Below are 48,064 nucleotides of genomic sequence, written 5' to 3' on the forward strand. Positions count from 1 at the left end.
GATAGTCCTCCGGCCATTTTTATTAATTATATTGAAACACAAAAACCCGGAAAGGGCACTTTTTATCAGTGTCCGCTTTCCGGGTTACAGTTCAAAACAAGGGCCTCCTTTTTTTTATGCAAGACTATCAAATGCATCCATAGCAATATCTTTATGTATCGTGCTCAAAATTCTTATATTTTGTTGGTTAACAATACGGAAATGATTACTTAATTTGTGTTGTTGCAGAATAAAATTATCTTTAACATCAACATTTATCCAAATATCTTTATTGATAGGAATGTGTATTTTTCCTAAAACTTTCTCATGAGCAATTGTCTCTATTACTTCCACAATATCTTCCCCTAAATAGTGCCGTAGAATTTCACTGTCTCTAAATAATACAGCAATTGCTACAACTGTCGTCCAATTAGCATTTGCTCTTCCTTTTTCTATTTGAACAAGTGTTTTTTTAGAAACGCCGAGAACAAAGGCCATGTCATCCTGTGTATAGCCAGATTCCACACGTAATAATTTTAGTTTAGCTGAAATGTGTGTGATTAGTGTGTGTCGATCCATATAACCACCAACCCTCTACTTAATTAATATTATTTTATCATGAATATGTTGTATAACCTATCATTTGCTTATGGATTCCTAGGTTCGTTTCCTGATTAGGAACAGTTATGTTGGTAATCACGATATAAAAAACTGGCATGGATATCCATGCCAGCTTTGTTAATTAACGTAAGTTATATCATTCACTGTATCAGGTACCTTAATTTTTTCTAATAAATGATACGGACCTATTTGAGCGTCATCACCATTTAAGAATTGCACGTATTGGTAACCATAAGACTTTATTGTCATTAAAATAGCATCAATCATATAGGTTAATTCTTGTGAATTATAAACGTTTGTCGATTCTGCAAAGGTAATATGAACACCTTCATTTCCAATTGTTTGAATGTCTTCAATTACCACTTCTTTTGGAATAGAAGGACGTAATAACTGTTCATTATCTTGCAACACCTGTAAATTCCAAATGGCTTCTTCCACATTTGTTTCCTCTACAGGAACTGGAACTAACCATATAGGTGTCTCTTCATTTTTTTGATACAATTTATAGCTATAATTAGACCCTGTTGCAGGAATTGGATCAATGTCGACACTGCCTATATGCGAAAAGTTAACTTTTGTATTGTTTGTTTGATTAAAGTCTATCGTTTCATATCCTAGTGGTCTAAACGTATTATGAAGCGCATCTATTAATGCACTTTCCCTAGAAGACCCTGCAACTTCAATAAAAGTATCCCCTACTGTTACCACAACTTGTTTATGGTCAGGTAATAAGCTAAAAGATATATTGTCATACAAGGTTGCATCTATTCCCCAATGCTCTGGATGGATATAATCATGAACATTATTCAAAATATGTTCTATATCATCTGGATTTGAGTAAGGAAAAGCTAAAGGAATAAGATACTCTATATTACTTTTATCCGTTACATACAAAGTAAAGTAATCGAGTTGTGAATTTTCTTTATAAACAGCCCTGGATGAATGCATGGAAGATTCTTCAACTGTAGCAATTCCATGTTCTTCTGTATTTTCAGGTGGAAGAAGTTCTGCTTCTTCACTTGTAAGTCCTGACATACTTTCAGGCTGGCCTGTGTCAAGCGCACTATCACTCATTAGTTCATAGTTATCATTTGGTGACGAAAAAGGCCCTACTATGAACATAAAGATGATCGCAGCAACAGCTGTTGCCATTGATGGAATAATCCAACCAATCCTTCTCTCTTTTTTAACACTTTTTTCATTAGAGAGCTGCAAAGAAATTTTATGAAATAAATCATCGGCATCCTGATGATCCTCAACTTGGGGCATTTGTTTCAATAATGATTTTATTTTTTCATCATTGTAATTTTTATTTTGCTTCACTTTCCATGCCCTCCCCGTTTTCTAGCATGAAGTCTTTTAATGCTTTCATTGCTCTATGTTGCGTGGTTTTCACCTTACTAACACTCCAATCTAATATATCTGCCGTTTCCTGTATGGATAAAGATTGGATATACCGCAATATAAGGACAGATTGTTGATCAATTGTACATTTATTGAGGCAGTTATACATATGCTTTACATCTTCATTTTGTATCGTGATTTCATCTGGAAGTTTTCCTTCATCACGAAACATATCTCCATTTTCTTGCCAATCAAATGAATCCGCTATTCTTTTACGTTTTCTTTTTTGTTTGCGAAAATGGTCAATTGCAACATGTCTTGCGATGGAAAATAACCACGTTTTTTCCGTGCTTTCTCCCTTAAATTTATCATATGATTTCAAGACTTTTACATATACTTCCTGAACGAGATCTTCGGCCAAGGAACGATCTTTAACCATATAAAACAAAAACTGAAAAACATCATGATGATATTTATGATAGAGTTCTTGAAAGACTTCTTTCATCTGAGAGCCTCCCGTTCTTTATATTTGTCGTTTAGTCCTTAAAAAGGTTACAATATACGAATTGATTTTCTAAACCATATTCTATCATACATTTAATGAAAAAAACCTTTGTCATTTTTAAGATGACAAAGGTTTTATACTAAAATATTTAATTTTTCATATGAAACAATAAAAAACTCCACAATACTCTATATTACTCTATATTTTGATACTTTTTGGCAAATGAAACACAAAGGTTGTCCCTTCATTTTTCTTACTATGCACTTCAATTGTACCTTTATGGGCATGAACAATATTTTTAGCTATAGCCAAACCTAACCCTGTTCCTGAGCCACCAGTTCTTTTTGCTCTTGATTTGTCGGCTTTATAAAAACGTTCAAACACAAATGGCAAATCGTCCTCTTCAATTCCTGACCCAGAATCCTTTACATGGAAGTTAATCATATCATTTGTCTCTTCCACTAATAAGGTGACTGTACCGCCTTCTGAAGTATGTCGAATCGCATTATCAATTAAATTCGTTAACACTTGTTCTATGCGGTCTGGGTCAAAGCTTGCAATGTCCTCTTCAAAATGAAAGTCATATTTTAACGTGATACCTCTTTCATTGGCAACACCATAAAATTTCTTTACAATTTTTTTCAAATAAGGCTCTAACTCAACATCCATAACATGAAGTTGAATATGCCCTGCTTCCATTCTCGCTAGATCAAGTAGTTCATTAACTAGTCTCCCCATGCGTAGGGATTCATCATAAATAATACTTGCAAGCTCATTTTTTTCTTCTTTGGTTTCTGCTATATCATCAACAATTGCTTCGCTGTATCCTTGTAACATGGAAATTGGGGTACGCAACTCATGTGATACGTTTGCAATAAAATCTTTTCTAAGCTTGTCCATTTGTCTTTCTTCCGTCATGTCCCGGATGACCGCAACTGCTCCCCTAACGTATGATTGATCATATAGCGGAGACATAATCACCACATAGTTTCTACCTTGATGACTTAATTCCTTCATTACTTCTTGTTCTTCTGTAATAGCTTGTTTTAACGTTTCTTTTAATTCTTCTGGTAGAACTAGCTTTTCATCGGTTACTTCAAAGTGTAGAAATTGTAAAAAACGCTCAGCAGGAGGATTCGTAACGAGTATTTCACCATTCCTATTTAAAGTAATAACTCCATCCGCCATGGAAAGCAAAATACTAGTAAGCTGTTCCTTCTCTTGGTTTAATGCATGAATATGGAACTTTAATTGCCTTCCCATTCGATTAAACGCAATTGCTAATTCTCCAATTTCATCATGGGTCAGTATTGGTACCTTTGTATGAAACTCTCCTTTTGCTAATTCTAGTGCCGCTTTCCTCATTTTAATCAAAGGTGAAGTGATCCTAGTAGATAAAAAGAACGCAAAAAAGGTTGTTAATACAATAGCAATACCTGCAGCTAAAATAATTAATTTTGTCGTTTCAGAAGTTGTTTCTTTTACAATATCTAAAGATTGGTAGACAAACACAGCACCTAGCTGATCTGCAAGTGGTTGTCCCACAATTAGTATATCGTTGTTTGTATTAGGCAGTTCTGTCTTTTTCTTAATCGTTCCTTCATGCTTCAATACACCAGATAAGTCAACATCGGAATAAAACCATTCCAGTTCTATTTTTGCAAGCTCGGTATCCTCACTTTTAGAGATCCAATAATCTTCCTCATCAAATACAATGACGACTCGACTTGAAGGATCCATTACTTGTTCGATTGTATGGGTTAACAGGTGCCGTTCTTCATATTCTTCTACGAGATATTTTACTTTACTAGCAGTTTGCATTAAATCTGCCTCTGCCTCTTGTTCATGAAAATTCTCAAAGAATTGCAATAATAATATTGTAAGAGTAAGTAAAACAAAGGTGAAAAAGAGCAAGATAGTAAACCATAGTTTTACTACAACACTTCTCCAAAACATTACTCTTTCCCAACCTCAAACTTGTATCCCACACCCCAAACCGTAACGATCATTTTGGCAGCATCCTTTGATACTTTTGTTAGCTTTTCACGTAATCTTTTCACGTGAGTATCTACTGTTCTTAAATCACCAAAGAACTCATAGTTCCACACCTCTTTTAATAACTCTTCACGTGCAAATACTTTATCTGGTGATTTGGCTAGGAAATGTAACAGTTCATATTCCTTCGGTGTTAAGCTTACGACTTTATCATCGGCCAATACGCGATGCGCTTCCTTATCGATTGATAAGTGAGGAAACACTAGAACGTCACTAGCTTTCGTCGATGTTTGTAAAAATTTAGTTGAAGATGAACGTCTTAACAATGCCTTAATACGTAATACAACTTCTCTAGGGCTAAAAGGTTTAACAATATAGTCATCCGCACCTACTTCAAATCCTTGTACTCGATTTGATTCTTCCCCTTTAGCAGTAAGCATAATTACCGGGGTAGCTTTTTGTTCACGAAGCTTCGTACAAACCTCTTCTCCATCCATTCCTGGCATCATCAAATCAAGCAATATTAGATCATAATCCTCATCTAACGCCTTTTGTAAGGCAGTAATACCATCTTCCGCTTCATCAATGTCAAAATTCTCGCGTACTAAATACATTTTTAAGAGTCTACGAATTCTTTCTTCATCATCTACAACTAATATTCTTGCTTCCTTTTCCATAGAGAAACCCCCTTTATACTATTAACCCTAACCTACAAAATGTGATTGTTTTAAGCATAAGAATGTAGCCCAACTAGTACAAGATTTACTACAATTAAGTTGAACATTATAATCGCAAAACCTATTACCGCAAGCCAAGCCGATTTCTCGCCATGCCAACCTCTCGATAAACGCAAATGTAAAAAGCCTGCATAAAACAAAAAGGTAATAAGTGCCCAAACTTCTTTCGGATCCCATCCCCAAAAGCGATCCCAGGCTTCTTGTGCCCATATAGCTGCAAAAATTAATCCTCCTAGTGTAAAGACTGGGAAACCGATAGCTACAGCCCGGTAAGTAACCTCGTCTACTACATCAGGATTTACCTTTTCTAATAATGGCTGAATAGCTGCCCCGATTCGTTTTCGTAAGATTAATCTTGCTAGTCCATATAATGCAAGTCCACCTAGTAATGACCAAAGTAGAGTGTTGAATTTTCTTCCAGCATCTACACCTTGCATCCAACCAGGTGTTTCAAACAATGGGTTCATTCTATCCGGTGTTGTCATGATCATATCATTTGGTGACGTAATTGGAGGCAAGTGATATTCTGTTGTGTATGTTTGCCCTGCTTCTGTTTTTTCAAATACAACTTGGTAGTCCATTGCTCTAAATGTACTCGTAAGAATAATAAACGCGATAACACATAATAAAGAATACATAACAAACTCTAACCAAAATGTTTTTTTACTTTTCACAGATTGATCAATTTGACGAATTAAGTAGATTAAACCCGCTACGAAACTAACTGCTAAGATAGCCTCTCCTAACGAAACGGTTGTTACATGTATATATAACCAGTGCGATTTTAAAGATGGAACCAAAGGAGACAGCTCTCTTGGGAACATACTTGCATAACCGATAATGAGTAAAGCAACTGGCAGCGTGAATACGCCTAAAATAGTAATTCTGTAAATAAAGTAAATAATGATAAAAGCAAATACAAGCATCATTCCAAAGAACGTCGTGTATTCAAATAGATTACTTACAGGAGCATGTCCGCTAGCTATCCATCGAAAAACAAAATAACCAATTTGGGATATAAATCCGATAATGGTCAAGGATATCCCAATTGCTCCTGCTTTTGACTCTTTATGCTCTTTTCTTTTGTCTCGAATTGTTGCAGCAAAAAAGATAGTTGCAATTAAATAAATCATAAACGAAGCATATAAAAAGTTACTACTTATTGTATAAAAATCATTCATCTATAATCCTCCTTAGCCTAGGAACCTTATTACTCTAATTGTTGTTGATCTTTCGGCATTTCTATATTATTTTCTTCTAGCATTTTTTCTAGATCTTTTTTAATACCAAACCAGTTTTTGTTGGTATGTGCAGCTATCCAGACACCATCCTTAGTAGGATGTATCCAAATTCTACGATGGTACCAGTACATTCCTTGTACTACTCCAATCATAAAGATAATGGCACCTACTGCAAAATAAGGAAGTGTGTGATCTCTTTTGACTGTTAACCCCGTTACATCTCTCATATCCAAACCGGTTAGACTAAGTTTATATTTGTTGTCCTCTGATGGGTTTAAATTAGCTCCAATGGCAAGGAAGTTCACTTCATACTTTTCTATATCAGGGCCATACACGAAGAAAATGAAGGCAGGATCCCTAGGATATTTAGATTTAGACGCTGGGATTCCGTTTTCCATGTAAAATTCTGGATAGTATTCGTCCACTACTGCCTTGTATCCGTTCCCCAAGTCATACTCTGACTGAGGGTTTTGCATATCAAATGTAAACTCTCCAATTGCATTCTCTTCTGCATCGTCCTTTACATGTAATTTAAAGGACATCGATTGAAATTCATTCAATTGATAACTTGCTTGATATAAACTAATATCAATATCTTCTATTTTCAAAGGTTTATTGACTATAATTTCTCCAGACTTAACTTCTGTAAGTTCAGGGTCTTGTCCTGGAATTGTATCTCCATCTACTTTGTAAATAACCGCATTTGTTTGAAAGTTACTTGGAACCATTTCTCCATTTCTTTTAATAGCTTCCGCGAATCTTTCATCATTTTCGTCATATACTTCAAATATAAAGTCTTCATTTTTTATATAGTATTGTTGTTCGGTTTGCGGAATGACCTTAGTTTCGCCCTCCCGAACCCAAACATAATCCTCTACATACATAAAAGGTAACGAACGTAACATAGCAGCTAATAAAATAATTATAAGTCCGATATGGTTTACATAAGGACCCCATCTTGAAAATCTACCTTTTTCAGCAAGATAGTGACCATTATCTTCTGTAACTTTATAGTTTTTTTTCTTCAGTTGCTCTACTAATTTTTGTATATCTTCACTTGTAGCATTTTTCGTTTCTCCAAACAGGCGCTGTCTTTGGATAAACACATCGTGACGTTTTGCTCTTTGTTTTTTCAATGCACGATACAATGGTACAACCCTATCAATACTACAAATAACTAGTGATACACCGATTGAAGCAACTAAAATCATGTACCACCAGGAACTAAATAAATTATGAAAGCCTAATTGGTAGTATATTTGACCAAATAGACCGTAGGAATCTTTATAATGTTCCGCAGGATTCACACCAGGTGGTATGTACATTTCTTGTGGAAATATCGTACCAACAGCAGATGCAATTAATGTTAAAATAATTAACCAAACACCAACTTTAACTGATGAGAAGAAATTCCAAATTTTATCTACTATTGATTTATTATATGTTTTGGAACGTCTTGCACTACCTTCATATCTCATGTTTAATAGTTTTTTATTTTCATTGCCATCAATATGCTGATTTTGTTCGATTGGCTTACCACATGCTTCACAGAGAACCGTACCCTCTGGATTAACATGTCCGCATTCACACTTAATACGTTGCATGCAAAAACACTCATTTCTATATATTTTAACTATCCGGAACGATTTCGTTTAAGTAACTTTCCAGGTTAGACAGTGTTAAAGGCCCCTCCACAATTCTCGCAATTGTTCCATCAGGATGAATAAAGTAAGTAGTTGGAATAGGAACAATGTTGTAGGCATCCATAACTTCTCCTCTTTTATCATGAACGATAGGAAATGTTAAATTATTTTTTTTCATAAAATTTTCAATTACTAATGTAGTGGAGTCTAAGCTTACAGCTAATATTTCGACTCCTTTTTCTTTAAATTTTGGATATAGTTGTTCCATATAAGGCATTTCGTCTTTACATGGTTCACAATAAGTAGCCCAGAAGTTAAGCATAACACCTTTTCCTTTGAAATCATCATGCAAATTAAAAGTATTATTTGCACCTATTTGTGCTAATTCAAAGTTTTTTGCTAGTTGCCCTTCTTCTAATACCTCGTTATCGTTATTTAAATTGGTAACAAGGGCAAAAACAACTGCACCAAGTAATATAAGTAAAACGATTGTTCTAAAAATTAATCGTTTTTGTTTCTTATTTGCCATTCATACCACTCCCTCGTTCATTATACCACTTGGCTTTGCGTTTAAATTTGAAAATTATTCAACAATTTTTTGAGCAAGTAATTTTAATTGTTTTACTTCATGTGGAGAAAGAATTCTGTGTTCCCCAGCATTCAACCCATGCAAATGTAAAAAACCATATCTTTCTCTTTTTAATTTTTCAACTGGATATCCAAGTGATTCCATCATTCTTCTAATTTGACGGTTTTTCCCTTCATGCAATGTTATTTCAATAATAGCTTTGTTTTTCTTTCGATCAGTAGATAAAATACGCTGACGTACGGATTTCAACACTTCTCCGTTTTCTTTAATTCCTTTACGTAGTAACTTTAATTCTTCAGGAGTTGGAATGCCCTTTACTTTTACAACGTACACTTTATCTATTTGATGCTTAGGATGCATAAGCATTTGGGCGAACTCTCCGTCATTCGTTAGTAGTAATAGACCTGAAGTGTCATAATCTAAACGCCCAATAGGAAAAATGCGTTCTTTCACTTCCGGTAGTAAATCTGTTACCACTTTTCTGTTTCGCTCATCCTGTACACTTGAGATTACGCCTCTAGGCTTGTACAACAAAATGTAAATTGGTTCCTCGTTTTCTAGCGGAACACCATTTACTTCGATTTTGTCATCAGGTTTCACTTTTGTTCCTAATTCCTTGACGACTTTTCCGTTAACTGTTACCTTACCTTCTACTATTAATTCTTCTGCTTTACGTCTTGAAGTATAACCACTTTTTGCTATAGCCTTTTGTAATCGTTCAACATTTTGTTCCATTATTATTTCACCTGCCAACAAGATTTAGTTAATGATAAAGTGAGACTATTTGTAATGTTTACAAATTGTATCACTTTAAAAAAGGTCGTTCTATATGGTAAAAAGCGTTAACCAAAGTTAACGCTTTTTAAGAACCAAATACGTAAGTACAAACTATAATCGACGCTATTATACCAATAAGATCAGCTAACAGTCCAACTTTTAGTGCATCTCCCATTTTTCTTATTCCAACAGCACCAAAATAGACGGTTAAAATATATAATGTCGTATCCGTACTGCCTTGCATTGTGGAAGCCAAGTTCCCAATAAAACTATCTGGCCCGAATTCTTTTATTAAATCAGTCGTTACCGCTAATGCTGCTGTACCAGATACTGGTCTAACGACTGCTAAAGGAACAATATCAGCCGGTACTCCCAGTGTTTGCAAAACTGGAGCTAAAAATTCAACAAATCCCTCCATTGCTCCAGATGAGCGAAAAATGGCGATGGAAACCATCATACCTAACAAAAAAGGAAGGAGGGATATTGCCATTTGTACGCCTTCCTTTCCCCCTTCCACAAATGTTTCATATGTTGGAACTTTCTTAATGGTTCCCGCTAAAAGTACGAGCAAAATAATTAGAGGAATGATCCATGTACTAATAGTCGTTATGATACTCATTTTTCATTCCTCCATATTCTACGATAATAGAAGAGGCGATCAATACATAATGCTCCGATAGTCGATATCAGTGTTGCAATGATAGTAGTTCCTACAATCGCAGTCGGGGTAACGGAATCGTATTGCATGCGAATGGCGATAACGGTTGTAGGTATTAACGTTACGCTTGATGTATTTAAAGCTAAAAATGTAATCATGGATCGTGAAGCTTCCGTGGAGTTATTATTTAATTTTTTCATCTCGTTCATCGCTTTAATCCCCATCGGAGTAGCTGCGTTTCCTAGACCGAATAAATTAGCTGAAAAGTTAGATAATATATAGCCCATAGCTGGATGGTCAGGAGGTACTTCGGGAAAAATTCGTTTAAAAAGTGGTCTAAATAGCTTTGACAATCCCCTTAACAAGCCTGCTTCTTCAGCAATTTTCATCATCCCAATCCAAAAAACGAGAACACTAATTAATCCAATGGCTAACATAACAGCATCATCTGCACTATTGAAGATTGCCTCATTCACATCTTGCATTGTCCCATTAAACATGGCGTATATAATTCCTGTCGCTGCAAGAAATACCCATATTAGATTAACCATTATATAACCCCACTTATATGATGAAAGATCTGTTTGACCTTATCCATAAAGCTTTCTTTCTTCGGTGGTGCTGGCTCATGATAAATATTTCTTTCTGCTAAAACTTGACCATCTACTTGATACACTTGTTTCCCAATAATACTGTCTTTGATAAGTTGTAGATCCTCTTTTATGTAGATTTTATTTTCTACTTTTTTTAATTCTGATTTAGATAGAGGGAGAATGACTTCGTTCAAAATTTCTCCTGAAATGGTCTTTCCGTCAGGTAGTGGAATTTGGATTTCACCTTCTTTCTTAATCCGTTCTAAATCATAGGAATTGAATCCCCAGTTAAACAAGTTTGAATGATCATTCCAATCATCAGATGCGTTTAATGTAACAGCAATTAATTTCATGCCGTCTTTTTCAGCAGTTGTCACAAGTGTTCTTCCTGCTTTACGAGTAAACCCTGTTTTCCCACCAGTACAATATTTATAATAACGGGTTAAAAGTTTATTTTTATTTCTCCAAGGATACTGCACTGTTTCTGCCTTGTATTTTTCGGTTCCGAAGATTTTTACAAACGTTTTATTATTCATTGCATATCTCGTTAATAATGCCATATCATACGCTGTAGAATAATGCCCTTCTCCTTCTAACCCATGTGGATTAGAGAAGCTAGATTTTTCCATTCCAATCCAAGTTGCTTTTTCGTTCATAAGATGGGTAAAACCTTCCACACTTCCTCCAACATGTTCAGCAATAGCCACTGCTGAATCATTTCCAGAACGAAGCATGAGTCCATAGACAAGGTCCTTTAGCTTCATTTTATCCCCTGGTTTTAAATAAATAGACGAGCCTTCTGTTCGTGAAGCTCTATCACTAACAGTTACTTCTTCTTCTAATTTTCCAGATTCAATGGCTACAATAGCTGTCATAATTTTTGTAATACTAGCGATGCTTCTCTGTTCATGTCCACCTTTATCGTATAAAACTCGTCCAGACTCATATTCCATAAGGACTGCATTGTTTGCAGATACGCCTGGAGCAGCAGAAGCGTGTAAAGGGTACATCGTTAATAGTAGAGCTAGAACACAAGTCATAATGAGAATTGTCTTGACCGTTTTCACAAAGAATCCTCCATTTCCTATTTCCTGATGTTTGTACTAATTTTATGCATGGAGGACGGGCTTATGATAAAAGAGTTCCTAAAACTGTCGCTGTTATGAAATTTTTATACATACAAAAAGGACTAACAGTTATATTTGTTAGTCCACCCACTATTTTATCTATAACCAAGTTAATGTTTGTGCTCTGTTGAATCTATCATTTACGTTATCCCAATTTACAACATTCCACCAGTTTTCCACATATTTATTTCGATCTGTTTCATACTGCAAATAATATGCGTGCTCCCAAACATCTAAAACGAGCAAAGGAATGACATCCCATAAGGCATACATATTATGTTTTTCAACTGTCTGTACAGCCAGTCTACCTGATTGTAACTCCCAAACTAACATTGCCCAACCAGTTCCTTGAACAGACTGAGCAGCATTGGTAAATAGCTTTTTAAAGGCGTCAAAACTGGAGAAATCCTCTTTAATTTTACTCATTAATTGCCCTTTTGGAGTTCCACCACCATTCGGAGACATATTGTTCCAAAAAATCGTGTGAAGAAAGTGCCCACTTCCATTAAATGACTGTTCTCTCATCCAATGTCTTAACATTTGTTTGTTTTGAGATGCAGTCCACTTTTGAATCATTTTTTCAGCATTATTTAGTCCTTCTACATAGCTTTTGTGATGTTTATCATGATGCAGCCGCATAATTTCTTTAGAAATGTATGGTTCTAATGCATCATAAGCATATGGGAGGGGTGGTAATTGATGTTCTCCCACACCTATTCTCTTTGTATTTTTACCTTTTCGATTTGCAAGAATAGTTTGTAGAATTTGCTCTCCATCTTCTTTGACGCGATACATTTCTTCTTGAGTCAGCTCTTGTTTGTCATCTATCTTCGCTTGAATATCATTTTTCCAATTGTCTATTTCCCGCCAATAAGGAAGCTGAAATTCTCTATGGGAATGAGATAGTTTTTGTTGAACTTCATCTGCCCAGTTTATCAGCGCATGAAGATATTGTTCCGTGTGTACATTCATTCTTATCACCTCGGCTCATATTATGCCTAGGCAAATATAAATGTGAAAAAAAGCACCCTCTTCTTTATTTAGAAGAGGATGCTTCATTATTTTGCATAACCATTTTTGTTTGATAATCTGTTTCGTAATAGTCTAGCTCTTCCCGGACTTGTTGAAATTCTTTTTCTAAGCTCGTTAGCAAACGTTGAAAAGATTCAGGAGGCGTCTCATGAAAGCAGATTGAATTCTTCCCTGTGTATGCTGCACGGCTATCCTCATACCATATGTCATCTTTTGGTGAAAAGAATTCCAAAATACATTTGTGGTAAATTCGATACAATGTTTGTTCTGCAGCTGATTTACGAAATGGTTCTGACTTCACAATAATACTAACGGCATCAAGTGCATCAGAGCAAAATACCTCTAAACGTCTTAAAGATTTTAACAGTTTTTCATAATAATCTTCCTTCTTACTACCGTTCTCATCCAAGAGAATGTCAAGCGAATGACTGTTTAAGTAATCACTTAGTTCATTAACTGTATTACTAAGGAACTGTTTTACATCTTGCATTTGAAGCTCAACTACTGTATTACTCACGATTTTGTCCTCCTCAGTAAAAATAAATCAAAGTGGTGATTTATTCCTTTAGCTTTCACTTTTTAATTTAGGTGTTTTTTGTGATATTGTCATCGTTAATTTTTGTACTTTTTCCCAATCTGTTTGTTCAAATAAAGCTTCGAAATCTTCAAGATCGTGTACATATACTCTTTTTTGTTGTTTTAATTCAGGATTACTCACAAGGGCAGCTAGTGAAGCGATATCTTTGAAGAAAACCCCTTTCTCACCTATGTTAAAAATAGGATCTTCTATATAGGGTGAAAATGTTTCTATTTTTGTGTGAAAGTAATCTAAGTATACTAAATGAAATTCTTTTTCTTTACCTTCATCAAAATAGGCAACCTCTGACCTAACAAAAGAATCTTCTGGTGACGTCGGAACTGATTTTTCCAATTGATACCCTACGAAAGCTTTTACTTCCAAGCCCCCTCCTCCTATCATTCGTAATTTGCTTTTATATTATCATAATGACCACATGAATTGTTTTTTTACTAAGGTCAGTATGTATAAGCTTTTTTTCAATCAATTTTTACTTTTTTTCAAAAAACAAATCTGCTTCTTTTTCCAGTTGGTCGTCGATGAAATCTTCTGGTAAAGGTGGTAGTTCATCAATGGTAGTTAACCCGAAAAACGTTAAAAATTGTGTGCTTGTCGTAAAGAGAACCGGCCTTCCACTTGAATCTTTCCTACCAGCTTCCTGAATTAACGATCTTGACAACAACGTTTGCACTGGACCATCGCTATTAACCCCTCTAATATCCTCTATCTCCGTTCGGGTAATTGGTTGTTTATAAGCTATTATAGCTAACGTTTCTAGTGCTGCCTGTGAAAGACGGCTAGAAGCAGGAGATTGAACTAAACGCTCATAATATTCTGCGTGTTCTGGTTTTGTTGTTAAGTGAAAATAATCAGCAGACTGCATAATGGTTATACCCCGTTGCTCATGTTCATAATCATATTTTAATTCATCAATGATCATAGCAACCGTTGAAATATCTATTTCTAATATTTTGCTTAGCTGTTTATTACTTAACCCTTCTTCTCCTGATGCAAATAGCAATCCTTCTGTAACAGCTTTATACTTCTTTAATTCCATATTAATCCTCCATTTGATATATGACGATATCAGAGAAATTTTCTTTCTGGTCACAGGTAACTTTTTTGCTTTTCATTAGTTCCAAAATGGCAATGAACGTAACAACGATATGTGAGCGAACAGGATATGGAAACAATTCCTGAAACAGCACAACCCGATTTTTCGACTTGGCTATTTGGTCCATTATTTGATCCATTCTTTCCTGTATTGGAATTTCTTGTCGATGAATTCTTGTCTCCAAGGGTTGCTCCCATTTTTTTCTTTGGAAGAGCTTTTGAAGTGCCCCTAACATATCGAATATCGTTACTTCCCCGTTATTTTGAAAAGGAGACCTACTGTTTTCAAATTGTTCTAGGTTCGATCTAGGTCTCGTATAAATTTGATTTGTATCTAATTCTCTTTCTTTTAACCCTTGAGCAGCTTCTTTAAATTTACGATACTCAATTAATCGTCTCATTAATTCTTCTCTCGGGTCCTCTTCATACTCATCATCTTCCACATCAAGCTCAGGACTTGGAAGTAGCATATGACTTTTGATTGCCAATAATGTTGCAGCCATTACTAAATATTCACTAGCGATATCCAACTCCAGTTGTTGCATTGTTTGAATATAGGCCATATACTGCTCTGTTATTTGAGACATAGGAATATCATAAATGTCAATTTCGTATCGGTTTATTAAATGTAGTAACAGATCTAAAGGGCCTTCAAAAGCTTCAACTTTCACTCTATAAGCTTCTCCCATGACTTAATTCCTCTCTTAAACTAATAAATTTCATGAATCTCTTATATACGCCTATACAACGATTACATAACTTCATAGTATATTATCGTAAGAAGTTAAAAGGAAAAAAGATATCTCAACTTTTAAGAAGGAGGTCTTTTACATGGGTGCAGCTTACGGTTATGGCGGAGGTTTCGCGCTAATCGTTGTATTGTTTATTTTGCTAATTATTGTTGGAGCAACTTGGGGATATGGTGCATACTAAATTGCTCACCGGGCGCTAAGCATTATGCTTGGCGTCCTTTTATATGCAAAAATTCCCTTAACCATTTCCATTTTACGTATTTTCATTCATTATAATAATATACTTATATGTTACACTAAAGATTAAATTAATAAAATAAGGAGTTTAACGAATGTATGATTCTGCATACATAGATTATTTAGCTCATTTATTAGGAACTAGAGATTATTTTGAATGTCATGAAATTTTAGAAGAGCATTGGAAAAAGGAAATACCATTAGAAAGGGATTCTATTTGGGTGGCCTTTATTCAATTAGCCGTAGCATTATACCATCACCGGCGTGGGAACTACTTAGGTGGCATACGTTTAATAAAGAAAAGTCAAGATAAGTTTCATAAACATCGTGACCTTATAGAAGCAAATTTCGGACTACAAAGACAGTCATTATTTGAATTACTCGACGAAATACAAGAAAAAATAATTCAGCATAAACCTTATGAAAGTATTAACTTACCAATAAACGATGCCAAACTAAAAGCGCTCGTTCAAGAAAAGTGTAAAAAATGGGGATGCCAATTCGAATCCAAAAGCAACCTTAACGATGAATTTCTTATTCACAAACATAAACTACGGGAACGGTAATAATAAAAAGAGGTTGAATCATTAAATGATTCAACCTCTACTTATGCTGTGATTAGCTTTCGCATTTTTGAACAAAAGACTCTGTCTTTTCATTTGCGCAAATCACATACTCATTGCCATATAAATCTTTAACACCTTGAATCATTTTACGTCCTAATCCTTGATTTCGGTGAGAAGGATTTACTGAAACGTGTTGAATAACCGCTTTTTTTTCATCTTCCATTCTCACTCCTATGGACCCCAGAATGTCTTCTTCTTTCCATAAGAACAAATGCCAATTAGGATTTTCCTCATATTCTTTAATGGTTTGCTGTAAACGTTTAACATCTTTTTCATCAGGCATAAAAGATAGCAAACCCATAGCTATTTTTTCTAAACTTTTTTTATATCGTACTAACATTTCAATCCCTCATTATAATAACTATTTCATACCAGAAACCCTTAAGGGACTCTACTATGAAAAAAATTTTAATCGTCATTGTTACCATTATAGCCTAAAAATTACTTCCTATTTCATTTATTTTATGAGATATTGCATTTCTTTTGCCCATTTTGTGTTATTCAAGCATTTTAGGCAATATACGCCCAATAAATAAAACCCCAAATAAGACTTAATACGAAAAGAACAATAAATAAAATAATGTTTTTCTTTCTCACAACACTGCCCCCTATACCAGTTCCAACAATTTACCCTATCTTATTATAAATAGTTTAAAAGAGAATGCAAATATTTAAAGCGGTTATGTACTTATTATCTTTACTTGCGCAGGCGAATCATTTGAATAATTTCTTCTAAACAAACATATCCATCAGATTTCCTATGGCCTACTCGAAATGGAATTAAGTTGATGATAAATAGCCACACATTAAATAAAAAAAACAACATTATTAACTTAGTATGAACGAAACCCGAGAAAAAAAGAACTACGGAAACAACCCCACTAACTATCGGGCCGCCTAATGAAATAAAAACCTTTTCCCATGGGTTAAAAGTTACTTTTCTTTCACTAGATACTTGGCCTCCTAGAAAATAAAGCCCGTGTACAATTAATTGTACTTTTCTACTTCTTTTTACATAGATCCTTTTCCCTAAACCTATTGAAAAATTAATATGATCTGCCCTTAAAAACCAAGCTGAAACTGCATGTCCTATTTCATGAAGAATAATGGAAATAGGAGCAAACAAAAAAAGAAATACAACGAATATCTCCATATAATCTCCCTTAAATCTTATTCCTGTCTTTACTTTATCACAAAAATCTTCTATGTGTATAAACCATTGGTCATTAAGGAGTAAGGATTTATAAATTAAAAAGAGAGTCGTTAAACTCTCTTTTTTCAAAAATTATTCTGCATCAAAAACTTTTAATTCTTTCATTACATCGCCATTGGACATCTTTTTAGCCGCTTCAATTCCAGAAGTAACTTGTCCAAATACTGTGTGCACACCATCAAGATGTGGTTGTGGCTCATGAACAATGAAAAATTGACAAGAACCAGTATCTTTCCCAGCGTGAGCCATAGAGAGTGCTCCCTCTTTGTGGCGATGTGGATTTCCTTCTGTTTCACATTTAATCGTATAGCCAGCTGAACCAGTACCTGTTCCAGTTGGACATCCACCTTGGCTTACAAAGCCTGGAATGACACGATGGAAGTTAAGGCCGTCATAAAAACCTTCGTTTGCTAATTTTTCAAAATTACTAACTGTACCCGGTGCTTCATTAGGAAATAAATCAAATTCAATTTTATCTCCTGATTCCATTATGATATATCCTTTTTTGCTCATTCAGAAACACTCCTTTATATGTAAATCAGTTTTATCATATCTTTTTTTGCAAAAGAAATCAAAAAGTAATACAGTGCAAACATTCAATTAATTTGCTAATTATTAGTGTGAGCCTGCATTTTTCCATCCCGAACCTTCACTTTTACCGTTGAACCTGCAATTCTCATAAACGAACCTTCAATGAAACCAATCAAGCCTTTAATTACTTCTGTAAACCCTCTAAAAGATCATAATTTTGTGCTCTTTTTCTGATACTAGATTGTACATTAACGAAAAAGGGACTAGGGATAGCATACCCTAGTCCTCGATTCTTATCCTCTTTCATATGGTAAATCTAATCTAGTTAACTCATTATACTGCTCTCGTTTCACTACGAGTTGATCTTGTCCATCTTCTACAAATACAACAGCAGCTTTCGGGAAACGATTGTAATGATTTGCCATCGCATATCCGTATGCACCAGTTGAAAAGACTGCTAGAATGTCGCCTGACTCAACCTTAGGAACTTGTAAATCCCAAATCAACATATCTCCTGATTCACAGCATTTCCCAGCGATAGATACAGTTTCTTCAAGTGGTTCATTCACTTTATTCGCCACTACTGCAGCATATTTTGCATTGTATAGTGCTGGACGAATATTATCGGTCATTCCACCATCCACTGAAACGTATTTTCTTACTCCAGGGATTTCTTTGATGGAACCTATATTATATAAAGTAGTCCCAGCATCCCCTACAATCGCTCGTCCTGGTTCAATCCAGATTTCTGGAATTGGGATTTGCAATTGATTGGCCTGTTCCTTTACTTCTTCAACTAATGCTTCTACATAATGACCTAAAGGTCTAGGCTCATCCTCATCTGTATATTTTATCCCGAAGCCTCCACCTAAATTTAACACTTCAGGAATAAATCCGTGGTTTTTATTCCATTTACCGATTGCATCAAACAGTTTTTTGACTGCCATCACAAAACCAGTTGTTTCAAAAATTTGTGAGCCTATATGACAATGAATTCCTTCTACATGAAAATACTCATTAGTCATTAATCTCATTAAAGCTTGCTCCGCTTGACCATTTGATAGATCAAAACCAAACTTAGAATCTTCTTGTCCAGTAAGAATATAATCATGTGTATGGGCTTCAATCCCAGGTGTTACTCTTATTAGCACAGACATTTTATGATTGTATTTTTCTAGAAGATGTTCTAAAAGTTCAATTTCATAAAAATTATCAACTACAATACAGCCGATTTTGTTTTCAATGGCCATTTCAAGCTCTTCTATGCTCTTATTATTACCATGCATATGAATACGATCTGTCGGAAAGCCTGCTTGTAGTGCAGTGTGAAGTTCACCTTGCGAGACGACATCCAAGCTTAAACCTTCTTCTTTTACTACTTGAAGAATGGCAATGGAAGAAAAAGCTTTACTTGCATACGCCACTTGCGAGTTAACACCTAATCGTTGGAAAGTATGAACAAAAGCTTGGGCGTTTTCTCTGACTTTATTGATGTCATATATGAATAGTGGTGTTCCGTGCTTTTTTGCTAATTTCACCGTATCGATTCCACCAACATTTAAATTTTCTGCTACTTTTGTTATCCTCTCTGTCATTTTAACCCCATCCCTTACTCTTCTATGTTAGAAAACATTTTATTTACTAGCGTACAAAAAAGAAATGAGACAGTCGTTACTGCCTCATTACCTTTAATCGTTAAGATAATAAATAACTTTATCATATACTAACCCATCAATCAACGTTTAGCTAGGTGGTTGGCGATAGTTATTTTTAGGATGGGTAACGCTTAGACGTCGTTTCGTTAATGGCACAGAAACTCTAAATAATATTTGTATCATGCCCTTTAAATCAAACGGAATAAAGGGCCATAAATATGGCGTATTTAAGGATTTCATGCTAGCAAGGAGAAGTAACCATACAGTTAGGCCTGCCACTAACCCTTTTGCTCCAAAAATTGCTACTACAATGACCAGAAAAACTTTTGACATCTTATTAGCAACACTTAATTCATAACTTGGGGTTGCAAAGGAGCCGATTGCACTAAGTGCTACATATAAAATAACTTCAGGCATGAATAGACCAACTTGTATAGCAATTTCTCCAATTAATACAGCGGCAATTAAGCCCATGGCAGTCGATAATGGTGTCGGTGTATGAATCGCTGCCATCCGCATAAATTCAATCCCTATATCAGCTAATATAATTTGTAAAACGACAGGTATGTTCCCTTCTTCATTTGGACCAATAAATTCGAGGCCTTTCGGTAATAAAGAGGGATCCATGACAAAAGTTAACCACAATGGTAGTAGAAAGAGAGAGGCAAAAATTCCTAAAAACCTTGCCCAACGAACAAAGGTACCAACTGCAGGAGATTGTCGATATTCTTCGGCATGCTGAACATGATGGAAAAAAGTTGTTGGTGTAATAATCATACTTGGTGATGTATCGACCATCAACACGACATGACCTTCAAAAAGGTGTGCCGAAGCTACATCGGGCCTTTCCGTATAACGAACTTGTGGATAGGGGTTGTAGCCTTGTTTGACTAAAAATTCCTCGACTGTTTTTTCAGCCATTGATACTCCATCAATTTCTATGTTTTCTATTTCGTTTTTTATTAAGTCCACGAGCCCATCATCTGCTACATCCTTTAAGTACATAAGACAGACATCAGTTTTCGAGCGTTCCCCTACTTTCATAATTTCCACGCGAAGTCTTTCGTCCCTAATTCTTCTTCGGGTCAACGCTGTGTTTTCAATAATGTTCTCTGTGTAACCGTCTCTTGAACCTCTTACCACTTTTTCAGTATCGGGCTCTTTTGGACCTCTTCCAGGGTATTTCCGAACATCTACCACGAAAGCTTCGTCTAACCCATCAACAAAGATAACAATAAGACCGGATAAAAGTTGGTCAACGACCTCATCCATCCCTTTTACCCTAGTCACTTGCTGGTGAACTAAACGATTTTCTATAATTTCAGGAAGTTTTCTTTGATTTGATTCCACATCATTTATATCGACTAACATTTTCATTATTTCTACGATTACTGATGTGTCACATAAACCCGTCAAATAATAGATATCGATTTCCTTTTTTAATATAGTAAGTTTACGGTAACCTAGGTCAAAGGAAACGCCTATCCCTATATGTTCTTTCATATAATCTTGATTTTGTTTTATTTTTTCAGATACTTTTACCTTTTGCGAATTTTCCATGACCGAGTAACCTGCCTTTCCTTACAACTTAGCCCCTTGGCTTGAAAAATACGGCTACGAGAAATCCAAATAGAATGGCTGATGCGATACCTGCAGACGTTAATTGAAAAATACCGACTGCCACTCCAATAAATCCTTTATCATCAGCTTGTTCCATTGCCCCGTGTAAGAGGGAATGACCAAAGCTAGTAATCGGAACAGTAGCACCAGCACCAGCAAATTCAATCAATTTGTCGTATAAATCAAACCCGTCCAATACAGCACCCGCTACGACGAAAGAGGATAGGACGTGAGCAGGAGTTAGTTTCGCTACATCTAAGAGCAGTTGTCCAATTACACAAATGCCCCCACCAACTATAAATGCCCAAAGGTAAATCATGATTGATTCAACTCCTCTCGCATTAAAACAACTCCGTGCGCGATTGTTGGAATCGTCTCTTTTTGTTGAACCATAGTTGGACTCATTAAAGCTCCAGTGGCTACCACTAATACTTTATTTAAATTCCCTTTAAGGAGCTCTGAAAAAATATGACCGTATGTTACAACCGCCGAGCAAGCACAACCACTTCCGCCCGCAAATACTTGTTGATCACTGTTATAGACCATTAATCCACAGTCATTATGCACTTCATCAATATTAATTCCATCTTCCTTTAACATATCTTTCAAAATGGGACTTCCAACAGATGATAGATCCCCTGTTAAGATTAAGTCATAATCAGAAGGTGTTCTTCCAACATCACCTAAATGCGTTTTTATTGTGTCATAAGCAGCAGGTGCCATCGCAGTTCCTAAATCAAAAGGATCACCCATTTGATAGTCCATCACTTTTCCGATTGTGGCACTTTCTACCCTAATGTTTACTTGTTTGTTTGCTTTTTTCGAAACAAGTCCCGCACCTGCACCAGTTATAGTAGTCGTGGAAGATGCAGGTTTTTGCCCGCCATACTCAGTCGGATAACGAAATTGTCTTTCTGCAGTAGCATTATGACTGCTTGTAGCTGCAACAGCATTGTTAATAAAGCCCGCATCAACTAAAGCACTAGCTAGAGCTAAGGATTGCATAGAAGTTGAACATGCCCCAAAAATCCCAAAGAAAGGTATGGCTAATGTTTTAGCTGCATAATTAGAAGTGACGATTTGGTTGAGTAAATCCCCACTAATCATTAAATCGACTTGATCAGTCTGTAAATTATCTTTTTTTATACATGTTTGGATGGACTGTTCAAGCAATCTTCTTTCTGCTTTTTCCCAGTTATCCTCATTGCAATGCAAATCATCATACGTTATATCAAATGTATTTCCTAAAGGCCCTTGTGCTTCCCTAGGCCCAGCAACAGTAGCTGTTTCATTTAAGTACACTTTATTTTCATAAAACCACGTTTGTTTCCCTAGTTTACGCACGAACTTTACCCCCTACATCATTGCGTCAATAAATAACGTAATATACCGACTATATAAGCGGAAACTGTTCCGTATACAATGACAGATCCAGCTAATTTAAACATATTAGATCCTACACCGAGCACATATCCTTCACTCTTGTGTTCTAATGCTGCACTTGTTATTGCATTAGCAAAACCAGTTATCGGAACAGCTGAACCAGCTCCCGCAAACTGACCTAGCTTATCATAAATCCCAAAGCCAGTTAGTAAAGAAGCAATCAAAATTAACGTCGCTGCTGTCGGATTCGCCGCATCTTTTTGACTATAATCGAAAACGTTAATATAAAAATCCGTTAACCCTTGTCCAAAAACACATATTAAACCACCAACAACAAAGGCTTTCACACAATTCAGCAATAAGTTTGGTTTTGGTTGGTACGGTTTTACTGTTTGTTTATAGTTTTCAGAATCAAATTTTTTTCCCATTCCAATCACCTCTAAAATCATTTTACAAATACAAGCCATTGAAACATGGAGCCAAATATTTTACCTAAGACAATTGCCATTAATAGCCACAGAATTTGTCCTTCCAATTTAATCCGCTTTGCTAAAATCGGAAATACATTTAACACTTCTGTTAAAGCAGCAGCTAGCATTCCGATAAAAATGCCATGGAACAAGCCCCATATTACCTCCAATAGTATAGGGGCATGTAAGGAGAAATCACCAAACGATAGTAACGTACCAAACAATACCCCTGCTACTACACTTGTTTCAAAATGTTGAACAAACTTATTGGTTTTACTTAACTGTACTAACCTTGGTATAAGTCCCAAAACGGTTAAAAATGCGACAAATCCAGCCCCAACAGCAAGCCCAGAAGCAAATCCAATAATGATTTCTACTACATTAATGATCATCTTTTTTACTCACTTCGTTTTCATGCATAATAACGTATTGATCCAAGTTTTGTTGATAATTATGCATCTCTACTTCTAAAGGGCTTGGTTCCTCATTTATTCGTTTCTTAAAAACATGATTAAAAAATAATATCATCCCTAATCCAAGGCCAATTGAGTAAGGAATCTGCAACCAAAACGGATACTTATTTTCTTGACCTGTCAGCATATAATGAAGCCGCTGTTGCACCTCTTGCATACTAACATCATAATGAAAATTCATTATCGCCATAGCCGCACCAATAAATAATAATAGCCAGATAAAACTAACTACTAAAAAGTTAGGTTTTTTCGTAAACTCTGATAAAACAGCAATGGTTTGATTCGGTCCAACTGGCTGAAATTCTAAATTTGGATGCTGATCTTTTAGCTTTTCAATAACAGTAAAAATATCAAAAACCACTATGTTTTTATCTTCTTTTTTTACTTGATAAATAAAACTCTTCTCCAAAAGATTTTTCCAATTCTCGTTTGCAGAAAGGTATGCTATATCCTTTAACAAGATTTTTTCGTCTTTTGGTATGTTGATTTTGTTTTTTAGCCTAATATATATTTGGTCCCCCATAAAACACTCCTCCCATTTATGAGAAGTTTTGTTTATTATGTGTAACTATCCCTTCCTTCATGCGTTTATAAGAAGAGACTTTTGACGGCTTATTATCTTTGTAAAATAGATATGGACAGCGTTAAATAATTTCTCCTTTGTCTGCAATAACTCGTACGCCTCAATAATTTTTATAAACAAAAAAAGGATGTCTTTTTAATTGACATCCTTTTTCTTCACAACTATTAGGTTTTCATTTGATCACGTATATTATTCAAGATTTTCTTTTCTAGTCGTGATACTTGTACTTGTGATATTTCCAATCGTTCTGCAACCTCTGATTGTGTTTGATCTTTAAAATACCGTAAATAAATAATTAAGCGTTCTCGATCATCCAGATTACGTATAACTTCCTTTAATGCAAGCTTATCAAACCATTTTGTATCTTCATCAGACATTTGATCTAAGAGCGTAATTGGGTCGCCATCATTTTCATAAACCGTTTCATGTATGGAGTGGGGAGACTTAGATGCTTCTTGTGCAAAAATAATATCTTCGGCTGATATTTCCAACGCATCCGCTAACTCTTGAATCGTTGGGGATCTACCAAATTCCTTAGTAAGTTCATCACGTTTTTTTCTTATCTTATTACCTGTCTCTTTTAATGATCTACTAACCTTTATACTCCCATCATCCCGAATAAATCGTTGTATTTCTCCTATTATCATCGGGACAGCATAAGTGGAAAAGCGAACATCATAAGATAAATCAAATTTATCTATAGACTTTAAGAGACCAATACAACCAATTTGAAATAAATCGTCCGCATCATAGCCACGATTTAAAAAACGTTGTACGACGGACCATACTAAGCGTGTGTTTTTTTCCACAAGAAGATCTCTCGATAATTGGTCTCCATGTTGACTGTCATATATAAGTTTTTTTACTTCTTTGTCGGACAACTGCTTGTCCTTTTTGGAATGTTTCAAATCCACATCCATTTACATATCCCCTTAGTTACACAAGGTTTGACTATTTTGGAAATGTTTTTTCAATCGCACAGTCGTACCACTGTCTTTAGACGATTGAACGTCAACCTCGTCCATGAAATTCTCCATGATGGTAAACCCCATTCCAGAACGCTCTAATTCTGGTTTTGATGTATATAATGGCTGTTTTGCTTCTTCTAAATCATCAATCCCGATACCTTGATCACGAATTTCTAGCTCCACATAGTTGTCATACAGCACACAGTGAATATACACTTTACCTTCTGGGTTATTTTCATAGCCATGTATGATGGCGTTCGTAACTGCTTCTGATACAACCGTCTTAATTTCTGTTAATTCATCCATTGTAGGATCGATTTGTGCTATAAATGATGCAACTGTAACTCTTGCAAAGGACTCATTTTCACTTAACGCTGAAAATTCAAGGCGCATTTCATTTCTCATGACGCCACCCCCAAACTTCTCAGCGCAAATTCTTCGTTTTCTTCTAAACGAACAATTTTAAATAGGCCAGATAAATCAAATAACCTCTTTACAGCAGGGGAAACAGAGCATACAACCATTTCTCCTCCAAATTGTTTAATTTCTTTATATCTACCTAGCATTACTCCTAGACCAGAACTGTCCATGAAACTCAATGTTTCCATATTGACAACTACGTGCTTAATATTTCCTTTTTCGATTTCACCTTGCCATTTTGCTTTTAAACTTTCAGAAGTGTGGTGGTCTAATTCACCAGATAACCTGACAAGTAGTACATCATTTTTACTTTCAAATTGTACAGAAAGACTCAACCTAGTTTGCCTCCTTTTTCTTGTGCTTCGCTTGAGTCTTTCTATTTTTTTATGCCCTATTCCTGCTTAATGACAAAAGTAGTGATTATTCGTCAAATAAAGAGGTTCTAACTGGAACAAATCCTTGTCCTCATTTAAATTTTTATAAAGACTGTATTAAAAGTATTATTATTTTCACACAAAATACTTAAACTGCGACGTAATTAGTGAGTGCTATACGACTGCTTCGGCAGAATACTTCGCGCACCTTAGGGCACGGCCTCAGCCTCCTCGCGGAATACCGCTTCACTGGGGTCTTCAAACACGTGCTGTCCCGCAGGAGTCTATGTATTCTGCCTACGCTAAAAGTGAATTTCGGGCAGTGATGCTCATCATAAAATTGTTTATTTGTGGGATGTCTTCTCTCTTGTACAAGGCGCCGGACTTCCACTCATCTTGTAAAGGATGAGCGGAGATGTAAAGGTTATGTCGCAGTTTCTATCATAAAGTAACCGTTAATTTGCTTTATTAAAGTTTGCCATTGCACGTTTCATCAACGTCCATACGTTAGCTGTCTTCACGTCTTCATTCACAATAAGAGCGGTTTCTGACATGACTTTCCCATTAACTTTCAATTTCATTACACCTACCTGTTGCCCTTTTTCTAAAGGCAACGAAATATTGTCGTTGTATTCAAGTATTTCTTCTTGACTCTCAATTTTTTCACCATTTTTTAATAGAATGGACACTTTGTCTCCTGTGACAACATCAACTTTGTCTAAATTACCTTTTAATATCTTTAATTGATCAATTACTTCAAAGCGTTCGAACATAGGTTCAGAATGGTATTGTTGAAATGCATAATCTAACATCTTTGATACATCAGCATTTCTTTTCTTCGTCGTATCTGCTCCCATCACAACAGCTATTACTCTCATATCATCTCTTTTAGCAGTAGCAGTGAGACAGTATTTTGCTTCACTCGTATAACCCGTTTTCAACCCGTCGACTCCATCATAAAATTTCACTAATTTATTCGTATTAACGAGCCAAAATTCATCTTCTGTACCTTTGCGTAAATAGTCATCATAAATGCTTGTATATTTCGTTATTTGTTCGTGTTTTAGCAATTCCTTTGCCATAACAGCCATATCATGTGCTGTACTGTAATGATTTTCTGCTGGGAGACCTGTTGTATTGGCAAAGTGTGTATTTTTTAATCCTAATTCTTTCACTTTTTCATTCATTTTCTTCACAAAAGCTTTTTCACTACCAGCAATTCTTTCAGCGAGTGCTACAGATGCATCATTACCGGAAGCAACGGCAACACCTTTTAGTAAATCTTCAATCGACATTTCTTCTCCAGCCTCTAAGAAAATTTGTGATCCTCCCATTGAAGCTGCATATTCACTTATTCTTATTTTTTCATCTAACGTAATTTTTTCACTCTCAAGAGCTTCCATAATTAAAATTAACGTCATTACTTTTGTCATACTTGCAGGGGGAAGTTGATCTTTAGCATTTTTTTCATATAAAATTTTACCTGTATCTTTTTCCATTAAAATTGCAGATTTTGAATTTTCTGCTAGGTCAATTTGTTCGGTTTCTTCTGCTTGAACAGGCAAACCAATTGATGTCACTAATAACATTAATAATGAAAGTATTGAAGCTATTTTTTTCATGTAATTCCCTCCATTCCAGTTGTTTCATATTTTTTCCAACATTGCACGAAATTATAAGTATAAAAAAAACTTTTCTTTTTTCATCAAGTAAGAAAAAATATGAAAAATAAAAATCCTGACAATTGTCAGGATTTTCTTTTCTACCACTTCTATTATGGGAATGTATAAAATGCTTTATACAAATATAAGAGAATTACTGTGTAACTACTCCATATATTAATGTTGGTGCCACCACTTCATTATCCACTAGCGTAATATTTTTATATAATTTTTCTTTTATTTCTTCTACATCGGAGCTGTTTGCATGTATCGTTAAAAGCGATTCGCCTTGCTTCACATGATCCCCAACTTTTTTATTTAAGACAATACCAACACCTAAATCAATTTGTGATTCTTTCGTTGCTCTTCCTGCACCTAACATCATTGCTGCGTGACCAATTTCATCTGCAACCATTTCACTAACATATCCTTCTGTTTTTGCAGGTAAATCAAATGAATATGTAGCTTGTGGCATTAGTTTTGGATTATCGACTACTTTTTCATTTCCACCTTGTGATTTTAAGAAAGTACGGAATTTATCTAATGCTTTGCCATTGTGCATATTTTCTATTAATTTTTCTCTAGCCTCTTCTAGTGTGTTTGCTTTCTTCGCTAACACGACCATTTGGCTACCAAGTATTAAGCATAGTTCCGTTAAATCTTCCGGTCCTTTTCCTTGTAAAGTTTCGATTGCTTCCTCCACCTCAAGTGCATTACCAATTGCTCTTCCTAATGGTTGACTCATATCACTAATGACAGCCATTGTCTTTCTTCCAACTCTATTTCCAATGGATACCATCGCCTTAGCTAGTTCTTTTGCCTCTTCTTCCTCTTTCATAAACGCACCTGCACCCGTCTTCACATCTAACACGATTGCATCTGCACCAGCTGCTATTTTTTTGCTCATGATGGAGCTTGCAATCAATGGAATAGAGTTTACGGTCGCCGTTACATCACGTAGACTATAAAGTTTTTTGTCTGCAGGAGTTAAATTACCTGACTGACCAATAACAGAAATTTTATTTTTATTTACTAAATCAATAAACTGATTTTTGTCTAATTCCACATGAAAACCTTCAACTGCCTCAAGTTTATCGATAGTACCACCAGTATGACCTAGGCCTCTCCCACTCATCTTCGCTACAGGAACATCTAAAGAGGCAACTAAAGGGGCTAAAATAAGAGTCGTTGTATCCCCTACTCCTCCAGTGGAATGCTTGTCGACTTTCACCCCTTCAATAGAAGAAAGGTCAATGGTATCACCTGAATTGACCATCGCCATCGTTAAATGAGCCCGCTCTTCTTCCGTCATATCTTGAAAAAATATAGCCATACAAAATGCACTTGCTTGATAGTCTGGAATTTCACCATTTGTGTAACCGTTTATAAAAAAGTCAATCTCCTCTTTTGTTAATGCCTGACGGTCTCTTTTTTTTGCAATAATATCGTACATTCTCATTACTTAAAGCCCCCTTTAACAGCAGCTGTTAATTAGTTTCTGGTAATGTTTTTACGATTTCCTTTACGAAATCTAAAAAGTTTTGTTTAACCTTTTCCGTTGTTTCTATTACTTCATCATGTGAAAGTGGTTGATCTAAAATTCCAGCTGCCATGTTAGAAATACATGAAATTCCTAACACTTTTAGCCCAGCGTGGTTGGCGACAATGACCTCAGGAACGGTAGACATTCCAACAGCATCTCCACCTAACGCACGAAGCATTCTTATTTCAGCTCCCGTTTCATAAGAGGGACCTGTATTCCCTACGTACACACCTTTTTGTAATTTTAAGCCAAGCTTTTCCGCACACTTTTCACCATGTGCCAAAAGCTGTTTAGAATAGGCTTCCGACATATCAGGGAAACGGGGTCCTAATTCTTCATTATTTGGTCCAATCAAAGGATTGGTGCCCATCATATTTATATGATCATGTATTAACATTAAATCTCCTGGCTCAAAACTTTCATTTATTCCACCGGCTGCATTCGTTACAACTACTTTTTCTACCCCAATTTCCTTCATCACTCGAATAGGAAAGGTTACTTGCTCCATTGTATAGCCTTCATAAAAATGAAAACGCCCCTGCATCGCAATAACTGCTTTTCCTGCTAAAGTACCAATAACTAATTGTCCTTTATGACCAGCTACTGTAGATTGAGGAAAATGAGGAATTTCATGATAAGGAATTTCTGTTGCTTCTTGGATCTCATCTGCTAATACGCCAAGACCAGAACCTAATACAAGTCCTATTGTTGGTTGCTTTCCTTTTAATTTTTCCGATATAAAGCTTGCTGCATCTTTTACATTTGTCACAGTTTATTCCCCCTAAAGAATGTGTGTAATTACTTGTATTTTATTATGGAACAAATTTCTATTGAATGTCTGTCAAAAAGCTCTTTCCGTATTTTGGTAATGGCACTTTATAATTTTCTGCTATTGTTGCACCAATATCGGCAAATGTTTGTCTTTGCGTTAGTTCTTTTCCAACATCAATTCCTTTATGGAATACGAGAAGTGGAACTAGTTCTCTCGTATGATCTGTTCCTGGATGAACAGGATCATTTCCATGGTCTGCCGTAATGATTAATAAATCATCGTCGGTGATTTTGTTTAAAATTTCTGGAAGTCTCGCATCAAATTCTTGTAAAGCTTCTCCATATCCTTGAGGGTCACGTCGGTGTCCATATTTTGCATCAAAATCAACTAGGTTTAAGAAATTCAAGCCATGAAAATCCTTATCCATGGATGCCACTAGCTTATCTACACCATCCATGTTGTCCTTTGTGCGAATTGTTTCCGTAACTCCTTCATTATCGTAAATGTCGGATATTTTTCCTAACGCAATGACATCTAAATTGTTATCCTTTAACTCATTCATAACTGTACGTCCGAAAGGCTTTAATGCATAATCATGTCTATTGGAAGTGCGCTCAAATGAACCAGGCTTACCGATAAAAGGTCTAGCAATAATTCTTCCAATCATATACTTTTCGTTTTTCGTTAATTGTCTTGCTATTTCACAAATGTGATACTGTTCATCTATCGATATGATTTCTTCATGTGCTGCTATTTGGAGTACCGAATCCGCAGAAGTATAAACAATTAAAGCACCTGTTTCCATGTGCTCCTGTCCTAGTTCTTTCATAATTTCAGTACCCGAAGCAGGTTTATTTCCGATTATTCTTCTCCCCGTTTTCTCCTCTAGTTCACCAATTAAATCTTGAGGAAAGCCATCAGGAAAAGTTTGAAAGGGCGTGTCAATATGTAAACCCATGATTTCCCAGTGGCCAGTCATTGTATCTTTACCATTTGATGCTTCCTGCATGGTTGTGTAATGTGCTTGTGGCTTATCTGCTTTTTGAATTCCTTTTATTTCACGAATATTACTCAGCCCGAGCTTGCCCATGTTTGGCATATGTAGACCATTCATATGCTCCGCTATATGTCCCAGTGTATCAGCTCCAACATCATTAAATTTTTCTGCATCCGCTGCTTCACCTATTCCTACTGAATCTAAGACGATTAAAAAAGTTCTCTTGAACGTTTTCATCTTCATCCCTCCTATAATATGACATTCCCTATTTTGTAACGAATTATGATATTTTACCATTTTAATTATGTGTTAATATGTAAGCCACTTCTTAAAAATCACCTAGCACTAAAAATTGAAGGCTGCAATTTTTTTAAAAAATAAACTTTGCTGAAAGTAAAATAAAGCCCCCTTTTATTTAGGAAGCCCTAAGCTGGTGACTAGGCTCTTGGATGGAAGTTTCGGTATACATCCTTAAGTCTTGCCTTTGTCACATGGGTATATATTTGTGTTGTAGAAATATCAGCATGTCCTAACATTTCCTGAACTGCTCTTAAGTCTGCCCCATTTTCTAATAAATGTGTTGCAAAGGAATGTCTCAACGTATGGGGAGTAATTTCTTTTTCTATTCCTTTTTCCTTTGCAATTCCTTTTAATACCTTCCAAAATCCTTGTCTAGACATTGGTCTGCCATGGTGGTTTACAAATAACGCTTCTTCTCTCTTTCCTTTTAACAACTTTGGACGAGCATCTTCCATATAAAATTGAACAGCTTTTTCGGCATGGGATCCTAACGGTACAATTCGTTCCTTAGATCCTTTTCCAAAACAGCGAATAAAACCCATTGTCAAATGTAAATCACTTAGTGTCAATGTCAACAGTTCTGTTACCCGCAATCCTGTAGCATACATAACCTCTAGCATCGCTCGATTTCGATGTATAAATGGATCATTTCCTTCTAAATCTAGTAATAACTCCACTTCTTTGTTCGATAAAACCTTTGGTAGCTTGCGTTCTTTTCTAGGCGTTTCTATATGTAAGCTAGGATCTTTATTTATGTTATATTCTCTTACTAGAAATTGATGGAAAGCTCGAATCGTTGATAAAAATCTAGAAATGGTTGCGGTAGAGCGCCCTAATTGATATTGATGACTTAAAAACTGCATAATATGTGTTCGCTGAACGTTACTTATGTCTTTTAGTTCACATTTGTTTGTCAAAAATGCTACGTATTGTTTCAAGTCTCTCTCGTATGATAGTAATGTGTTTTTTGAGAGTCCTCGCTCAATCGTTAAATAATGTAGAAAGTCTCTCGTTTCATCTCGCATTTGTTTACTCCCCTAATCGGAAAAAGATAGATAAACGATCTACCCAATTATCTTCCTCCAGTTCGAATACTTTTACAGCATTTCCTTCTGGTTCATCATAACGATGAAAATTTTCATATTCTTCATGCATCATTCTTAAACCAAAGTAAAAGAAAAAAGTACTAACAATAAAGATAAGAAATACTTTCAAAAATTCTTTACATAATTGATACCATTTCGTCATTGGCCTGTTCCCCTTCTAAATCTGTTAAATGATGACTTAGTACAAGATATGCCAATTTCAACGATATTTATACTACTTTTTTCCTTCACTCAAAACTACCGTAACTGATTTGTTCATTTTTGTAAATAGAGTAGAATTACTTTATTGACAATATAGAGTAGCTCGGCTCAAAGACATCACATAAATGCCTTATACTTTATAGGCACAAAAAAACCTTTTTTCAGCTTAGAAAAAAGGTTACATTTCAACATTTATAAACTTTTTGCTTTCTCCGATTCCTCAGCATTTTCCACTTCACTCGTTTGACATTTTCGACATATGCCATGGAAGGTTAAACGGTGATCCTTTACTTGAAATCCCCAATCCTTTTCCACGATTTTTTCCACATCTCCAAGTAGATCCTCCACAATTTCTTCTACAGATCCACATTCAATACATACTAAATGGTGATGGAAATGCTCTGCGCCTTCTTTTCGCAAATCATACCTAGACACACCATCGCCAAAATTTATTTTATCTACCACTTTTAATTCCGATAATAATTCTAATGTACGGTATACAGTAGCTAATCCTATTTCTGGTGCTTTTTCTTTTACGAGGAGGTATACATCTTCCGCGCTTAAATGATCCTCTTCATTTTCTAATAACACAAGAACCGTTGCTTCCCGCTGTGGGGTTAGCTTATAACTTTGGGAATGTAGTTGTTTTTTTATCTTTTCCAGACGGTGTTCCATGGGTCTGCTCCCTCCCTCGTAACTCCTCTTAATTATAAGCAGACACGGAACAAGTGTCAAATTAAAATCATTATAATCTAATCTAAATAATTATTTTAATCTAGCTAGTTAAAACGCCCAATTAACAACTAATCTCATTGTATGTGGTGATAAGAAAGTCTCCACAATGGATGCAACTAAGGTAATCACTAAAACAACGAGAAAAACAGAAGAATATTGCACAAAATGTTTTCGAATTGGCTGATGATACGTTTTTGTTACAAATAGCCTTCTTATTAAATGGAGGGAGAATATCATTGCAAAACTTCCAGCAATCAAGTATGCCGGAATAACAAAAATGTTCTGAGGTGCAATAGATGCTGATGCCATGAGAAGACCAAACCATCCTATTTGATTCACTAAAAACCCAACAGAAAAACCTATAACAATTCCTTTCATAAAGATGAAAATCCAAATGATAGGAATACCAATAATAGACAATCCGAGAATAAATATAAGTAAAATATATTTAAAATGATAGAAGAAGCTTGATTGAAATAAATCCTGTTCATGTAGTAGAGAACCCTCTTGTACTTGTCCAAAAAATTGATGGAGGTAAAAATATAAATCTTGCTTTTGAATGAAACTCATACTATTGACGATCACTGCACCAAAGATAACTCCGATGAGAAATAGAACAAACATAAATAAATAAATACTACTATATTCAGAAACTTTAATTTTAGAGCCAATGTTTTTTTTCTTAAGCATGAAAATCCTCCATTCAACTGGTCTATGAGAGTAACTAGCCTGTCGCCTGCTCTATTGCGAAAGGCATAAATTACTCTATTATCTATTTACTGTTACTCTATGAACTAGAAATAAAAAATAGACCAAAAATGAAGAATTAAAATTGTCAGGAAAAACGAAAGCCAAATACAAGGAAAACTCTATTTTTGTTGCATGGAAACTTTCCCGTATTTTCCGCCTCCTCCAGCTTCAAATGAAAGTTCTCCTCTTCTCATCGAGACAATCATTTGTACAATATTTTCCTTAACTGCAGCTCTCAGCTCTTCCTTGGACGCTTTATGAAGGATGTACATTTCCGTACCAACGATGTCTAGCAATTTTTCTAATGTTTTTACCCCTAATCCTGGTAAATATTCCAGTGGGACTTGATGTATATAGTCAGGGCGTTCCCTGTTACTTGTACCAGAGCTAGCTAGCTCCGTAATCCTTTCAGAAACACCCTTGATAATGGTCTTATTTCCACAATGAATACAAGGACCCCCATAGCTAGTCTCTAGTAAACATTCCGCACACACAGTAGTAAAATATTTCCCTAGTACAGGGTTCATACCATAATTGGCTAATACTTTGCGCCCTGCCTTCTCTCCTAAGGCAAGTCGAAATTCCTTAAAAGTTGCCTCATTCATTCTAATCTTCTGATACTCTCTTGCAATTTTTTTCAATGAATGAGCATCTGAATTTGTCAAAAAGGTATAGGCGGACAGTTCCTGAATTTGATCGGCCATCGTAGTGTCAGAACTTAATCCAAGCTCTACAGCATCAATCAGTGCTGGGTCAAACACTTCTTGAAGGGTCTTTTTTACACCCTTTCCGTATAGACTTTTAAAAGGAGTAAAAACATGTGCAGGAATAAATAATCCCTTTAACCTCTTTACTATTTCTTGAAGCTCCTTTGCAGTCCCATACATTCGTTGAGAACTAAGAGTTATATTTGTTACCCGTGTACTAAACCAATTCGTAAATAGCTGCATTTTTTCTAAGTTTGGGAAAAAGCAAAGTATATGTATAGGGCCATAGCAGTTGGAGTCATATATTTCTACCTCTGATCCTAAAAGAAGAGTCACGTCTTGAAAACGCACACCACCTTCTTCTAATTCAAACGCTTCTCCATTCAAAATAAGCTGTTCCAACTCCTCTTGAACAGCAGGTACATGTGCATCAATAATCCCAATCATATCGAGTCCTTTTCGTTTGGATGCCTCTACTAAAATGTTTGTAAGGGTAAGGTTTTTAGAAGCCGTGATTTTAACAGGCTTTCCATACATCGTACTTCCTATATGAATATGTAAATCAGCAAAATATTCTTTCCACACTGTCATAGGCTATTACAGTCCTCTAGTCTTTAAATATAGAATGGCATAAGCCGTTTTGGCATCGTATATTTTCTTTTCTGCAACCATTTTCTCCGCTTCCTCTAACGAACATTCCATTATGTCTACAAATTCGTCTTCATCCGGTGTCAATGGGCTTTCTACCTTTTTTAAATCCTCTGCTAAATAAATATGAATGATTTCATCCGCAAAGCCTGGCGAAGTATAAAATGCCGTTACATATGAAAGCTTTTCAGTTGTATAGCCTGTTTCCTCTTCTAATTCTCGAAGTGCTGTTACCTCAGGCGCTTCCCCTGGCTCTAGCTTTCCAGCCGGAATTTCTACTATACTCCTTTCTAAAGGTTTTCTATATTGTTCTACCAACATAATTTTCTTTTCCTTCGTTATTGGTATAACAGCTACTGCACCAGGATGTTTTACCACTTCTCGCTTCGATTGTTTTCCGTTTGGAAGTTCTACATCCTCGTGAACGAGTGTGATTACTTTTCCCTTAAATATTGTTTGTGATTTTACTGTTTTTTCTTCAAACTTTTTCATGGTTTTCAACTCCTGTTTACAGTTTTTCTCTTTATTCCTATTTTATGAGACTATCTTAACATAGTTAGAAAAAATCACTACATTTGTCAGGGGGCAAGAGTATTCATTACAATAGAAGGAAAAGGAAAGGATGAGTTAGATGCAAAAACGGCAAGTAGGTTCATCAGATTTGTTTATTTCCGAAATATCCCTTGGTTGTATGTCCTTAGGAACGGATGAAAAAAAGGCACAAACCATTATAGATAAAGCACTTGATGCAGGAATTAATTATTTGGACACAGCGGACTTATATGATCAAGGTGTAAACGAATCAATCGTTGGAAAAGCCGTAAAAGGAAAAAGAGAGAACGTCATTATTGGTACGAAGGTAGGCAATCGATTTGAAGTTGGAAAAGAAGGATGGCACTGGGACCCTTCTAAAAAATATATTAAAGAAGAAGTAAAGGATAGTTTACGACGACTACATACAGATTATATAGACCTTTATCAATTGCATGGAGGTACGCTTGAGGATCCGATTGACGAAACAATTGAGGCATTTGAGGAACTAAAGCAAGAGGGGCTTATTCGATACTATGGCATTTCTTCTATTCGTCCAAATGTGATTCGTGAATTTATAAAGAAATCCAACATTGTAAGTGTCATGATGCAATATAGTTTATTTGATAGACGTCCTGAAGAAGAAGTGCTGGATCTTTTACATGAAAACAACATTAGTGTTTTAGCGAGAGGTCCACTAGCAAAGGGAATGCTGAGTAAGAAAGGATTAGCACAAGTTGAAACAAAAGGGAGAGATGGTTATTTAGATTATGAGTATGAAGAATTAAAAACGAGCACAGCAGCATTTTTGCACTTCGTTAATGAGGAGCGAACTCCAAATGCGATTGCCTTGCAGTATGTATTAAAACATCCTGCGTTAGCATCAGCTGTATTTGGAGCAAGCTCCATAAACCAACTCGAGGAGAACCTTACTTATTTAAACAGTAAGCCTTTGGATGATAATCTTTATAATCAGTTAAAGAAAATGACAAAACCAATTAAATATAATAAACATAGATAATAAAAACTCAAACAAGGAACTTTTCATGTTCTTTGTTTGAGTTTTACTATGTATATTCCTATTCACTTATGGTTGAGAGAAAACGTTTTATTTCAATAGTCGTAGCAATTGGGTGACTTATTGTAGGTACATGGCCTGCATCTGGAATCACAACCAGTTCTGCTCCCGGTATTTCAGTAGCTATTTGTTCTGCTGTTACAACCGGTACTAACGCATCGTTTTGCCCATGTACGATTAATGTAGGTACGTGTATGTTTTTTAATTGAGGAGTTAGATCAACTGTTGCATTTATTTTTAAAAGTTCAATGGCATCTTCCTTAGAAGCCCGGAGTAAAATGTTTTTTCCCCACCTTTTTATATGTGCTTCACCATTTGGCAAACATAAATCTACAAATGCATCAATATAACCGTGATAATCCTGCTCCAACTGATCAATGGTCATTTGTATGGCTTCTTTTGGAAAAGCAAATCCGAAGCCATCTACTAACACTAGTCCTTTCACCCTGTTTGGGTACTTAAGAGCAAATTGTAACACTACTTTAGATCCACTTGACTCACCTGCTAAAATGCACTCTTGAATTTCTAATTGATCAAGAACCTGTCTTAAATTTTCCACAAGCATATCAAGCGTAATTACGGTTCCCTTAGGGATAGGACTTTCACCAGATCCTAAGTGATCAATTGCGATACAGCGACGACTTTGTGATAATACCTCCAAAGGTTGTTCCCACAATTCCCAAGACCCTGTCCAACCGCCGTGTGCTACAAATGGAGTTTTCCCTTCACCATTTCCAAATGAGACTGCATGAATTAAATGTCCACCTGCTTTAACAAACATATATCTACCTCCCCGTTTTTTTCGTAGTCCCTTTAGTATATAAAATTCTGACAAATAAACCTATACCTTTTAGATAGTTTCTTAAGAGCTGAAACGCTTCTCCAACTAAAACGTCTAATTAGATAAAGTGAAGTGTAAAGGAGAAGTAAAATGAAAAGTATTAACGCTAAATTGTTAAGTGTCATTGGAGGCTTGATTTTATTAGCAGTCGTCTTTTATTTCTTATATTCTAATGTTTTCCCTTCTAACACCTCTGCTAGTGGAGAACCCGAGTCCAATCAAGTAGATAAATCGGAAAACGGATTACAACTTATCGCAACATTATCAGATATCGAACTTCAGCCAAACGACAAACTGGTTGTCGACGCTACCGTCAAAAACATTTCTGGGAAAGCACTTTCTTACAACGGACGGTGTGGAGTCCCTATTCATCTTTCAGTTCAAGCACCGGATAATAGTATGTATTTACTAAGCAACGCAGAAAACGAGGGCTGCCCAGATATTTATGACCCAAATGATATCGAAACTTTTCAATCAGAAGAAGAATTAACGAAACAAATGACCTTTTATCCTATCATCAAGGTGAACAATGCAACGGAGACAGATGCACCAGCCGGAGAGTATATGGTGACTATATCGTTTCGTTCAGATGAGGGGAATGCTTTATTAGTTGATGTCCCTATTGAAGTAAGTGATACAAATACAGACATCATTTCCAAACAAGAAGCTGTTCATGCGGCTAAGGCACATCCTGATGTCCAAAAATGGTTCTCGGAAAACGAAGAAATTGGGATAGAAGAAGAGGAACATTTTCTAAGTGACAATATATGGGCAATTGCTTTCCACACAAAAGATTTTTCCATGGAAGACACGTCGCCAACTGGAAAACGATTAGTTGTTCATGTGGATTCCAAAACAGGAGACGTGACGCACTCCTTCACCGAGGAATTTGATAACTAAATGAAGAATAGGAACGCAGTTGAATGCGTTCCTATTTATATATTCTACTAATTTTCTACCTTCAAGAGTACTTTTCCTGTACTTTTCCTACTCTCCACCCATTCATGGGCTTTCACTGCCTCATCTAAAGAAAATACTTTTCCTATCTGAATCTTTAATTGCCCACTTGCTAAAAAGCTTAGCACTTTTTCTGCCGTAGGGCGTAATAGGTGTGGACGTAGTTTTCGCGTTGTACCGAAGCTAAACCCGAGTACAGACCGACAGCTAGCATGTAAATCCTTCGTCAGAAATTGGCCAGGTGCTCCACCACTATTCCCAAAATGAACTAATCTACCATATGTGGCTAGGCACTCTAAACTCTTTTCTGCAATTTCCCCAGCGATAGAGTCCAAAATAACATTTGCTCCCTCTCCGTTCGTTAGTTCATTTACTCTCTTAGAAAAATCTTCTTCACTATAACAAATAACCTGATCTGCTCCTGCCTCTTTTGCAATTGGTATTTTCTCCTGACTACCAACTGTCCCAATGATTTGCCCCGCACCTAGTATTTTTGCCATTTGAATGGCCGTCGTTCCAACTCCACCAGCTGCTGCATGGACAACAACTGTTTCTCCCTTTTCTAACCTAGCAACATTGGCTAATAGTTTATAAGAAAGAAACGACACGATTGGGGATGCAGCAGCAGTCCCAAAATCAACATTATTCGGAAGAACAAATGTAAGATTTTCATCAGCAACTATGTATTCCGCATAAGAACCGGTAAGGGGGAATGCAATGACACGTTGTCCTACCTTTAAATACTCCACGTTCGATCCTATTTTTTCAATTGTACCAGCAGCATCAATACCTGGAATATACGGTAATTTTCCTCCTCCTTTGTTCCCAAACCTTGACTTAATATCAGCAAAATTCACACTTGCTGCTGCAACCCGAATTAAAACTTGCTGATCGCCTATTTTTGGCAAATCCACCTCTTGATATTGCATAACGTTTGCCGGACCAAACTCAGGAACTAATATAGCTTTCATCATTTATTCCCCCGTATTATCGATTTCAATCCAAAATCGTTTGATGACATTTCCATCCTCTTCAACAAAATCTGTATCTGGTTGACCACCATTATTTAAAATTGTTTTTGCAGAACCAATATTATCTGCGTCACAGACAACAAGTACTTTTTTTATCCCTAGTTCCTTTGTTTTCTCAAGGGATAGGGATAGTAACTTGGTTGCATAACCTTTTCTTCTTTCCGTTGGACGTATCCCATATCCAATATGCCCACCACTGTTCCGTAAATCCTCCGTTAAATCGTGACGAATATTAACAGCTCCTAAAACGCGCTTTTCGGCATTTACTAGCCAATAAGTAGAGTCCGGTACCCAGCCTTCTGGTAATTTCTCTCCTCTTTTAGATTCCTCTAAAGAGTGAAGCAATGCCTGGAAATTACTAGGATCCTTACTAATAACCCATGGAACCATAGGCTCCCCACTTGTTTTCCACTCGTAATAGAAATCTAAATATTGTTCCTTTAAATCTATTGTTGGCTCTGTTAAAAAGATATCTTTGTCCACTTTTTCAACCTCAATTCCTCTTTCTCGCTCGTATATTCCTAGTTTATTTTAATTTTTTCAAAAATCAATACAATTCTATTTACTCTTTACTTTAGAACAAAAGCGCAAGCGCCTTGCTCAGCCTAAGGCAGGCATAAGACAAGACCTGCCGTGGAGGCTTTTGCCACAGAAGGGATTGACTTATGTCCCGAGGGGGTAGGTGCTGGAGCTAGACGTGACTCCCCCGTGCAACTAACTTATCCACAAGTCTGAAATTTTATAATCTCCTAAGCAATAAATAAAAGAAGCTGCAAAGGCAGCTCCTCTTTATAATTATTTCAGTTCTTTATAAATCTTGATTAATTCGTTTTTATGCTCCTCTATTAACTCTTCACTAGGGTGAGTTTGTTCATTGTTCAAATACGTGTAACTGAGCTTATAAAATTGCTTATTCTCTTCCCACTCTAAAATTCGAGTATTTTGATTGATAATAAAATTCGCACTTACTCCACTCTTCAATTCTAACTTTTCCGAATCTATTTCTGGAACACTGTAACCATTATCAAAATTAGCTGATTCAAAAGTAATTAGATGAGTAATCCCAGCATCGTCTTTAAAATAATTAATCTCTAGTGATACTTTTTTTCCTTGTGGGTCCCAACTTCTAATCTTAACAGTTTCCCCATTTGTTGCTTCGATTGGCAAATAGGTTGGAAATTTAGATGGATAAGGTATAATCTGTTTAGTCAAATCCAAGGATATCGGCTTGTATGATGTATATATTGTATTGGAAGCCCCTTTATCCTTTTCTAACTTTGATACATCTAACATTTGATTTACGTTTGCGTTATTGTTTCCTGTATTTTCGAGTTCTGATAAAACTATAATTCCAATGAGAAAGAGTGTAACAAAACTTGCTAGGCCTACCACAAAACCTTTTCTCTTACCTCTAGTTCCTTTGGTGTAAGTGTTCTCCTGTTTTGTTTGTATGTTGTTCCACATTTCCCTTTTTTTCTGTTCACTTATTTGTGCTGTCTGCGGAAGTGATGGAAGCATTTTTTCTATAGAATCCTTATTCTTCAATTTTTTCCACCTTCCTTCTTAATGCTTTTAATGCGCGGTGGTAAGTTACCCTTACCTTATTTTCAGTCCAGTTTAAAATCGTTGCTGTTTCAGTAGTTGAAAATTCTTTCATTCCTTTGACTAGCAATACATCCCTGTAACTATCTTTTAAGCAATTAATTTGTTGAACTAACTCTTTTTCATCTTCCTTTAATTCAAAAATAGCCTCAGGGGTCTTAGGTTTAATTGTTGTAGATTCTCTTTCATATCGGATCAATTTACGTAGCTTCCTCCTGTTTCTTCTTGCCTCATCTATCGATACATTCCGAGCAATTTTAAAGAGCCACGTTTTTGGATTGGATTCTTCTCTAAAAGAATCAATACTATGTATGACCTTAATAAAAACTTCCTGAACTAAATCCTCTACTTCCGTAGAACCAGTATAGTAGACTAGGAAGTTATACATTTCATCTGCATACATACGAAACCATTGTTCTACTAGTTCGTCATTGTCTATCAATATTTCTCCCCCCTTGCAATTCTTGCTTTCTCTTCATATAGACGACCTCAACATTTCTTTCATTACACTTTTTTGTAACCTTATTCCGCAATATGTCCACCAACAAGTCCACTTCGATGAACTGCTGTTCCTGCTCTTGTGTAGGAAACAGCTCGTAGTAAAGACGCACTTCCGTATTTGTTCCGTATCCCGTCCATTGCGTTAGCCAGTGCTCGTTTTTTTTCTTTACCCTCATCAAATAAGCTTAACTGCATAACGTCATCGTCCTCGACATTTGATAGAGAAATGGATATTTTCCTTACTGTTTTTTGCTCATAAAATTCGTGGAATAGCTGCATACAAACGTTAAATAAGTCCGACGTTATGTTCGATGCATCAACCATCGTTCTTGAGCGATAAAAACCCCCACCATTTTCATTTTTACTATAACTTAAGCCCAGACTAACCGTTCTCCCAGCCTTTCCGCTTTCTCGTGCTCTTTTCGCTACTTCCTCACACATTTCCAAAATAACGTAGCGTACCTCTTCTGGATCTGTATAATCTCTAAGTAAAATTTGACTTTTCCCAAAGCTAATTTGTCCTTGTAAAATAGGGGCCCCAAGTTCAGAAAGATCGACTCCATTTGCATGATAAAACAATTGATTCCCCATCACACCAAATGTCTTTTCTAATCTTTGTAATGGAAATTTTGCAAGCTGTCCTACTGTTGTAATACCCATACGATTTAGCCTTTTTTCTATTCGTAAACCAATACCCCACATCTCACTTAATGGAGAAACAGGCCAAAGTTTTTTTGCCACATCCTCATATGTCCACTCTGCTACCCCGTGCTTTTTAGCCTCTAAATCCAAGCAAAGTTTTGCCATTAACATGTTCGGTCCAATTCCAACAGCAGATGGAATTTGAAAGGTTTCCATTAACTCTTCTCTTATCTTTTGGGCAATGTCCCATGCATCCCCCCAAATTTTTTCTGTTCCTCCGATTTCTAAGAAACTTTCGTCCACGCTGTACGTATGAATGGCTTCTTTTGGCACAAAGCGATGAAAAAGACGTGTAATTTCAACAGATATTTCTAAGTACATTTTCATTTGTGCTGTGACGACAACAATTCTTGGATCATCGGGAACTTCAAATAATCGGTTGCCTGTCCGAATACCAAATTCCTTTTTTAAAGCAGGTGAAGCTGCTAATATAACACTTCCCGGGCGATCAACATGTCCGACCACAGCAAGATAACAAGTCATCGGATCTAAACCACGGGCCACTGCTGCACAGCTAGCATAAAAGCTTTTCATATCAATACAAAGCACTTTTCTTTTTGGAAACACATTATAATCAATTACTGGATTTTCCACTTGAAAACCGCTCCTTTAAACTCCTCTAATTACACATTAAAATGATTTAGTTTTATTATGCGAATATATGTTCGGTTTTTCAAGTATATTTTTCTTCCATTTTTCTATAATATTCTCCATAGCTGAAACTTTCTTCTATTCCACCACGTAAATAAAACATAACAAAGGGGGAAACGGAATGAAGAAAATTCTAACGTTTATTTTAACACTTGGGATACTTGCCGCTGCAACGTATGGCATTTCTAACATGCTTCATCAACCATTTATAGATTTTGCTTTTTTAATTGGGATTTTAGGGATGATTGTCATTCGCTTTTTCAACTCTGCAGGTGGCTACACGAGTAAAAGTATGGATATGAGTATCCAGGGGCGAACAGGTATCAAAATGGAGCAAAATGACAGAAAATTCGAGCCTAATATTGCCTTTTATACAGCAATGGCCTATACGATTTTAACAGGGATTGTGACATTTATTCATTACAAAGACTACTTTTTTAATTGATGAATCGATTAAAGTTTATTATGATAAAGTGAGACTCCAATCAGTGAAGTTTTCCTTCCCTCACTGATTGGATGTGAAACTTATCGGGGTGTTAACGTCCATTACCGCCACACTTAGACAACCTTGAATTCTCCGGTCTCACAGTGGGTGTGTTTATGGAAAAATTACTCCGGGATAAAACTAAAAAACGAGGTTCATCATGGAAAAATATTCGCCGTACATGACATTTACAAAAGAAGAATGGGCAAAATTACGATTTAATACACCCATGACCTTAACAAAAGAAGAAATTAACGAACTACAAGGGGTAAACGAGCAGCTATCTATGGCGGTAGTCTCCAATGTTTATTTACCGTTAACACGTTTAATCAACCTTTATATAACAGCTTCTCAGCAACTACATACTGTTTCGGACACTTTTTTAGGAAAAAACACCTCAAAAGTACCTTACATCATCGGTCTTGCAGGAAGTGTTGCTGCTGGTAAAAGTACAGCTGCTAGAATTATACAAGCTTTGCTGTCAAAATGGCCGAATCATCCTAAAGTGGAAATCATTACAACAGACGGATATCTTTATCCGAACGCTGTTTTAGAAAGCAAAGGACTCATGAATAAAAAGGGGTTTCCTGAAAGCTATAATACGAAGGCACTTGTCGATTGTTTAGCAAAGCTAAAGTCAGGTGCAAAAGAAGTCCGTGTCCCGGTATACTCTCATTTACAATACGATATATTGCCTGGGCAATATAAGATAATCAATAAACCGGACATCGTGATTGTAGAGGGGATTAACGTTTTACAAACCCCAAAATTGGAAGGAAATACACTTCCTAGTATTTTTGTTTCCGATTTTTTTGATTTATCTATTTATGTAGATGCCAATGAAACAGACCTGTTACGCTGGTACGTTGAAAGATTTAAAAAGCTGAGAGGTACTGCTTTTAATGATCCTAATTCTTATTTTAAACGTTATGCAAACTTAAGTGATGAGGAAGCAGTAAAAACAGCAACTAGTATTTGGAATAATATTAACCAAATAAATTTAAAGAAAAACATCGAGCCAACCAAAAATCGAGCAGATATCATTTTAAAGAAAGAGCTAGATCATGAAATCACAACGATAAATTTGAGGAAACTGTAAAGAGCTTGGATCTTCCAAGCTTTTTTTATGGATAAAATCGGAAGAAAAATAAACTACCTTGAAAAATAATGTTGAGCAACATATGCATTCCCCACCAATCCTCGGTGGGCTTTTTTAATTCCCTTTTAAGAGGAAAGAAATCTACTATTCTTAAGAAAAAATTAAGAAAATAAATAGAGTAAATTTTCCTATTATCAAGTATACTTAACGTCGAATTGTATAGGAAAGAAGGTAAAGGAATGAAAGACGTCACTGTTTTGGTTGTGGATGACGAAAAAGAAATTCGTGATGCGATTGAAATTTATTTGCGGAATGAAGGTATGCATGTTGTGAAAGCCAAAGATGGGATAGAAGCAATGGAATTTCTAGATAAGTTTGATGTCCAATTAATTATTTTAGACGTCATGATGCCTCGCCAGGACGGGATTGCAACAACTTTTCAAATAAGGAAGGATAAAAGAATACCCATTATTATTCTCAGTGCAAAAGCAGAAAATACAGATAAAATATTAGGTCTGCAAATTGGGGCTGATGATTACATAACTAAGCCCTTTAATCCACTAGAGTTGATTGCTAGAGTAAAATCTCAAATTAGAAGATATGTAGAATTTGGGGTACCCATTAAACAAGAGAATACGATTCAATTAAACGGGCTCCTATTAGATCAAGATGGTAAACACATTGTTGTAAATGGAGATATGGTAAAGCTTACCCCTATCGAATATAAAATTGTAGAATTATTAATGCTTCATCCTGGGCGGGTTTTTTCAATTGACGAAATTTACGAACGGGTATGGAAAGAACCTGGCTTTAACGCTGAAAACACGGTGGCAGTCCATATTCGAAAAATTCGCGAAAAAATTGAAATTGACCCTAAAAACCCAAATTATTTAAAGGTGGTGTGGGGAATTGGGTATAAAATGGAAAAGTAAAAAAATCATTATCATTGCATGTATCCTATTCTCTTATGGACTTAGTGGAATTGGCTCTTTCTTTCTTAAAAGTGACGACTATTTAAACGAAGGTTATTTCTATACAGACGGTGGCATGAGTGATTTTAACATTTTCCTCCATCTTTTAGCAGGTAAATTACTTGATTTCACAAAGGAGGAGGCAGTAAACACCGTTTCCGTAAAGGATTATGAACTCCAAGACTACCGAATCCAGTTTGATCTAACTAACCAACTTGAATATATAAACGATGACTATCAATATCGTATCGAAGAGGCAAAAACAATTGGTGATGATCAGGCAATGACAGATTTACAAATTGAAAGAGATAATAAAATCCTTGAGTTTGAACGAATGATAAACGAAGATGACTATCTTCGAGAAAAAATAATGAAGGATAAACTACAAGAAATAGAGCAATTTTATGATAATTTAGAAAAAAATCAAGATGAATTTGTGAAATTTGAAAATATCATTAAGTATAAACTACGAAATACGGAAAGTGGAAAACTATATACTAATGTTAATGAGAATCGAGAAGGTTCTTTGCTGGAGCAAGTAGATGAAAAAAAAGTGGTTTACGCGAAAGAATACCCTGCACCAAAAAACGGATTACTAAATACTACTTATGATTTATCCCCGGCTTTAGAATTTGCTAGTGGTAGCTTTGAAGGAGAAATAGTGGTTGTAGGAACCGTCCCTGAAATTAACACCATTTTCCCTAATTATGGGATTTTCAAAACGAATCAAAAAACATTTTTTATCCATGTCATTAGTGGTATACTTTCATTTCTCATCAGTTTATTTTTGTTTAAAAAGGGATTACCTTTCCAGCAAACCAAAAGAAAATCATTTTTCCCAATTGATATTTCTATTGGCTTGTTGTTTCTAATAAGTGGTATTTCCTTACACTTGTTATACCAGACGAGCAATTTTGGTTATGGTCTACTCCGCTATATGCGAGCAGCAAATTATTTTATTATATTTGAATTTATTCCTATGATGCTTCTCGTCAGTATATCATTACTATTAGGAATAAAGATTGTAAGTAGATTGAAAAATTTCGGACGACTAGAATGGCAAAACAGTTTTTTAAATAAAGTTATCCAGACAATCAAAACAGTGATACGTATGAAGGGCTTTGCTTTTCAAATCATCCTATTGGTCTTCATCGTGTTTATTCTTGCTATTGGCCCTATTGCGGCTTATTCAATGGAAACGTACAATTGGACAATTGCACTGTTTTATTTTTTCTTTTTTATTATTGGTGTAGTCCCACTACTAGTTATATTTATCAGACAATCTAAAGATCTTTCAAACATTATTCACCACACTTCTCATTTGGTGAAAGGAAACTTAGATAATGATCTGTATCTTAAAGATAAATCACCTTTATCTAAACTGGCTCAGAACATTAATACATTAAAACAAGGTGTTATCGAATCGTTGAGTGAACAGGCGAAAAGCGAGAGATTGAAAACAGAGCTTATCACCAATGTTAGTCATGACTTACGTACACCTTTAACCTCCATTATTACTTACACAAAGTTACTGCAAGATGGAAATTTAACAGAGAACGAGAGCAAGGAGTTTTTAGCAATTATTGACCGGAAGTCGAAGCGACTTAACGTCCTAATTAATGACCTTTTTGAAGCATCAAAGATGGCGAGTGGAAATATTGAATTAAATAAAGAAACTGTTGATTTAATTCAATTAATGAATCAAGCACTTGCAGAAGAAGATATAAGTCAGGCACCACTACACTTTCGAGTCACTAGTCCTGATACTCCTATTTATGCTCATGTTGATGGTCAACGACTATGGAGAGTTTTCGATAATATTATCAATAATATTCTTAAGTACGCTTTAGAAAACACAAGAGTTTACATCACCGTATTACCAACCGATAGCGAAGTAACGTTTACATTTAAAAATGTGTCAAAGTATGAACTGAATGAAAATGCTGAAGAATTAACAGAAAGATTTAAGCGAGGAGATAAGTCCCGAAGTACAGAAGGTTCTGGCCTTGGTCTAGCCATTGCAAAATCGATTGTAGATTTACACAACGGGACCTTCGACATTGAAGTAGACGGAGACTTATTCAAATTAAAAGTTACACTACCTACCATTAAGAAGGATTTGTCATAATAAAAAATGCTCAGAATATAATCTGAGCATTTTTTTAACTAGGTCCTTATCTTAAAACTGTTGTCATTTATATCACAGTTGATAGAAACTGCGACGTAATTTAATGTGTCAGAATTCCACCGCTACGGAAATACACTACGCGCACCTTTGGCTCGCGCTGTCTCGTAGGAGTCTACGTGTATTTCCTTCCTTAGCATGTGCTTATCTTTAATGTACAGATGAATTTGGAAAA

54 protein-coding genes are annotated in these 48,064 nt (G+C 35.8%); 8 read left to right on the plus strand and 46 right to left on the minus strand.

Annotated features, from left to right (window positions below):
* Nucleotides 1–114: 114 nt before the first annotated feature.
* The 17 genes from HNQ94_RS18585 to HNQ94_RS18665 all read right to left on the minus strand — a co-directional run bounded on the left by HNQ94_RS18585 (nt 115) and on the right by HNQ94_RS18665 (nt 15,220).
* Nucleotides 115–558 carry a helix-turn-helix transcriptional regulator gene (locus HNQ94_RS18585; protein ID WP_174497749.1) on the minus strand — a complete coding sequence of 148 codons (444 nt, stop codon included), beginning with the start codon at nt 556–558 and terminating at the stop codon, nt 115–117.
* Between the two features lie 159 nt (nt 559–717).
* On the minus strand, nt 718–1,923 hold the full coding sequence (locus tag HNQ94_RS18590) for a GerMN domain-containing protein (RefSeq protein WP_174497750.1): 1,206 nt from the start codon (nt 1,921–1,923) through the stop codon (nt 718–720).
* Nucleotides 1,910–2,449, minus strand: a complete 540-nt coding sequence (gene sigX, locus HNQ94_RS18595) for an RNA polymerase sigma factor SigX (RefSeq protein WP_174497751.1) — start codon at nt 2,447–2,449, stop codon at nt 1,910–1,912. The genes HNQ94_RS18590 and sigX overlap by 14 nt, the downstream gene beginning before the upstream one ends.
* Before the next feature lie 198 nt (nt 2,450–2,647).
* Nucleotides 2,648–4,405, minus strand: a complete 1,758-nt coding sequence (locus tag HNQ94_RS18600; protein ID WP_174497752.1) for an ATP-binding protein — start codon at nt 4,403–4,405, stop codon at nt 2,648–2,650.
* Nucleotides 4,405–5,121, minus strand: a complete 717-nt coding sequence (locus HNQ94_RS18605) for a response regulator transcription factor (protein ID WP_174497753.1) — start codon at nt 5,119–5,121, stop codon at nt 4,405–4,407. The genes HNQ94_RS18600 and HNQ94_RS18605 overlap by 1 nt, the downstream gene beginning before the upstream one ends.
* Before the next feature lie 50 nt (nt 5,122–5,171).
* Entirely contained in the window at nt 5,172–6,362 is a 1,191-nt protein-coding gene (ccsB, locus tag HNQ94_RS18610) for a c-type cytochrome biogenesis protein CcsB (protein ID WP_174497754.1), read from the minus strand.
* Nucleotides 6,363–6,391: 29 nt separating this feature from the next.
* The gene (gene resB, locus HNQ94_RS18615) at nt 6,392–8,026 is read right to left on the minus strand and encodes a cytochrome c biogenesis protein ResB (RefSeq protein ID WP_174497755.1); all 1,635 of its coding nucleotides are present in this window, start codon (nt 8,024–8,026) and stop codon (nt 6,392–6,394) included.
* Nucleotides 8,027–8,051: 25 nt separating this feature from the next.
* A complete protein-coding gene (gene resA / locus HNQ94_RS18620) occupies nt 8,052–8,594 on the minus strand; it encodes a thiol-disulfide oxidoreductase ResA (protein ID WP_174497756.1) in 543 nt (180 codons plus the stop codon).
* Nucleotides 8,595–8,648: 54 nt separating this feature from the next.
* Complete coding sequence (locus tag HNQ94_RS18625; protein WP_174497757.1) at nt 8,649–9,389, minus strand: pseudouridine synthase; 741 nt, start codon at nt 9,387–9,389, stop codon at nt 8,649–8,651.
* A gap of 127 nt (nt 9,390–9,516) precedes the next feature.
* Nucleotides 9,517–10,050, minus strand: a complete 534-nt coding sequence (locus HNQ94_RS18630) for a spore maturation protein (RefSeq protein ID WP_174497758.1) — start codon at nt 10,048–10,050, stop codon at nt 9,517–9,519.
* Nucleotides 10,047–10,640 carry a nucleoside recognition domain-containing protein gene (locus HNQ94_RS18635; protein WP_174497759.1) on the minus strand — a complete coding sequence of 198 codons (594 nt, stop codon included), beginning with the start codon at nt 10,638–10,640 and terminating at the stop codon, nt 10,047–10,049. The genes HNQ94_RS18630 and HNQ94_RS18635 overlap by 4 nt, the downstream gene beginning before the upstream one ends.
* Nucleotides 10,640–11,722, minus strand: a complete 1,083-nt coding sequence (locus HNQ94_RS18640; RefSeq protein WP_174497800.1) for a D-alanyl-D-alanine carboxypeptidase family protein — start codon at nt 11,720–11,722, stop codon at nt 10,640–10,642. Before HNQ94_RS18640 ends, HNQ94_RS18635 begins: the two co-directional genes overlap by 1 nt.
* Before the next feature lie 186 nt (nt 11,723–11,908).
* On the minus strand, nt 11,909–12,781 hold the full coding sequence (locus HNQ94_RS18645; protein WP_174497760.1) for a superoxide dismutase: 873 nt from the start codon (nt 12,779–12,781) through the stop codon (nt 11,909–11,911).
* A 64-nt stretch (nt 12,782–12,845) separates the two neighbouring features.
* A complete protein-coding gene (locus tag HNQ94_RS18650; protein WP_174497761.1) occupies nt 12,846–13,358 on the minus strand; it encodes a DUF3907 family protein in 513 nt (170 codons plus the stop codon).
* Between the two features lie 48 nt (nt 13,359–13,406).
* Nucleotides 13,407–13,802, minus strand: coding sequence for a hypothetical protein (locus HNQ94_RS18655; RefSeq protein ID WP_174497762.1), 396 nt, complete (start codon nt 13,800–13,802; stop codon nt 13,407–13,409).
* Nucleotides 13,803–13,908: 106 nt separating this feature from the next.
* The gene (scpB, locus tag HNQ94_RS18660) at nt 13,909–14,475 is read right to left on the minus strand and encodes an SMC-Scp complex subunit ScpB (protein WP_174497763.1); all 567 of its coding nucleotides are present in this window, start codon (nt 14,473–14,475) and stop codon (nt 13,909–13,911) included.
* A 1-nt stretch (nt 14,476) separates the two neighbouring features.
* Nucleotides 14,477–15,220, minus strand: coding sequence for a segregation/condensation protein A (locus tag HNQ94_RS18665; protein ID WP_174497764.1), 744 nt, complete (start codon nt 15,218–15,220; stop codon nt 14,477–14,479).
* Nucleotides 15,221–15,362: 142 nt separating this feature from the next.
* On the opposite strand from HNQ94_RS18665, the gene HNQ94_RS18670 reads away from it, so the two are divergent.
* Nucleotides 15,363–15,464 (plus strand): YjcZ family sporulation protein, encoded by a 102-nt coding sequence (locus HNQ94_RS18670; RefSeq protein ID WP_174497765.1) that lies wholly within the window; start codon nt 15,363–15,365, stop codon nt 15,462–15,464.
* Nucleotides 15,465–15,615: 151 nt separating this feature from the next.
* Nucleotides 15,616–16,086, plus strand: a complete 471-nt coding sequence (locus HNQ94_RS18675) for a DUF309 domain-containing protein (RefSeq protein ID WP_174497766.1) — start codon at nt 15,616–15,618, stop codon at nt 16,084–16,086.
* Nucleotides 16,087–16,138: 52 nt separating this feature from the next.
* Here HNQ94_RS18675 and HNQ94_RS18680 read toward each other — a convergent pair whose 3' ends face one another.
* The 23 genes from HNQ94_RS18680 to HNQ94_RS18790 all read right to left on the minus strand — a co-directional run bounded on the left by HNQ94_RS18680 (nt 16,139) and on the right by HNQ94_RS18790 (nt 35,748).
* Nucleotides 16,139–16,486, minus strand: coding sequence for a GNAT family N-acetyltransferase (locus tag HNQ94_RS18680; RefSeq protein ID WP_174497767.1), 348 nt, complete (start codon nt 16,484–16,486; stop codon nt 16,139–16,141).
* 357 nt (nt 16,487–16,843) lie between these two features.
* Nucleotides 16,844–17,299 carry a site-2 protease family protein gene (locus tag HNQ94_RS18685; protein WP_174497768.1) on the minus strand — a complete coding sequence of 152 codons (456 nt, stop codon included), beginning with the start codon at nt 17,297–17,299 and terminating at the stop codon, nt 16,844–16,846.
* A 132-nt stretch (nt 17,300–17,431) separates the two neighbouring features.
* The gene (locus HNQ94_RS18690) at nt 17,432–17,872 is read right to left on the minus strand and encodes a peptidylprolyl isomerase (protein WP_174497769.1); all 441 of its coding nucleotides are present in this window, start codon (nt 17,870–17,872) and stop codon (nt 17,432–17,434) included.
* 311 nt (nt 17,873–18,183) lie between these two features.
* On the minus strand, nt 18,184–19,485 hold the full coding sequence (lysA, locus tag HNQ94_RS18695; protein ID WP_174497770.1) for a diaminopimelate decarboxylase: 1,302 nt from the start codon (nt 19,483–19,485) through the stop codon (nt 18,184–18,186).
* A gap of 147 nt (nt 19,486–19,632) precedes the next feature.
* Entirely contained in the window at nt 19,633–21,105 is a 1,473-nt protein-coding gene (locus tag HNQ94_RS18700; RefSeq protein WP_174497771.1) for a spore germination protein, read from the minus strand.
* A 28-nt stretch (nt 21,106–21,133) separates the two neighbouring features.
* Complete coding sequence (spoVAE, locus tag HNQ94_RS18705; protein WP_174497772.1) at nt 21,134–21,484, minus strand: stage V sporulation protein AE; 351 nt, start codon at nt 21,482–21,484, stop codon at nt 21,134–21,136.
* Entirely contained in the window at nt 21,481–22,509 is a 1,029-nt protein-coding gene (spoVAD, locus tag HNQ94_RS18710; RefSeq protein ID WP_174497773.1) for a stage V sporulation protein AD, read from the minus strand. The genes spoVAE and spoVAD overlap by 4 nt, the downstream gene beginning before the upstream one ends.
* A 17-nt stretch (nt 22,510–22,526) precedes the next feature.
* Nucleotides 22,527–22,976 (minus strand): stage V sporulation protein AC, encoded by a 450-nt coding sequence (gene spoVAC / locus HNQ94_RS18715; protein WP_174497774.1) that lies wholly within the window; start codon nt 22,974–22,976, stop codon nt 22,527–22,529.
* 17 nt (nt 22,977–22,993) lie between these two features.
* Nucleotides 22,994–23,410, minus strand: coding sequence for a stage V sporulation protein AB (locus HNQ94_RS18720; RefSeq protein WP_174497775.1), 417 nt, complete (start codon nt 23,408–23,410; stop codon nt 22,994–22,996).
* Nucleotides 23,400–24,014, minus strand: a complete 615-nt coding sequence (locus HNQ94_RS18725) for a stage V sporulation protein AA (protein WP_174497776.1) — start codon at nt 24,012–24,014, stop codon at nt 23,400–23,402. Before HNQ94_RS18725 ends, HNQ94_RS18720 begins: the two co-directional genes overlap by 11 nt.
* A gap of 224 nt (nt 24,015–24,238) precedes the next feature.
* Nucleotides 24,239–24,994 (minus strand): RNA polymerase sporulation sigma factor SigF, encoded by a 756-nt coding sequence (gene sigF, locus HNQ94_RS18730; RefSeq protein WP_174497777.1) that lies wholly within the window; start codon nt 24,992–24,994, stop codon nt 24,239–24,241.
* A 12-nt stretch (nt 24,995–25,006) separates the two neighbouring features.
* The gene (gene spoIIAB, locus HNQ94_RS18735) at nt 25,007–25,447 is read right to left on the minus strand and encodes an anti-sigma F factor (protein WP_174497778.1); all 441 of its coding nucleotides are present in this window, start codon (nt 25,445–25,447) and stop codon (nt 25,007–25,009) included.
* Nucleotides 25,444–25,797, minus strand: coding sequence for an anti-sigma F factor antagonist (spoIIAA, locus tag HNQ94_RS18740; protein WP_174497779.1), 354 nt, complete (start codon nt 25,795–25,797; stop codon nt 25,444–25,446). Before spoIIAA ends, spoIIAB begins: the two co-directional genes overlap by 4 nt.
* 494 nt (nt 25,798–26,291) lie before the next feature.
* Complete coding sequence (locus tag HNQ94_RS18745; protein WP_174497780.1) at nt 26,292–27,458, minus strand: D-alanyl-D-alanine carboxypeptidase family protein; 1,167 nt, start codon at nt 27,456–27,458, stop codon at nt 26,292–26,294.
* Nucleotides 27,459–27,651: 193 nt separating this feature from the next.
* Nucleotides 27,652–28,956, minus strand: a complete 1,305-nt coding sequence (locus tag HNQ94_RS18750) for a pyrimidine-nucleoside phosphorylase (protein WP_174497781.1) — start codon at nt 28,954–28,956, stop codon at nt 27,652–27,654.
* A 28-nt stretch (nt 28,957–28,984) separates the two neighbouring features.
* The gene (locus HNQ94_RS18755) at nt 28,985–29,809 is read right to left on the minus strand and encodes a purine-nucleoside phosphorylase (protein WP_174497782.1); all 825 of its coding nucleotides are present in this window, start codon (nt 29,807–29,809) and stop codon (nt 28,985–28,987) included.
* Nucleotides 29,810–29,867: 58 nt separating this feature from the next.
* Nucleotides 29,868–31,046 (minus strand): phosphopentomutase, encoded by a 1,179-nt coding sequence (deoB, locus tag HNQ94_RS18760; protein ID WP_174497783.1) that lies wholly within the window; start codon nt 31,044–31,046, stop codon nt 29,868–29,870.
* 200 nt (nt 31,047–31,246) lie between these two features.
* The gene (xerD, locus tag HNQ94_RS18765) at nt 31,247–32,134 is read right to left on the minus strand and encodes a site-specific tyrosine recombinase XerD (RefSeq protein WP_174497784.1); all 888 of its coding nucleotides are present in this window, start codon (nt 32,132–32,134) and stop codon (nt 31,247–31,249) included.
* Nucleotides 32,135–32,138: 4 nt separating this feature from the next.
* A complete protein-coding gene (locus HNQ94_RS18770) occupies nt 32,139–32,357 on the minus strand; it encodes a DUF4227 family protein (RefSeq protein WP_174497785.1) in 219 nt (72 codons plus the stop codon).
* A 251-nt stretch (nt 32,358–32,608) separates the two neighbouring features.
* On the minus strand, nt 32,609–33,091 hold the full coding sequence (fur, locus tag HNQ94_RS18775; protein WP_174497786.1) for a ferric iron uptake transcriptional regulator: 483 nt from the start codon (nt 33,089–33,091) through the stop codon (nt 32,609–32,611).
* A 108-nt stretch (nt 33,092–33,199) separates the two neighbouring features.
* On the minus strand, nt 33,200–33,841 hold the full coding sequence (spoIIM, locus tag HNQ94_RS18780) for a stage II sporulation protein M (protein ID WP_174497787.1): 642 nt from the start codon (nt 33,839–33,841) through the stop codon (nt 33,200–33,202).
* Nucleotides 33,842–34,020: 179 nt separating this feature from the next.
* The gene (locus HNQ94_RS18785; RefSeq protein WP_174497788.1) at nt 34,021–35,199 is read right to left on the minus strand and encodes an endonuclease Q family protein; all 1,179 of its coding nucleotides are present in this window, start codon (nt 35,197–35,199) and stop codon (nt 34,021–34,023) included.
* Between the two features lie 6 nt (nt 35,200–35,205).
* Nucleotides 35,206–35,748, minus strand: a complete 543-nt coding sequence (locus tag HNQ94_RS18790) for an NUDIX domain-containing protein (protein ID WP_174497789.1) — start codon at nt 35,746–35,748, stop codon at nt 35,206–35,208.
* Between the two features lie 139 nt (nt 35,749–35,887).
* Between HNQ94_RS18790 and HNQ94_RS18795 the strand changes: the two genes are divergently transcribed.
* Nucleotides 35,888–36,808 (plus strand): aldo/keto reductase, encoded by a 921-nt coding sequence (locus HNQ94_RS18795; protein WP_174497790.1) that lies wholly within the window; start codon nt 35,888–35,890, stop codon nt 36,806–36,808.
* A 58-nt stretch (nt 36,809–36,866) separates the two neighbouring features.
* On the opposite strand, the gene HNQ94_RS18800 is transcribed toward HNQ94_RS18795, so the two are convergent.
* Complete coding sequence (locus HNQ94_RS18800) at nt 36,867–37,646, minus strand: alpha/beta fold hydrolase (RefSeq protein WP_174497791.1); 780 nt, start codon at nt 37,644–37,646, stop codon at nt 36,867–36,869.
* A 150-nt stretch (nt 37,647–37,796) separates the two neighbouring features.
* Here HNQ94_RS18800 and HNQ94_RS18805 point away from each other — a divergent pair, with 150 nt between their 5' ends.
* Nucleotides 37,797–38,606, plus strand: a complete 810-nt coding sequence (locus tag HNQ94_RS18805; RefSeq protein WP_174497792.1) for a hypothetical protein — start codon at nt 37,797–37,799, stop codon at nt 38,604–38,606.
* Nucleotides 38,607–38,653: 47 nt separating this feature from the next.
* On the opposite strand, the gene HNQ94_RS18810 is transcribed toward HNQ94_RS18805, so the two are convergent.
* From HNQ94_RS18810 to HNQ94_RS18830, 5 genes are all read right to left on the minus strand, one after another.
* Nucleotides 38,654–39,634 carry a quinone oxidoreductase family protein gene (locus HNQ94_RS18810; RefSeq protein WP_174497793.1) on the minus strand — a complete coding sequence of 327 codons (981 nt, stop codon included), beginning with the start codon at nt 39,632–39,634 and terminating at the stop codon, nt 38,654–38,656.
* Between the two features lie 3 nt (nt 39,635–39,637).
* Nucleotides 39,638–40,177 carry a GNAT family N-acetyltransferase gene (locus tag HNQ94_RS18815; protein WP_174497794.1) on the minus strand — a complete coding sequence of 180 codons (540 nt, stop codon included), beginning with the start codon at nt 40,175–40,177 and terminating at the stop codon, nt 39,638–39,640.
* Nucleotides 40,178–40,489: 312 nt separating this feature from the next.
* Nucleotides 40,490–41,239 carry a hypothetical protein gene (locus tag HNQ94_RS18820; RefSeq protein WP_174497795.1) on the minus strand — a complete coding sequence of 250 codons (750 nt, stop codon included), beginning with the start codon at nt 41,237–41,239 and terminating at the stop codon, nt 40,490–40,492.
* On the minus strand, nt 41,229–41,738 hold the full coding sequence (locus HNQ94_RS18825) for an RNA polymerase sigma factor (protein WP_246200081.1): 510 nt from the start codon (nt 41,736–41,738) through the stop codon (nt 41,229–41,231). The genes HNQ94_RS18820 and HNQ94_RS18825 overlap by 11 nt, the downstream gene beginning before the upstream one ends.
* An 80-nt stretch (nt 41,739–41,818) precedes the next feature.
* A complete protein-coding gene (locus HNQ94_RS18830) occupies nt 41,819–43,033 on the minus strand; it encodes a Y-family DNA polymerase (RefSeq protein WP_174497802.1) in 1,215 nt (404 codons plus the stop codon).
* A gap of 238 nt (nt 43,034–43,271) precedes the next feature.
* Between HNQ94_RS18830 and HNQ94_RS18835 the strand changes: the two genes are divergently transcribed.
* The 4 genes from HNQ94_RS18835 to HNQ94_RS18850 all read left to right on the plus strand — a co-directional run bounded on the left by HNQ94_RS18835 (nt 43,272) and on the right by HNQ94_RS18850 (nt 47,832).
* Nucleotides 43,272–43,595: a hypothetical protein gene (locus tag HNQ94_RS18835; RefSeq protein WP_174497796.1), complete on the plus strand. Its 324-nt coding sequence runs from the start codon at nt 43,272–43,274 to the stop codon at nt 43,593–43,595.
* Between the two features lie 199 nt (nt 43,596–43,794).
* Nucleotides 43,795–44,733, plus strand: coding sequence for a type I pantothenate kinase (gene coaA, locus HNQ94_RS18840; protein ID WP_174497797.1), 939 nt, complete (start codon nt 43,795–43,797; stop codon nt 44,731–44,733).
* Between the two features lie 239 nt (nt 44,734–44,972).
* Complete coding sequence (locus HNQ94_RS18845; RefSeq protein WP_174497798.1) at nt 44,973–45,665, plus strand: response regulator transcription factor; 693 nt, start codon at nt 44,973–44,975, stop codon at nt 45,663–45,665.
* On the plus strand, nt 45,643–47,832 hold the full coding sequence (locus tag HNQ94_RS18850; RefSeq protein WP_174497799.1) for a sensor histidine kinase: 2,190 nt from the start codon (nt 45,643–45,645) through the stop codon (nt 47,830–47,832). The genes HNQ94_RS18845 and HNQ94_RS18850 overlap by 23 nt, the downstream gene beginning before the upstream one ends.
* Nucleotides 47,833–48,064 lie beyond the last annotated feature (232 nt).

Origin of the sequence: Salirhabdus euzebyi, assembly GCF_014207435.1 — a bacterium.
GTDB lineage: Bacteria > Bacillota > Bacilli > Bacillales > Alkalibacillaceae > Salirhabdus > Salirhabdus euzebyi.

Excerpts from the sequence above, each read along its gene's own strand:
- HNQ94_RS18600 (WP_174497752.1), bottom strand. The coding sequence starts at position 4,405 with ATGTTTTGGAGAAGTGTTGTAGTAAAACTATGGTTTACTATCTTGCTC.
- spoIIM (WP_174497787.1), bottom strand. The coding sequence starts at position 33,841 with ATGCTTAAGAAAAAAAACATTGGCTCTAAAATTAAAGTTTCTGAATAT.
- HNQ94_RS18830 (WP_174497802.1), bottom strand. The coding sequence starts at position 43,033 with ATGAAAAGCTTTTATGCTAGCTGTGCAGCAGTGGCCCGTGGTTTAGAT.
- resB (WP_174497755.1), bottom strand. The coding sequence starts at position 8,026 with ATGCAACGTATTAAGTGTGAATGCGGACATGTTAATCCAGAGGGTACG.
- lysA (WP_174497770.1), bottom strand. The coding sequence starts at position 19,485 with ATGACAGAGAGGATAACAAAAGTAGCAGAAAATTTAAATGTTGGTGGA.
- HNQ94_RS18635 (WP_174497759.1), bottom strand. The coding sequence starts at position 10,640 with ATGGTTAATCTAATATGGGTATTTCTTGCAGCGACAGGAATTATATAC.
- HNQ94_RS18640 (WP_174497800.1), bottom strand. The coding sequence starts at position 11,722 with ATGACTTGTGTTCTAGCTCTACTATTAACGATGTACCCTTTACACGCT.
- HNQ94_RS18845 (WP_174497798.1), top strand. The coding sequence starts at position 44,973 with ATGAAAGACGTCACTGTTTTGGTTGTGGATGACGAAAAAGAAATTCGT.
- resA (WP_174497756.1), bottom strand. The coding sequence starts at position 8,594 with ATGGCAAATAAGAAACAAAAACGATTAATTTTTAGAACAATCGTTTTA.
- HNQ94_RS18585 (WP_174497749.1), bottom strand. The coding sequence starts at position 558 with ATGGATCGACACACACTAATCACACACATTTCAGCTAAACTAAAATTA.
- HNQ94_RS18670 (WP_174497765.1), top strand. The coding sequence starts at position 15,363 with ATGGGTGCAGCTTACGGTTATGGCGGAGGTTTCGCGCTAATCGTTGTA.
- HNQ94_RS18770 (WP_174497785.1), bottom strand. The coding sequence starts at position 32,357 with ATGACGAAATGGTATCAATTATGTAAAGAATTTTTGAAAGTATTTCTT.
- HNQ94_RS18750 (WP_174497781.1), bottom strand. The coding sequence starts at position 28,956 with ATGAGAATGTACGATATTATTGCAAAAAAAAGAGACCGTCAGGCATTA.
- HNQ94_RS18835 (WP_174497796.1), top strand. The coding sequence starts at position 43,272 with ATGAAGAAAATTCTAACGTTTATTTTAACACTTGGGATACTTGCCGCT.
- HNQ94_RS18800 (WP_174497791.1), bottom strand. The coding sequence starts at position 37,646 with ATGTTTGTTAAAGCAGGTGGACATTTAATTCATGCAGTCTCATTTGGA.
- spoVAE (WP_174497772.1), bottom strand. The coding sequence starts at position 21,484 with ATGATTTACCTTTGGGCATTTATAGTTGGTGGGGGCATTTGTGTAATT.
- sigX (WP_174497751.1), bottom strand. The coding sequence starts at position 2,449 with ATGAAAGAAGTCTTTCAAGAACTCTATCATAAATATCATCATGATGTT.
- HNQ94_RS18690 (WP_174497769.1), bottom strand. The coding sequence starts at position 17,872 with ATGAGCAAAAAAGGATATATCATAATGGAATCAGGAGATAAAATTGAA.
- HNQ94_RS18625 (WP_174497757.1), bottom strand. The coding sequence starts at position 9,389 with ATGGAACAAAATGTTGAACGATTACAAAAGGCTATAGCAAAAAGTGGT.
- HNQ94_RS18790 (WP_174497789.1), bottom strand. The coding sequence starts at position 35,748 with ATGAAAAAGTTTGAAGAAAAAACAGTAAAATCACAAACAATATTTAAG.
- HNQ94_RS18645 (WP_174497760.1), bottom strand. The coding sequence starts at position 12,781 with ATGAATGTACACACGGAACAATATCTTCATGCGCTGATAAACTGGGCA.
- HNQ94_RS18795 (WP_174497790.1), top strand. The coding sequence starts at position 35,888 with ATGCAAAAACGGCAAGTAGGTTCATCAGATTTGTTTATTTCCGAAATA.
- HNQ94_RS18675 (WP_174497766.1), top strand. The coding sequence starts at position 15,616 with ATGTATGATTCTGCATACATAGATTATTTAGCTCATTTATTAGGAACT.
- ccsB (WP_174497754.1), bottom strand. The coding sequence starts at position 6,362 with ATGAATGATTTTTATACAATAAGTAGTAACTTTTTATATGCTTCGTTT.
- sigF (WP_174497777.1), bottom strand. The coding sequence starts at position 24,994 with ATGGATGTGGATTTGAAACATTCCAAAAAGGACAAGCAGTTGTCCGAC.
- xerD (WP_174497784.1), bottom strand. The coding sequence starts at position 32,134 with ATGCGAGATGAAACGAGAGACTTTCTACATTATTTAACGATTGAGCGA.
- spoVAC (WP_174497774.1), bottom strand. The coding sequence starts at position 22,976 with ATGGGAAAAAAATTTGATTCTGAAAACTATAAACAAACAGTAAAACCG.
- HNQ94_RS18685 (WP_174497768.1), bottom strand. The coding sequence starts at position 17,299 with ATGGAGATATTCGTTGTATTTCTTTTTTTGTTTGCTCCTATTTCCATT.
- HNQ94_RS18665 (WP_174497764.1), bottom strand. The coding sequence starts at position 15,220 with ATGGGAGAAGCTTATAGAGTGAAAGTTGAAGCTTTTGAAGGCCCTTTA.
- HNQ94_RS18810 (WP_174497793.1), bottom strand. The coding sequence starts at position 39,634 with ATGAAAGCTATATTAGTTCCTGAGTTTGGTCCGGCAAACGTTATGCAA.
- HNQ94_RS18605 (WP_174497753.1), bottom strand. The coding sequence starts at position 5,121 with ATGGAAAAGGAAGCAAGAATATTAGTTGTAGATGATGAAGAAAGAATT.
- fur (WP_174497786.1), bottom strand. The coding sequence starts at position 33,091 with ATGGAACACCGTCTGGAAAAGATAAAAAAACAACTACATTCCCAAAGT.
- HNQ94_RS18725 (WP_174497776.1), bottom strand. The coding sequence starts at position 24,014 with ATGGGGGACCAAATATATATTAGGCTAAAAAACAAAATCAACATACCA.
- HNQ94_RS18745 (WP_174497780.1), bottom strand. The coding sequence starts at position 27,458 with ATGAAAAAAATAGCTTCAATACTTTCATTATTAATGTTATTAGTGACA.
- HNQ94_RS18630 (WP_174497758.1), bottom strand. The coding sequence starts at position 10,050 with ATGAGTATCATAACGACTATTAGTACATGGATCATTCCTCTAATTATT.
- HNQ94_RS18785 (WP_174497788.1), bottom strand. The coding sequence starts at position 35,199 with ATGACAGTGTGGAAAGAATATTTTGCTGATTTACATATTCATATAGGA.
- deoB (WP_174497783.1), bottom strand. The coding sequence starts at position 31,046 with ATGAAAACGTTCAAGAGAACTTTTTTAATCGTCTTAGATTCAGTAGGA.
- HNQ94_RS18805 (WP_174497792.1), top strand. The coding sequence starts at position 37,797 with ATGAAAAGTATTAACGCTAAATTGTTAAGTGTCATTGGAGGCTTGATT.
- HNQ94_RS18720 (WP_174497775.1), bottom strand. The coding sequence starts at position 23,410 with ATGATCATTAATGTAGTAGAAATCATTATTGGATTTGCTTCTGGGCTT.
- coaA (WP_174497797.1), top strand. The coding sequence starts at position 43,795 with ATGGAAAAATATTCGCCGTACATGACATTTACAAAAGAAGAATGGGCA.
- HNQ94_RS18700 (WP_174497771.1), bottom strand. The coding sequence starts at position 21,105 with ATGGAAAATTCGCAAAAGGTAAAAGTATCTGAAAAAATAAAACAAAAT.
- scpB (WP_174497763.1), bottom strand. The coding sequence starts at position 14,475 with ATGGAATTAAAGAAGTATAAAGCTGTTACAGAAGGATTGCTATTTGCA.
- spoIIAB (WP_174497778.1), bottom strand. The coding sequence starts at position 25,447 with ATGAGAAATGAAATGCGCCTTGAATTTTCAGCGTTAAGTGAAAATGAG.
- HNQ94_RS18680 (WP_174497767.1), bottom strand. The coding sequence starts at position 16,486 with ATGTTAGTACGATATAAAAAAAGTTTAGAAAAAATAGCTATGGGTTTG.